Origin of the sequence: Microvirga rosea (assembly GCF_020595095.1) — a bacterium.
GTDB lineage: Bacteria > Pseudomonadota > Alphaproteobacteria > Rhizobiales > Beijerinckiaceae > Microvirga > Microvirga rosea.
On record NZ_JAJDOP010000003.1, the window covers coordinates 629,512 to 687,182 of the forward strand.

Consider the following 57,671-nt stretch of genomic DNA (forward strand, 5'->3'; position numbering starts at 1 on the left):
GCGGGCGATGGACATGCCAATCCCCGCATTGTCTCGGCCGCGTTCGCTCATGCCGCCCGCATGTCCGGTGCACAGGTCCTAGAGAACACGCCGGTCCTTCATGTTGAAAAGGTATCGGATACCTTTCACATGCAAGCGAGCGGCGGAGCGGAAATCAGATCCAGATTTCTGATCAACAGCGCTGGCGCCTGGGCAGGAGCCTTTGCGGAGGCATTCGGAGAGCCTGTTCCTCTCAAACGCATCTACCCCAGCATGATCGTGACAGAGCCTCTTCCTCTCTTCATGAGCGTCAACATCGGCGCGGAAGGCGGAGGAGTTTATGCGCGCCAAGTCGAACGCGGCAATTGTATTGTCGGCGGCGTTCGAGGAGAGCCGCTGGATGATCCCGATTTCTCCCGTCCGACGGGGTCCGGTGCTCTCACTATCATGAATCGGGCAGCGCGGCTCTTTCCAACGTTGCAGAAGGCACACGCCATTCGTTTCTGGAGTGGAACGGAGGGCGAGATGGACGACCGGAACCCTATCATCGGTCCAAGCCGTACGACCTCCGGCTTGTTTCATGCTTTCGGATTCTCGGGAGCCGGTTTCCAGATCGCACCAGGTGTCGGCGAAGTGCTGGCCGAACTGGTTCGGGACGGCGAGAGCAGCACGTCACTCGACAGTTTTTCGATCGATCGGTTTACCCGTGCAGACCAGGCTCGCACGCGGGTATTGTAATTGAGCCGTCAAAGAGGGAAATATCTCATGAACAGGACCACATTTCTCCAAAGCGTCGCAGTTGCCGCATTCATGGCAACAGCCGCCGGCGCCGCCCACGCTCAGACGAAGACGCTCTATGTGGGCATGAATGGAGGCAACTTTGAAAAGACCTTCACGGACCACGTATTTCCTGACTTCGAAAAAGCCAATAACGTCAAGATAGTCGTCGTTCCCGGCACCTCGTCCGATATTCTGGCGAAAGCCACTGCGGCGAAGGGCAATCCACAGATGCACGTCATGTTTCTTGATGACGGCGTGATGGTGCGCGCCATTGGAGCCGGCCTGTGCGAGAAGATCAAAGAGAGTGCCGTTCTGTCTGATCTCGCTCCCGGAGCACGTCTCAAGAACGATATGGCCATCGGAATCGATCTTGGAATGACGGGCCTGGCCTACAACAAAAAGATGTTTGACGAGAAAGGCTGGGCACCTCCGACATCCTGGATGGACCTCGCGGATCCCAAGTACAAGGAAAAGGTTGTTTTCCAGTCCGCCTCCGCCTCATCGTTCGGACTTCACGCATTTCTCATGTTCAATCGCATCCAAGGTGGATCCGAGCAGAACGTCGAGCCGGGATTCTCCAAGTTCAAGACGACAATCGGCCCCAACGTTCTTGAATATATCCCGAGCTCCGCCAAGATCTCGGAAATGGTTCAAACCGGCGATGCGGCGATCTTCCCGCTCACTCCTACGGCCGTCGGAGCCCTCCAGGAAAAGAACATTCCCGTAGAATATGCCCAGCCGAAAGAGGGCTCGGTTGTGCTCATGGTTACCGAATGCGTTATCGCGAACAACAGCGAACCTGAACTGGCGCAAAAGCTCGCCGCCTATCTTCTGTCGCCGGAGGCTCAAAGCAAGGCCCTGCAGCACGGCAATATCGTTCCATCAAATGTGAACGCTAAAGCGGCGACGCCGGAAGCCGAAGCCAAGCTTCACAAGTTCCACGAATATATGAAGACGGCTGTTACCCTCGACTGGGACGCGATCAATGAGAAGCGCCCGGAATGGAACAGCCGCTGGAACCGGATGATCGAACGCTGAAGCCTATGGCAATCGAGGCGGGCTCTCCTATGGCCCGCCTCTTGATAACAGCCTACCGCGGCAAGCCCGACCGCCAGACGAAGAGAACCTCGCAGACTACAGAAGCTCTTCGATGAGCAACTCGAAAGTGACGCAAACCGGGTTATCTGCTCTAGCAATAATACCGTGATAGATTTTGCCATTCACATCAACGACGTCCAAATCGAGCGTCGCCACGAGACTGCCCTCCCGATTGCTCACTTCACCGTTACGGATCAAAACTTCCGTGGCTCGGGATTCTACATAAAGGTCATTCGCAAAACGCACCTCGTTTAAGCTGCCGATGCCATGCACTTTGGCGGCTCGAATGTTCGCCTGAGCACAAATGCTCTCCACAGCAAGGCTGATATCTTGATTGGGGCGCACCTTTGCCAGAATGGCCCGTGGCCCCGCTTCCGGTCTTCCATCAAGAACACGTGTCGGCTCGAACAGAGTGAAGTTGGTCTCTTGATCAGGCGATGCTCTGAAGGTCGCCGACCTGGTGCCAATTCCGGTGATCATGATCGGCTCGCTGACGATGGTATCTGACGCGAGCATATGACCCATCCGGGGGCCATCTCGTGTTTGCCATATTCCGTGGCAGTGAACGAATGGGCTTTCATCGCGCCATCCCGCAATGACGCAGGCCCGGTCAACGACAACCGGGCCGTCCGGTTCAAAGGTGTCGCTGTACCATGCTACGTGAAGCCCGTCCGAGGACAACGCCGGCATCACGTATTTGAACGTATCAAACCTCCCGCCGTGGAACATGAGGACGGCTCCAAGACATTCGGATGCAGCGAGCCCTTTCGCAATAGCCTCATTCACAGAGTGCCCCGGTTCAAGCGCGAAGCGGAGAGGAACGGCTTTGTCCTCGACCATGCTTATGCGCTCGGGCAAGACAGGACCGGGATGCAAAATTTGCCTTAACATCACGCTTCCTTCATGCGTTCACGAATCTACGAAGAATAGCCGGGCGACTAAGAAAATTCAGATACAGAACAACTTTGTCCGCCATCGACAGGCAAGCATACACCAGTGATGAACTGAGCATCATCCGAGGCGAGGAAAACCGCAGCGTTTGCAATGTCCCAAGCCGTTCCCATCCTGCCGAGCGGAACCGCTGCATTGCGCGCTGCCACCATATCCTCGACCGAGGCATACTGGTTCGAAATCTGCTTGTAGATCAATGGCGTGTCCATCAGGCCCGGCATGATGCAATTGGCTCGGATCCCACTACGGGCATATTGCATGGCGAGCGCAACCGTCGCCTGATTGACCGCTGCCTTCATGGCGTAATAGGCGAAATAGGGATATCCCGTCCATCGAACCGCGGCCAGAGACGAAATATTGATGATTGCTCCCTTCTTCTGACGGAGCATGTGAGGGATCACGAGCTTGGCCGTTCGATAAACCGATCCAATATTGAGATTCACGGCGGTATTGAATTGTTCCTCACTGAGCTCAACCGGACCGCCCATATGTGTCACACCGACATTGTTGTGTAAGATGTCGATGCTGCCGAATGCCGCCGCGGCTTCTGAAACGGCTCTGTCGATGGAGTTTAGATCTGTAACGTCAGCAGCAATCGCAAGGGCGTCTCTTCCTTCTTGTGAAATGATGTCGGCAGTCTCCTGAGCCGCGTCTTTCACGCTGTCGACGCAGACAACCCTTGCTCCTTCACGAGCATAAGCAACTGCCGCTGCCTTCCCGTTTCCCCAGCCGGGCCCCGATGAGCCCGCGCCGAACACAATGACAGATCTGCCCTTCAGACGATCACCCATAGAGACCTCAAATCCGTACCTCGCCGACCGTTCGATCACCTGCAAAATGGCCGTATGGAGGCTGAACTCATCCCGGTACCGCTCCGTTTGCTGGAGACGTGCCCATGATTCCTGCAATGGAGAAGCCGCCATCAACGCAAATCGTCTGGCCTGTAATATAGCTTGACTTCTGCGGATCGAGCAGAAACAGCGCCGCCCCTGCAATTTCCGATGGTGATCCGTAGCGCCCTTGAGGCACTGATTTCATCCAGGCCTTCCGCACGTCCGGAGTATGAACTTCGCGAACGAGTGGTGTTTCAACAGGACCAGGCGCAATAGCGTTGACGCGTATTCCATCCGCTGCCAATTCGACAGCCATGACTTTCGTCATGGCAATAACGCCTCCTTTGGACGCTCCATAAGCGACGCGGCCCTTGTTCCCCTTGATACCTGACACGGACGCGATATTGACGATCGAGCCACCACCACGGCTCTTCATCCTTCTCGCTGCTTCCCGGGATACCACGAAACTCCCGACAAGATTCACTTCGAGCATGCCCCTGAAGAGGTCGACACTGGTTTCGAGGGCAGGTACATCCTTTCCTAAGCCCGCCGAATTCACGATTCCTGTTAGAGGACCAAATTCTTCATCGCAAGCGACCACAGCGCGGGTAACGGCCGCCTCGTCCGCCACGTTCAATTGCTCATAGCGAACCCAGTTCTCGGATGGCTCGAGAGAGTCTCTGCATTGTTTGAGGCTTTCCGAGTTCATGTCTGCAACAACAACCCGCCATCCCTCCGCAAGGACCGCCTCCACGATCGCCAAGCCAATACCCGATGCCCCTCCCGTCACAAGCACCGTCTGCTGAACCATGATCACCTCCTTGCGATAGACATTATTGTTGGCCGAGGCGCTCCTCAGATTGGAATGTGTGGCGGCGGCCTAGTGATTTGATCCCGCGAACGCATCGAGGGGAAGATCGCCCCGCGCCGCCAGCTCCGACCGGATGTCCTTCTTCGCAATCTTGCCATACGCTGATTTCGGCAGAGCATCCCAGAAAAGCACGTGCTTCGGCATCTTGTAGCGAGCAACTTTGCCTTCGACCCAAGCAAGAACATCACGTTCACTTACGCGTGCTTGGGGTCGCAGAACACAGACTGCAACGCCCACTTCACCCCAGGTCTTATGGGGTACGCCAAGAACGGCGACTTCTGCTACATCCGGATGCGTCAGGATTTTCTCTTCGATCTCTCGCGGGTATATGTTCGATCCGCCGGAGATGTACATGTCCGAAGATCGACCGGTAATATAAAGGTATCCCTCGCGGTCCATGTGGCCGAGATCCCCTGTTCGAAACCATCCGTCGCGAAATGCTTTGGCATTGGCTTCGGGGTTGTCATAGTAGCCGGCGAACACGGCAGGACCGCAGACACAGATTTCGCCGGTTTCGTGAGTTCCCAGTTCACGCCCTTGTTCATCCTGAATTGAAATCTGCATACCTGTCCGTTCATATCCGCAGGTCCCGACCTTTACGTCCAGACCGTCATTTGGATCATGAAGTTCAGGTGGAAGCACAGTAATGTTCCCTGTTACCTCACCGAGGCCAAAGTACTGAACCAGGACCTTGCCCAGTTTCCTCAAGGCGTGCTTCTGGTCTTCCCGGTACATGGGCGCGCCGGCATAGATGACGTAGCGCAGCGACGAATGATTATACCGGTCAACGGCCGGGTGCTCGGTCAGCAGTTTGACGATGGTCGGAACAGTGAACAGATTCGTCACATTCCATCGCTCGACGAGCCTCCATGCCTCGTCAGCATCAAACTTGTCGTTTGCAAGCAGGACGGTCTTTGCGCCTCGCGCCACCTGCGTTAGCTGATGGACCCCAGCCCCATGGGACAATGGCGCAACCACCAATGAACTGTCTCTGTATGTTGTCCCCGGCATGAGATCACAGAGATGATTTGTTACGACGAATGCCATTTGGCCGTGTGTAAGGACGGCAGCCTTAGGACGGCCCGTCGTGCCGGAGGTGAAAAAGAACCAACATGGGTCGTCGTACTCGACGGCTGCCATCGGTGGAACATCACCGAGATGTCGATCTACGAGAGTGTCATAATCTTCGCCGAAACCGGCGGGACCAATGGAAATAGTTAAGCGAATATCCGGAGCCGTCTGACGAACAGCTGCAACGTGGTCCGGAAAGTCACAGTGGCAGATAATGACGGATGCACCGCTGGATTGGGAAAGATAAGCCACTTCTTCGGGTGTTTGACGAAAATTGGCCGGCACCCATATCGCGCCGATGTAGAAACAGGCGAACATCGACTCGAACATCTGATTGCAATTCTTCGATTGCACCAGAATACGGTCACCCTTCTTGACACCTTGGGTGGCAAGAGCTGCCGCCATGGCCTTTACGCGTTGATGCAAATCCGCCCAACTCCATGTATCCTCCCCCCATACGAGAGCAATCTCGTCTCGATGCCGAGCTGCTGACTGGCCAACGAAGTGAGCCAGATTCATGACTTTCTTGGAGATCGGCAAGATGCTGCTGGACGGCTGAGCCATCATGCTGAGTGATTCCATGTGAGAGCGCACGCCCCTTGGTGATCGGTGGTTTCCCTCACTGGGAAAAATCTGGCCATATGATCATCTCCAACATCGCCCTAGTCATTCTGCTGTTCTTTGTAGAAAGACTTGATCTGCCGCGAGCGGCTTATTTAAGAAAGCCGATCGACAACCACGGCACAGCTGCGACAATGACGGTGCCCACGAGAAGCGCGAGAAGATAGCCAAGTATTGGCTTCATTCCTTCGGCGGGTTCTACCCGCCCAATGGCGCACGCTGCGTAGTAGCCAACTCCAAAAGGCGGCGCGAACAGGCCAATTCCCATCGCAAGGATCACGACCATCGCATAATGAACCTCATGGATGCCGACCGCTCGTGCAATAGGAAACAGAAGAGGCCCAAAGAGAACAATTGCGGGGATTCCTTCCAGAACGGACCCCAGGATCACAAAGGCAACAATCGATACGGTCATGAACGTGACTGCACCGCCGGGCAGTCCTGTCATGGCGGTTGCGAGAGAACGGGAAAAACCCGACTGTGTCAGTCCCCACGCCATTCCCGTTGCTGTTCCGATAATCAACAGAATGGAGCCCGAGAGACATGCGGTGTCCACGAGCATGGACCGGAGGCGTCTCCATTCGAATTGACGGTAAACAATGATGCCGATGATGACGGCATAGAAAATACCGATGGTAGAAACTTCTGTCGCGGTCGCGACACCTTCGACAACAGCCGCCCTAATAACGAACGGGAGAGCTAGGGCTGGGATCGCAATAACGAAAGACCGCCCGATTTCCCTCTTGGTGGCTCGCTTCACATGGCTGAGGTCCTCGCCGCGATAACGCCACCAGACGACGAGACACAGGGTAGCGGCGAGAACGACAGCCGGAAGCAGACCGCCCGTGAAAAGCGCAGCAATGGACACGCCTGTCACAGAGCCGATCGTAATCAGCACAAGGCTCGGCGGAATTGTTTCAGTCTGCGCTCCGGTTGCCGAGAGCAAGGCCACAAGGTCGCCGGGTCGCGCTCCCCGTGCTTTCATCTCGGGGAACAGAACTGGCGCGACGGCAGCCATGTCTGCGGCCTTGGCTCCGGATATTCCTGACACCAGGTACATTGCACCGACAAGCACGTAATGCAGGCCGCCACGGACATGCCCCAGAAGGCTTGCCAAAAACGCGACCATCGCTCGGGCCATTCCGGTCATTTCGATCAGGAGACCGAGGAACACGAAGAGAGGAACCGCCAGCAGAATAAGATGGGACATACCCTCGTCCATCCGGCCCACCAGGACCATCAACGGCGTTTGGGTCGTCAGGCTCAAATAGCCGAAGATTGCAAGGCCGAACGCGAAGGCGATCGGAACCCCGGCCAGGACCGATGCCGCCACAACTCCCACAAAGAATATCACGAGGTTGAGATTGCCAAGCTGCCTGAAAACCGGCTCGGCAAACCAGAATGCCGCGACAATGATCAGAACGGCCGCGATCGCTGATGCAAGAGTGCGCAAAGAAGCCGTTCGCGTCAGACGCAAGAGTGCAAACACCGCCATGAGTGCAATACCGACGGGTAGTGCCGCTGCACGCCATGCGTTGGTGATTTCCAGAGCGGGCGTCGTGATAAAGGTTTCCTCTTGCGCGTACTCGAACGCCGGCCAAACGATAAGAAGAAGGAAAGCAAGTGCGGAGGACGTCGCAAATACATCGAGGAATGCCCTGACTTCAGGAGAAGCCCTGGCGACGATTGCGGTCATCCGCATATGCTCGTTACGTCGGAAGGCGACCACTGCCCCCAGCATCGCCAACCAGAGAAACAAGATGGACGCCAGCTCGTCCGACCAGATCAAAGGCTGGTGGAGAACGAAGCGTGCGATAACGCCCGCGAACAGAATGATGATCTCTATCGCAACAAGAAATGCGACAGGGATCTCCACGGCAGCGCCAAGAATGGCGTCGATCAAGGTTAGCCAAGAGCGTTCTGAAGGCTTCTCAGAATTCTCCGCGAACAAGCTCGCCCCACCGGGATGCGACTGAATGCGGGCCATGGCTCTTAAACCAATTTACCGACTGACTTTTCCAGAATGGCCCAGGCCTCGTCGCCATACTTGCCCTTCCATTCGGCATAGAAACCGGCTTGGCGCAGCTTGTCGCGGAAGGGAGCGGCCTCGGGCCGGTTGAAGATCAGGCCTTTGCCGGCAAGCTCCTGCTGAAGGTTGGCATTGAGCTTTGCGACATCCTCACGCTCCTTCTCGGCCGCTGCATTGATGTGCTTCGCCATGATGGTGCGTACATCCTGGGGCAGGCGTTCCCAGGCACGGCGGTTCGCCAGAAACCAGAATCCATCCCACATATGGTTCGTGAGCGAACAATATTTCTGCACTTCGTAGAGCTTCGCCGTGGAGACGATCGCCAACGGGTTTTCCTGACCCTCCACGACCTTGGTTTGAAGCGAGGAATAAACCTCGTTGAAGTTGATCGACGCGGGTGCCGAGTCAAAGGCTTTGTACATGGACGTCCAAAGCGGCGAGACGGGTACGCGGATCTTGAAACCTTTCAGGTCATCTGGAGTGTTGATCGGCTTCGTCGAGGAGGTGGTTTGCCGGAAACCGTTGTCCCAGATCTTATCCATGGCGACGAGATTCGCTTTTGCGATCTGACCTCTCACATAGGCCCCGAGCTCGCCGTCCATAGCTTTCCAGACAGAGTCATAATCGGGGAAAGCAAAGCCCACCCCGTTAATGGAAGCAGCCGGAACAAGTGTCGAGAGGATCAAACCGGAGAGCGTAAAGAACTCGACTCCGCCTGAGCGGACCTGACTCAGGGTATCTGTGTCGGAACCCAGCTGACTATTCGGAAAGATCTGGAGATCGACACGGCCGTTGGTTTCAGCCTTGATCGCCGCAGCCATTTCGCGGGCGCGGGCATTCATCGGGTGTGTCTCGGGTAGATTGTTGGCGTATTTGTATGTGAACTCGGCCTGCTGGGCGCGAGCGACAAACGGTGCGCCGATCACAGCTCCGGCGAATGCAGTCGAGCCGGCAGTCAACAGCCGACGACGAGACAAAATCATGTAACCCTCCTGGTCAGGTTCGAAGACCTTGCATTTCCTCAATCATGGGTCCATATCGCGGACCTTGTCTTATATGCGCCACTTTGCGGACGCTTCAGCTCGTCTCTTAGGAGGCACCTTAGAGCCCTAGATTGTCAAATAAAATTCGCTCTCCCCGCGAAATGCCCATTCTATATTCCTGGAGGATCCATATGCTGGAACACCCATAAATGATTTCAGCCAAGATTGCTGTAAAGGGGATGGGCGAAGCTGCTTCCAACGGCGCTCAGGCGATTGACCGCGCCGCAACCTTGCTTCTTCTCGTTGGACGGGCAGGACCATCAGGCGCCCGTCTGTCCGAGCTTGTCGCGCAATGCAATTTGCCCAAACCAACCGTTCGCCGCATACTTCTTGCCTTGGTGCGCACCGGTCTTCTTGATCAAGACGGGGAGACGCGGCGTTACTATATTGGCCCTGAAGTTTATGTGCTTGGGACACTCGCGAGCGCACGCTTCGGCATTCATTCGATCTCGTTGCGCTCTCTCGTCCGTCTCAGCCAGACGACCGGTGATACTGCCTTCCTGTCGGTTCCTCGCGATCTCTATTCGATCTGCGTGCATCGCGAGGAAGGTCCCTACCCTATTCGCGTCCACGCCCTGCATGCGGGAGATCGCCATCCTCTTGGAATAGGCGCCGGAAGTCTCGCGATACTCGCAGCCCTGCCAGACAACGAGATAGACGATATCTTGACGACGAACGCGGAAGTACTGATCGAGAAGTACCCGCCGTTCTCACCGTCTTTACTCCGCCAGCTCGTTCGCGACACCCGCGACAGAGGATATGCACTCAATCCCGGAATGCTCCTCTCCGACTCCTGGGCTATCGGTGTAGCAATTCGCGGGCTGGACAGGCGGCCTGTCGGCGCCCTCTCCATTGCGGCAACGGAAAGTCGGTTGAATGAAGCGCGTCAGCGCGAAATCGCACCACTTCTCAAGAAAGAAGCGGCATGGATTGAAGCTCGCCTATTCGACGCCGGCACACCGGAGAACCCACCCGCCTTAAAGGGCAGATGAGCTGGCAATCGGCATCCGATGAAAACAGCTTCGAAACGCGCGCCCCCATTTATGGCGTGCCCGCCGGCAAGACGTTAGGCCTTATGGCGCAAGCGCTCAGCGATCTGAGCAATCGCAAGGCAGCCTCGCACGGCGGCGTCCTCCACGGCTGGGACAACTGCAAGGCCGAAGGCATCGGCGGTACGCTTGTAGACCTCGACCAGATCATCATCCCCGACGACAGCAATACTGGCACCTTCTCCATACCACCCTAGGGCCTTCGCCTCGCGAAATTCCGAGGCAACGACAATGCCCGAAAGGTAATCGGTCATTTCCGCCGGAGAAAGCGCGCCCGAGAGCCACCCCGTTCGTACGGCAAAGAGATGGGTCAGCAGCCCTGCCGGTCGTTGATCATCACGAACAACCGCAACGCCCTTCAGAAAAGCAGCCCAGTCGGGGGCCTCCGGCTTCTTGGCAACCTTGGATAAAAAGGAATGCCGCGCAAGCGTGCCAAAAACCTCTCCTGTTACGAGAGTTTGAAAGGATGCGATTTGCCCCCCTGCGATCCTTGCCCATTTGGAGTGGGTGCCCGGCAGGACAACCGTCAGATCCCTATCAAGTCCGAAGCCGACAAGCTGGGTTTCTTCGCCGCGCATCACATCCGGGTACGGATAGTTAGAGCGATCGGTCAGACCGGGAAGAAACGTGATGGTCCCGCCCTCAGGAAGCGGCATGACCTTTACCTGGGCAGCCAGCGCCTCTGCGTCCGCGGGCACCGGCACATACGGCATCTCGACCCAACCGTTGCGACTGCCGATCATCCCGGCGGCGTAGATCGGGATAGGTCCGTGCGCGGCGCGCCACGGCGCAATCGCGCTCTGCAGCACGCCCAAGAAGTCGCCGGCGATGGATTGAATACCGTTTTCCGTCTCGATGCGATCAAGGACAGCTGCGCTTTCATCCACAAGGAGCGCGCGGAATGATGTCGTACCCCAATCCAGAATAATCCGTAGCGAAGGCGCCTGCACAGCCATGGCGTTTCCATCCGTTTTCTTGAGTGACTGCTTGACCCATAAACCAACTCAACGTAAGGTCCAACATGAAAAACAATTAGTCCACTATATGGACCATGAGGAAACGCGATGCTTAGGGGAATTCTCCCTGTCCTTCCGACTCCGTTCACCGCAGATGGCTCGATCGACCAGCCAGCCATGGAGCGCATTGTTGATTTTGCGCTCGCTTCAGGCGTCGACGGCGTCGTTTTTCCGGGATTTGCCAGTGAAGTTGACGAGCTCACGGCTAAGGAGCGAGCGGATCTCCTGGGTCTCGTCGTAGAGCGCGTAAACGGCCAAGTTCCGATAATAGCGGGCGCCAGTGCGCCGAGCGCCGAAGAAGCGATCGCTCATACGAAGGAAGCTTTAAGCAACGGGATACGGACGGTCATGATCCAAGCTCCGAAGAGCGTTGGCGTGAGCGTCGAAGCGGTCGCCGCCTTCTACCGCACTGTCGCGCAAGCCGTGCCTGAAATCGAAATCGTCTTGCAGAATGCCCCGGCGCCGCGCGGATCAGATCTAAAGCCGGATACAATCCTGGCAATCGTACGGGATAACCCTTCGATTACATATGTGAAGGAAGAGACGCTTCCTGCCGGGCCTGCGATTACAGCGATACTGAAAGACAAGCCTCCGCACCTGAAAGGCGTCATCGGTGGCGGAGGAGCACGCTATATCATCGATGAATATCGCCGCGGCGCCTGCGGCGCCATGCCGGCAGTCGAAATCGCCGATGTTCACGTAGCGATGGATCGTGCCTTCCGGAGCGGCGACATCACAAAAGCGCGCGACCTCTATATGCGGACGCTGCCCCTCCTGGTCATTCAAGCCAATTTCAGGATGGCTTTCACGAAGTATGTCCTTTCCAAGCGCGGCATTCTTACAAATCATGTATCTCGGGCAAAATTGCCGCCGATGGATGATGCGGACATTTCAGAAATCGATGCCTGGCTGAACTCGGTCTCCCACCTCCTGGGCAACGGATCGGCAGCGCTCGCTGGAGCGGCTGAATGAGCGATTCCGTCAAAACGATCAGCGTTTACTCGATCACAATTCCTCGCGATACGATTTACCTGGGCGAACCACGGCCAGGCGAGGTCGTGAACGAGAAGGGCTACATCGTCCGGAAAGGTAACCGCACGGTCTATCCCACAAGCGATAGAACAGTTGTCGTACGGATTGAAACTCGAAGCGGTGTTGTCGGCTGGGGAGAGACCTACGGCATCGTGTCTCCAAGGGCCGCGATGGCCATTATCGATGACCTGCTCGGGCCTTATGTCGTGGGCAGAGACCCGCAGGACGTCGCTATCATTCACGAAGACCTTTACGATCTTATGCGTGTGCGCGGCTATACGGGTGGTTTCTATCTGGATGCCCTTGCTGCCGTGGACATTGCCCTGTGGGACATCTGCGGCAAACTTGCGAACCTGCCGCTGGTGAAACTTCTCGGAGGACAACGCCACGAGAGGCTGCCGGCCTATATTTCAGGGCTTCCAAAGCGGACCCGAGAGGAGCGGGCCGAGTTCGCCGCGGGATGGCAAGCCAAGGGTTTTACCAGTTTCAAGTTTGCCGCTCCCGTGGCTGACGATGGCGTCGTTGCCGAAATGGAAACACTGCGAACGAAGCTCGGCCCGGCCGCGAGAATCGCGTGCGACATGCATTGGGCTCACACCGCGGATCAAGCCATCGCATCCATTCGCGCCATGGAACCGCATGGCCTCTGGTTCGCCGAAGCGCCGGTAAAGCCGGAAGACATCGACGGCCTCGCCCACGTTGCGGCGCGTGTAGCGACCACCGTCGCGGCTGGAGAGGAGTGGCGGACTGTCTTTGATCTCGTGCCTCGTGTCGCCCGGCGTGCGTGCGGTATCATTCAACCGGAAATGGGACACAAGGGCATCACGGAATTCATGCGCATCGGCCAGTACGCACAGGCCCACCACCTGGAGGTCATTCCGCACGCAACCATTGGAATCGGGCTGTTCATGGCTGCGAGCCTTCATGCAAGCGCTGCTTTAACTGCGGTGACATGCCATGAGTACCAACACTCGATCTTCGAGCCTAACCGCAGGCTCGTGACCGGCAACATGGATTGCCGTGAAGGTTTCTACACACTGCCGACCGGTCCGGGTCTCGGTGTTGAACCATCCGAGGAGGCAATAAGCCTCCTCCAAGAATATAAATAAAGATGAACCCGCAACGGAGGAAATGCCATGCTGAGAAGAAAGCTGACCATACTGGCGGCGACGGCCGCACTTGCGCTGAGCACAAATGCGGCGCTTGCCCAGAACAAAGTCCTCAAATTCGTCTCCTGGCAGAAAGATGAGCGCGGCGTCGGAGATTGGTGGGCTTCCGTAATCAAAGCCTTCGAAGAGGCTCACCCTGGTACAAAGGTTGAATGGACCAAGGTCGAGCGCGGCGCTTACGCGGATACCATGACGACCCTGTTCGCCGGAGGCAATCCGCCCGACATCGTTCACCTGGCATCCTTTGAATTCCAGAAGTTTGCCGATAACGGCTGGCTCGAACCTCTTGACCCTTACATAAAAGATGCAAAGCTCGACCTTACGGGCTGGGCCGGCCAGGACACCTGTGTCTGGAACAAGCAGACCGTTTGTACAATGATGCTCTATTTCGGCTACTTCCTTGCCTATAACGAGGACATGCTGAAGAAGGAGGGTCTGTCCGTCCCGAAGAGCTACGCCGAATTCCTGGAAGCGGCGAAGAAGACAACGAAAGACCTGAACGGCGACAGCATTGTCGACCAATTTGGCACCGGCCATGAAACCCGCGGCGGCGGCGGCCAGTACATCAGTGAAATGATGAACTACACCTTGGACGCTGGGGGCCGCTGGACTGACGAAAACGGCAAGGTCACGATCAACACTCCACAGATGATCGAGGGCCTCACCCGCTGGAAAACCATCGTAAAGAACAATCTGACACCGCGTGACATGTCGGCGGGTGAGGTGCGGCAGCTCTTTGCCGACGGCAAGATTGCCCTGAAGATGGATGGCCCCTGGCTCTGGCCGATCATTCAAAAGGGCAAGGCCAAAGACCAGATCAAGACAGCGATGGTCCCCTTCAGCCCACCCGTTGGGGGCTCGTCCAACGTTCTTGCTATTCCGTCCGATATTTCCAGCGATAACAAAAAACTTGTCTGGGACTTCATCAAGATTGCAACTTCTGACAAGTTTCAATCGAGCTATGCCACCCTCGGCGCCTCGCCTCCTCCGAGTCCCCGTGCTGACATAAGCGCGGCGAAGGCGGAGAATCCCAACTTCGATCTTCTCGTGGAAGCTACACGGGCCGCGGCGAAGGCCAAGGTCGATCGAATTCCCAAAGGGCTCGAAATCCAGTTCAACGAGTTCTCCAAGATGGTCATGGAAGAAGCTCAGCGCATGATCATTCAGGATCTCGATCCAAAGGCAGTCGCTGCGACAATGCAGCAGAAGGCAGAAGCAATTCAACAACAATGATACCGACGACTTCGCCGGCCGCAACGCCGCGGCCGGCCCTTTTACAGAGGATTTCATGAAGTCAGGATTTGGTCTTGATCTTGCGCGTCCGAGTCGCCGCCATTGGCTGGGCTATCTCCTCCTTGCGCCGGCGGTCCTTCTCATCGGACTTATAATCATCTACCCACTGATCGTCTCGGTCGACATCTCGTTCCAGAACGTGAACATCGCCCGCCTCGATCAGCCACGGCGACCTTTCACGACGGCGAATTACGAGCGCCTCTTTTCATCTCCAGACTTTTGGAACGCGAGCTGGATTACGCTCAAACTCGTCGTCATCGTGAGCCTGTTCTGCTTTCTCCTGGGCCTCGGCACTGCTCTTCTCGTCAACAACAAGTTCAAAGGCCAAGCATTCGCCCGTCTTCTCGTAGCGCTCCCCTGGGCCGTCCCGGAAGTCATCGCCGTCGTTATCTTTGCGTGGATGTTCGATTCCTCCTTCGGATTGATGAACTGGGTCTTCATTAAACTCGGCTTCATCGACACGACAGTAAACTGGTTCTCGTCGCCTGTAGCCGCGTTTGCAGTCGTATGCGTTACCATGATCTGGAAAGGCTATCCCTTCGTCTCGATCATGATGCTGGCCGGCCTTCAATCCATCCCTGATGATTTCTATAATGCGGCCCGCGTCGACGGGGCCAATGCATGGCAGCGGCTGGTCAACATCACGATACCCTCCTTGATGCCTGTGCTCGGCGTCACTCTCATTCTGGTCATGCTCTGGGTCTTCAGAGATTTCTCCATCATCTACGTGATGACAGGCGGCGGGCCGCTCAAAGCAACGCAGACCCTGTCGATCATGACCTATGAGCAGGCATTCGGCTTCTTCAAGATGGGGTACGCTTCCGCGATCGGGGTCGTAACGCTCATTGTCTGCGTCATTGCCAGCCGTCTTATGATCGGTCGGGCTCCGGATAACATCTGAGGCATGGTCATGAAACGCAGCACACTTCATCAAACCACACTCTACGCAGCGGTATTTCTTGTCTGCGCTTTTCTGATCTTCCCGATATATTGGCTGTTCATCACAGCAATATCGCCCCCGGATCAGTTACGGGTCTTGCCTCCGCGGTTTTGGCCTGAGATACCGCGCTGGGAAGTATTTGGACAAGTCATACGTGAGCGGCCGATCCTTCTCTGGCTTGGCAACTCGGCTCTCGCCGCGATCGGGAGCGTCATTCTCTCGATGACTGTTTCCGTACTTGCCGGGTACAGCCTGTCACGATTTAGAGTACGTGGCGGTCAGTCGCTCGGCCTTTTCATCCTTACGGCAAAGATGCTTCCGGCGACGCTCCTGGTGATTCCGTTGTTTGGAATCTTTCGGACCATGGACCTGATCGGCAGCCTTTGGTCGATCATCCTTGCGCACGCTACCCTGATCATCCCATTCACCACTTGGATGCTGAAAGGGTATTTCGACACGATCCCACGCGAACTGGAGCAAGCAGCCATGGTGGATGGCTGTTCGCCCTTGGGAGCGATGGTCCGCGTGATCCTTCCGGTCTCTGCGCCCGGTCTCGCGGCAACGGCGCTCTACGGCTTCGTATTGTCGTGGTCCGATTACGCCTACGCTCGGACATTTCTCACAAATGCGCAGACGAATTGGACGGCCAATCTCGGCATTACGACAATGAAGGGCGAATACATCTCGAACTGGGGTGATATTTCTGCCGCCTCAATTCTCATCGCCCTCCCCGTTCTGATTATCTATCTCTTTCTCGAGCGTTATCTCGTCGGTGGGCTGACTGCTGGTGCGGAAAAATAGTGGAGTAGCGGCATGGCCGGCATTCACATAGAAAATGTGACCAAATCCTATGGACAACTCTCTGTTCTGAAAAACTTCTCGCTCGAGGTTTCGGATGGAGAATTCGTCGTCTTCGTTGGCCCTTCGGGCTGCGGCAAGTCGACCATGCTGAAAATCCTCGCGGGACTTGAGGAAGCCTCTTCGGGCACCATCCGGATCGGCGGGCGGGATGTCACGGACTTGGCCCCTGGAGACCGGGACATTGCCATGGTCTTTCAAAACTACGCTCTTTATCCGCATCTCACGGTTCGCAAAAATATGGGCTTTGGCCTAAAAATGCGCGGAACCGATCCCACGGAGATCGATAAGCGCGTTACGGAGGCCGCCAAGATTCTCGGTGTCGATCACCTTCTGGATCGACGTCCGAAAGCTCTCTCCGGCGGGCAACGGCAGCGCGTCGCTCTCGGTCGGGCCATCGTTCGTGAGCCCCAGGCCTTCCTTATGGACGAGCCTCTATCAAATCTCGATGCCAAATTGCGGGTCCATACACGGGCGGAAATCAGCGCTCTTCATAAGCGGCTTGGCGTTACTACCATTTATGTCACCCACGACCAGATCGAAGCGATGACGATGGCGGACCGCATCGTCATCATGAAGGACGGCGCTATTCAGCAAATCGCCGACCCCGATACGATGTTCAAGAAACCTGCCAATTTGTTCGTGGCAGGCTTTATTGGCTCACCCGGAATGAACTTTTTGCGAGCCACCGTGAACACCAATGGTCCCTCACCGGCCGCTCGGATCTTTGGCTATGATGTTCCCTTGAGGATCCCTCAGTCCTTCGCTGGGCGCGAGGTCATCCTGGGCCTGCGTCCTGAGCACATTGCAGCTGGGCCAGGCGCGGTGACCTTCGATGTCATGCCAAGGCTCGTCGAAAGTCTCGGAAGTGAAAAATACGTTTACGTTGACGTACCCGTCGAGAACCGGGTCGAGGCTGCGCGGACGGGGGGCGACGAGCGGCGCGCCGACACCATCATCGCGCGGCTCATTAATCCCGACGAGCGGGTTACGGAAGGACCCATAAAGTTGTCTTTCGATCCGGCTCGTCTTCACCTTTTTGACGCAACCACGCAAGCATCTATCGAGTGAGCATCAACATGGCTATCCTTGTCACCGGCAGCGCAGGACGTGTCGGGTCAAAAGTCGTTCAGCGGCTCCTTGACGAAGGAAATCTTGTTACGGGATTTGATCTGAAGCCTTCTGTTATCAACCATCGCAATTATCGCGAGGTGGTCGGCTCTTTTGACGACAGAACGGCGGCTGCCAACGCTGTCGAGGGAACAACCGCGATCCTACATCTTGGCGCCTTCATGTCCTGGCTGCCCGCCGATGCCGAGAAACTGCACCGAGCGAATGTGGATGGAACGCGTGTTCTTCTTGAGCAGGCCGCCCGGGTAAAACCTGAGAGGATACTGTTCGCGAGTTCTGGCGAAGTGTATCCGGAGAATGTACCAGACTACCTTCCCGTCGACGAGGAACACCCGCTCAAACCTCGCTCATCTTATGGGCTTACAAAACTGCTCGGTGAGGAGATCGTCCGTTTCTTCGAACGCACGTCAGGCATTCCGGCCACGATCCTCAGATTCTCCCACACCCAGGACGCGGCGGAGCTTTTGGATCCCTCCAGCTTCTTCTCTGGACCTCGCTTTTTCCTACACGCAAAAATTCGCCAGCAGGAGAACCTGGGGAATACGGCCGCGGTCCAGCGTTTAATGGCGGTGGATGATGGTCGGGAGGCTCTCGTGGTTTCACGCAACGAGAACGGGCGCCCATTCAAGATGCACATTACCGACACGCGCGACATGATAGATGGGATTCTCCTCGCGCTGAAGAGTCCCAAAGCGGCTGGACGCACATACAATCTTGGCGCAACCACCCCCGTCGATTTCGCGGAAGCACTGCCTCTCATGGCCAAAATGACGGATCTACCCTTAAAGACCGTCGATTTGCCGGGTAGTGGTGTTTATTACGAGACATCGAACGCTCGCATCCGGGAAGAACTTGGATTTGATCCGAAGTGGACGATAGAACGTATGATCTCGGAAGCGGCCGCTGCCAGAGCCGCCAGAGCGAAGGTCGCATAATCGTGGACAATCCGCGCGTAGCTCCTCCGGAAGAAAGAGAGGTCCCGACCGGCGCCGCAGCGTTGGCCAAAGGGCTCTACCTTCTGGACGTAATTGGAGAACATCCAACGCCCCTGAGATTCAAGGATCTTCAGGCGGCAACCAAGTTGTCCAAAGGCACCCTCGCGCGGATGCTCAATACGCTCGTTCTGTTTCGTCTCGTTCGCCATGAAGAGAGCGACAATACATACCGCCTCGGGCATCGGTTGTTCGAGCTGGCTCACCGCGTGTGGGAGTCCTTCGACCTTCGCGGAGCGGCCGCCCCTATCGTCGAACGCCTTGCAGATGAGACACGGGAAACCGTTGCCCTATGCTCGATCGACGGTCATGAAGTCCTCTACATTGACCAGAAAAGCCGTGGCGGCGCATTCGGATTTCGCATTGAGATCGGACGGCGGGCCCCTCTGCACTGTACGGCGGGCGGCAAGGCGCTTCTTGCCTTTGCGTCGCCACACGAGCGCCGTGCCATGCTCGAAGTGGGATCGCTCGAGCGCTTCACGAACAGAACCATCGTCGACGAAGACGCGCTCATGGCCGATCTCGCCTTGGCCCGGGCCCGTGGTTATGCCATTTCCCTTGAAGAGCATGTTTCCGGCGTCGTCTCGGTAGCCGCTCCGATCTTCGACCATACAGGTCGTGGAATCGCGGCAATCGGTGTCTTTGGGCCGAGCTCGCGCCTATCGAACGACCGACTTCATACGACGGGTCGCGACCTCATGGCAGCGGCACGTCAGATATCCGGCAACGTCGGCGCAATGCCGATGAATATCAACCCGCAGAGCCGGACATTGGCTTACTCGCAGAGTGATGCCGAATGTGTTCTTCCCTGGGGTGCACACCTGGCCGAAGGTCCTGTTTGGCACCCTCACGAAAAGCGTCTCTATTGGGTCGATATCCTGGCTCCGTCCGCTCATCGCTTTGACCCGATCACGAGAGTGAACGAAGAAGTCGTTCTCCCCCGCCTCGTGAGCGCCATTGTTCCACGCCGGGGGGGCGGCCTTGCGGCTCTTACCCAGAGCGGCCTCGAAGCCTTGGATTTTAGCAGCGGGAAGCTGGAATCCATCGTCGATCCGGAGGCTGATGTTCCTGACAATCGCTTCAACGATGGCAAATGTGATCGGCTCGGCCGCCTCTGGGGCGGCACGATGCGCCTGGATGCAAGCCGGGCGACGGGCGCGCTTTATGCAATTGACGGGCAAAAATCCTGGCGCCGAATGGCATCCGGTTTCACCGTAGCCAACGGCCTGGATTGGAGTCCTGACGGGCGAACATTCTATTTTGCCGATTCCGCGCCGGGGCGCGTTTATGCCTATGATTTCGATCTAGCAACAGGGACGATCGACAACCGTCGGGTTTTTGCAACGGTCGATGCTCAGGATGGTCGTCCGGACGGCCTGGCAGTCGATAGCGAAGGCTTTCTATGGTGCGCGATCTGGGATGGCTGGTGTGTACGGCGCTATGCGCCGGATGGGCAGCTTGAACGTGAGGTTCGTCTTCCAGTCCCAAGGCCGACAAGCGTCGCGTTTGGAGGTGAGGACCTCAAGACTCTTTTCATCACGACAGCCCGAATTCGACTTCCCTCCCGAGTCCTTTCAGAGGCGCCCTTCTCCGGGGGCCTCTTCGCCATGCCGGCTCCGGCTGCGGGACTGCCTGTCTCGGAGTTCGCAGGTTGACCCTTGCTCGTTATTTTGATCTCGCCTCCCGCGTGGCGCTGGTAACCGGTGGAGCTGATGGTATTGGCCGAGCCGTCGTCGAAGCTCTGTCGCAACAAGGCGCAAAGGTCGCTTTCATAGATCTTGATCAGGCAAAAGGAGAGGCCTTGGCGGCTCGTTTGCGCGATGCAGGCGCAGACGTTGTCTTTGAGGCTGTCGATCTGCGCGACGTTGCGGCCACGCGGGGCGCAATTGAAAAGCTCAAGGACGAGTTCGGCCCCTTCTCCATCTGTGTCAACAATGCTGGGCACGACGAGCGTCATCGCTTCGATGACGTAAATGAGGAGTATTGGGACGATCGGTTCGCAGTTAATCTCCGGCCCATGATGTTCGTGAGCCAGGCCGTTGTGCCAGGCATGAGAGCCATTGGTGGAGGCTCGATCGTCAATCTCGGATCGACCTCGTGGATGCAAGGCGCCCCGGGTCTTATTGCGTACACAACCGCGAAGTCTGCCGTCCTTGGCTTTACGCGCTCCCTGGCTCGCGAACTTGGCCCTGACAATATCCGTGTGAACTGCGTCACCCCAGGCTGGGTGATGACCGAGCGCCAGCGGAAGCTCTGGTGGACCCCCGAAAAATGGGCAGCCGCAGAGGCGAGGCAGTCAATCAAGGGCGAGATAGCTCCCGAGGATGTTGCAGCCATGGTGATTTTCCTTTGCTCGGACGTTGCCAGACGATGCACGGGGCAGAACTACATCGTCGATGCCGGGGTGGTTTGACCTGCCATGTTCGGATTGACTGAGATTCTCGATGCATCCTGCATCGTCACTGATCCCGGCGATATGGCTCCCTATCTCTCCGACTGGCGGGGAGTGGCAAGAGGGTCTGCGCAGGCTGTCGTGCGGCCACGGACCACGGAGGATGTCGCCCGTATCATGAAGTGGGCCTCGCGGACCAGAACTCCAATTGTTCCACAAGGGGGAAACACCGGTCTGTCGGGAGGTGCGACCCCCGATCGAACCGGCAACGCCGTCATCCTGTCGTTGGAACGGCTCAACCGCATTCTATCTGTCGATCCTCTCGGGAACACCCTTGTAGCCCAAGCAGGCTGCGTCCTCGCCAATGTGCAGAAGGCAGCAGCGGATTCAGGCCGTCTGTTTCCGGTCAGTCTCGGAAGTGAAGGTACATGCCAAATCGGAGGCGTTATCGCGACGAATGCAGGCGGCATTAATGTCCTGCGATATGGGATGACACGGGACCTCGTCCTCGGCCTTGAATATGTCACTGCGCAGGGTGAGATCGTTCGTGGCCCCAAAAAGCTCCGCAAGAACAATGCGGGCTACGACCTGCGCCATCTTCTAATCGGATCCGAGGGAACTCTCGCCGTAATCACCACGGCGGCTCTGAGAATTGTTCGGCCGGCATCGACCCGGTTGAGTTCACTCGCGGCGTGCGAGACGCCAGAGGACGCGTTAGCCCTTCTCGGGATCCTTCGCGCCGTAGCGGGTGAGGATATCGTGGCTTTCGAGTTCATGTGCGGCACCGAAATGAACCTCGTCCGGTCCCGCTTTCCGAATTTGCGCTATCCCTTTGCAGCAGAGTATCCCTGGTTTGTCTTCGTCGAGCTAGGAAGCGAGCACACGGAAATTGCAGACGGACGTCTTGAAGAAGCGCTCGCTCAAGCAATGGAGAAAGGTATCGTCACGGATGCCATACTGAGCAGGAGTGAAACCCAATCTAAAGACATCTGGCACTTGCGCTTCGCTGTTTCGGAGGCGAACCGACTCGCAGGCCCGACGGTTTCTCACGATGTGAGTGTTGCGACCGAAGACGTAGCAAAGCTAATCAATGACGTCTCTTTGCACATCAAGGAGAAATTTCCGAATGCTGTTCCTCTCTTTGTCGGGCACTTGGGAGATGGGAACATCCACGTGAACATCCTCTTCCCTCCAGACGTTTCGCTGGACATGGATGCTTATAGAGACACAGCCCGCAGGGTGAGCGATGACATCTACAAATTCGTCAGCGCGCTCCATGGGAGCATTTCGGCAGAACACGGAATTGGCCGTTTCAAGCTCGCCGCACTCGAGCGCACGGCGGATCCGGTCGAACTCGGGATGATGCATTTGATCAAGAAGGCATTTGATCCCGAGGGCATTTTGAACCCGGGTGCAGTGCTGAACAGCTCATTCAAAGCTTCACAACCTAACTGACGACCTTGCAGGAACCGGCTTTCAATGATCACAATCACCAACCAAGCCCTCACTGTTGAGGTTTCTCCCCTCGGTGCCGAACTGCAATCCGTTGTCGACGGAACCGGAGCGTCATGGCTCTGGCACGGCGATCCGACCTTTTGGGCCGGGCGAGCGCCGCTTCTATTTCCTGTCATTGGGAGGAGTTTCGAAGGAAACGTCCTGATCGATGGCACGTCCTTCCCGATGGATGGCCACGGCTTTGCTCGCACGAGTCGCTTCGCCCTGCGAGAGCAATCAAGTACCCATTGCATTCTGCGTCTGGAGGATAGCGAGGAAACGCAAAGGCGTTTTCCCTTCCGCTTTGCCCTCGATATGACATTTTCCCTCGATGGGTCATCTTTGTATATCGAGGCATGTGTCGTTAATCGCGATAGCAGGGTACTGCCGTTCTGCTTTGGATTTCACCCGGCTTTTCCCTGGCCTCTCGCCGGATCGGCAACAGCAAACCACGAGGTTCATCTTGAGCCCAATGTGACGCCCACATTGCTGCGGATCGATGAACAAGGCCTCCTGAAAGATGACCGCTATCCGTCACCCTTTTCCGATGGAGTCCTGAGACTGGACTCGAGCCTCTTTACACAGGACGCGATGATCTTCGATGAACCAGGTATCAAGAGCGTCTGGTATGGGGTACCTGGGAAGCCCGGCATACGCGTCGAGTATGACAATCTCCCACAACTCGGAATTTGGACAAAGCCGGGCGCACCGTTCCTATGTATTGAGCCTTGGCATGGATTGCCGGCTCCTTCAGGCCGGCAGGAAGCCCTCGAAAGCCGACGAGGCGTTGCTTGCCTCGATCCTGGAGAAACAATGCGTTTCCCAATGAAGCTGGCCTTCGCTGCCGACCAAACTCGTGGATTATAAGGTCAAGCTTAGAGATCTGGTCGAACTTGTGACATCAGGCCTTGATGCCTGATCTGCATCTGATCTTCACTTCATGGTGGTGCTGAATTCGCAGCAGTGTCATAATCCTGAATTATGGCGCCAAAGCAACGGAATGATGCGCTTGGGATCCGTGAGGCAAACCAGAGGGCCCTTTACCTTCGCGATGCTGAGGAAGGCCCTCACTGTTACGATCTACACGGTGGTGGCAGCAGGCTTGCTTTTGGCGGCCGGGCTCTCATTTCGTGCTTGGGATGCGTTTCGCGCAGAACCGCTTGAGCCTTGGCATACTTTCGTTCCCAGAGAGTTAAGTGCGGAGGAAATAGACCAAGGAACCTGGTCACAATACGTCGAAACCGAGGATCGCATTTTCACCGAAGTGCAGCAGGAGGTCAGCCAGAAGCTGGATGACGATGAGCGTGTCCCGTTCAATCGTTATTTTGTCGGCAGTCCAGTTTACCCAGGGCATTTCACGACGAACTGGAATCGTTCATATGTCATGGAGCCACGCGGACCTCCGGTAGGAGCTGCCGTGTTCCTCCATGGCCTTACCGATTCTCCCTACAGCCTGCGGCATCTTGCTAACCTATACCGGGATAAGGGGTTTGTTGCGGTCGGTATTCGGATGCCCGGCCACGGGACGGTTCCTGCGGGTCTCACTAAAGTGGAGTGGCAAGATTGGATGGCTGCGACACGCCTTGCCGTACGTGAGGCACTGCGACGATCAGGGGGCCAGCGACTGCATATTATCGGTTTTTCCAATGGTGGTGCACTCGCGGTCAAATATGCGCTTGACACCTTGGACAATGACCATCTGGCAAGACCTGAGCGGGTCATCCTCCTGTCTCCAATGATTGGCATAACACAATTCGCACGCTATGCAGGGATCGCCGGCTGGCCGGCTTACTTTCCAGCCTTTGCCAGGGCCGCTTGGCTCGACGTTCTGCCGGAATTCAACCCATTCAAGTACAACTCCTTTCCGGTCAATGGCGCTCGCCAATCCTATCTGGTCACACAGGCGCTTCAGGGTCAGATCATTCGAGCGTCCGAAAGAGGCACTCTCGGGCAACTCCCGCCAATACACACTTTTCAGTCCGTCGTTGATTTTACCGTCAGTACCCGCGCGGTCATTACCGGTCTCTATGCAAGGCTTCCGGCTAACGGCAGTGAATTGACACTCTTCGATATCAACCGCTCGGCCAAGCTCGGGCCGCTTGTACGTCAGTCCGCCGATACAATGGTCGAGCGTCTCCTCCCGAATGTACCGCGCTCTTTCAGAACGACCATCATCACCAATGCCAACCCATCGAGCCTGAAGGCTATCGAAAGACTGACGATCAGCGGCAGCACGGAGGAAACGGCGACGGAACTCGACCTGTCGTTTTCACCGGCGGCATTTTCCTTATCCCATGTCGCCCTGCCCTTTCCGGTGACGGACCCCCTTTATGGATCAGAACCGGACCCGAAAGAGGGCTATGGGGTCAACCTCGGGTCTTTAAGCCCGCGGGGCGAGCGCGGCGTTTTGGTTGTTCCGCTCGATGCTATCGTCAGGATCTCGTCGAACCCATTCTATCCATACGTAGCCCGCCGTATCTCCGAATCCATCGACAGCGGGGCGACCAAACAATAACTCTTAACAAGATTGGCCTCAGCCTCCTGTCGCCCCCTTGGTTCAGAGGCCAGGGATTGCAACGAATGATCTGAGAGACTGCGATCAGGGCTAGCAGCATGACCAACCATGTTGCGCGCAAAGGAGAATTCTGAGGAGCCCGCAGAAAAACCAAGGCGACGATAGAACTGTTGAGTAAGCGAGATGTTTAGCTCGGACGCCATCGGAGAGGCCATTCCGACATGCAGCCGCTTGAGATACCTGTCGTTAATGTTTGCCGATGAGCATGGAGCTATCTGAAAGTTGCTTTCATGCCCAAATTTCCTTAGCAACTTCGGCTGTAACCTGCCGGCACAGCTACTTTGGAGGAGCCTATATGCCTCACGAAGCGTACTGCATTATTTTTCGACGCAATCGTTGGACGGTTTGCTGTTCCGGCCGCGATCTCGGCTCATTTCATTTTCGTGCCAAAGCTCTCAGATTTGCGGTCGAGTCAGCTCATTACTCTTCGACCCTGAACTGCCCAACGGTCTATATCCTTGATCGGACCGGCGACCTTTACACAGCATGGCGTGGAGACAGAGATTCTCTCAGCGATTGTGTCTGAGTTTTGTGCGAGTTGCGTTGTGCTACCAGCTCACAAAGATAAGACACCGTCGCTTGAAACGAGGCATTCCGCTTAACCGACTGCGACGGAATGCATGGGCGCCTCTTCCATCTCTGTCACTTGCTCCATCGGCTCCATAAGAGACTGAATTTTCTCTGCAAGATCGCTCGCCCGATATGGCTTATAAAGAAGGTTGAGATCGTTGAGCGTGTCCTCGCCGTCAAAATACCCGGTGGTCAGCAAGACCTGGATATGAGGCAGCTCCCGCTGAATTAGGCGTGCCAGGTCGACGCCCGTAAGCTCCCCAGGCATCCGTACATCCGAAACAACGAGGCTTATGGCAGCACCAGATCTTAGAACTTGCGCGGCTTGATCGCCAGACTCTGCCTCAATAACGTTGAATCCCAACGATCGCAGGGTGGAGGTCGCCACCTGTCGCACAGCGGTGTTGTCTTCTACGACAAGCACCGTTCTTCCCTCACCGAAGGGCTGTGTTTCATTGGCCTGCTTATCTCTCGAGGCTTCAATGGCCTCGTCACAACGCGGCAGAAAGATACGGATTATTGTACCTTTGTTCGGTACACTCTCGATCTCCACATGACCATGGGATTGCTGAACAAAGCCATAGACCATGCTGAGGCCGAGCCCGGTACCTTTTCCGTTCTCCTTCGTAGTGAAGAAGGGCTCGAAAACCCTCCTTAGAACCTCAGGCGGCATACCGATGCCCGTATCTCTAACCTCAATCACGACAAACTCACCGCTCGGCAGGGATCTCCCTTCACTCGCGGTTTGGTTTTCGAGGGAGATCGTGAGGTCTCCACCATTCGGCATGGCATCGCGCGCATTAACGGCAAGGTTAAGAAGCGCTGCCTCGAATTGCGCACGATCAACACGGATGGGCCAGATATCATTCTCGGATTTCAAGGAAGCGTTGATGCGCTCTCCGAGTGTCCTCTTCATGAGCTCGAGCAGGCTCGGCATCAGTGTATTTACGTCAACAGTTGAGACCTGAAGCGCCTGGCGTCGAGCGAAGGTCAAGAGCCTATAGGTGAGGTCCGCACAATGCTGTGCGCTCTCCATTGCCATTTTTATACGTCGCTCTGCCTTCTGATTCCCCTCGACGGACTTTCGGAGAAGATCAAGATTGCCGATGACGACACTGAGCATGTTGTTGAAGTCGTGAGCGATTCCCCCAGTCAGTCGACCCACTGCTTCAAGCTTACTTGCGTGAAGCAAATTCTGCTCCATTTGCTTGCGCTCTGTGATGTCGAACCAGATCCCGAAGAGCTCTCGGGGTCGTCCCTCACTATCGCGCATGAGAACCGTCTGATCCAGGAAGTACCGCTCCACGTCGTCAGCACAACGCCACCGGTATTCGAGGCTGACAGCGCCCTCTTCTACTAACCGATCAAGCTGCTCCAGGACCGCTTCTCGGTCGTCAGGATGAATTCGGGACGACCAAAAATCAGGACTCTTCAAGAAGGCGTCTGGCTGGAAACCCGTAATCCGTTCAATGCTCTCGTTCGTAAAGTGGAGCTGCCGATGATCCTCTTGGAGAGACGCGGTATAAAGTGCAATGGGTAGTGACTGCAAAACGATGGATTGGTGTTCCTCACGGCGACGGAGGGTCTGCTCGGCCCGCAGCTTTTCGCTCCGAACCCGCAGATTTTCCACAAGTAGCAACCGCTCCTGCTCACCCTGCCAGCGTATCTCCTCCGTCTTGCGGTAGAGATCTACGAATACCTCAACCTTGGATTTGAGGATCAGGGGTTCGATGGGCTTAAAAACGTAGTCGACGGCGCCCGCCGTATAGCCTTTAAAAACGTGGAGGTCGTCCTTGTTATAAGCTGTCAGGAACAGAATTGGGACTCTCGAAGAGCGGGGGCGATTGCGGATCAAGCCGGCAACCTCAAATCCGTCGAGCCCGGGCATCTGCACGTCGAGAAGAATGGCTGCGAAGTCCTGCTGCAGAACATGCCTGAGAGCCGCCTCACCGGAGCTGGCAGTCACGATCTCAAGCCCTGGCGCTCGCAGAACCTCCTCGACGGCGACGAGGTTCCGGTGGTCATCATCGACCACCAGAATCTTGGCAATGATAGAGCTGGGCAAAGGATAGGTTGAAGCCGTACGAGCTATATCGTGCTCAGGATCAACCGACCTTACATCCTGCATCATGAGCTGAGTCCGGTTCCTGCCGCATCATTTAACGCATTGCCGTCAGGAATGTAGGTGCTCCGACTAAGTTGAACACGTAGGACAGCGAGAAGTTGATCGATATCCACAGGCTTTGAAACATAATCCGTCGCTCCAGCCTCAAGACATTTCTCCCGATCGCCCTTCATGGCCTTTGCAGTCACCGCAACAAGCGGAAGATTTCCATAGCGAGGGTTTTTCCGGATTTCCCGCATGGTTTCATAACCATCCATCTCGGGCATCATAATATCGACCAGGGCGATATCCACGTCAGGGTTATCCAGCAGCTTTTCGATGCCTTCGCGTCCGTTCTCGGCAAACACCACGGACATTCCATACTGCTCAAGCGCGCTCGTCAGTGAGAAGATGTTCCGCATGTCATCATCGATCACCAGGACCTTTCGGCCCTCCAAGGAACCTTCGGTCCGGCGTTCGATAATGATCGGCTGCTCATTCGGGATCGCATTGATCGTCCGATGGAGGAACAGAGCCGTATCATTGAGGAGCCGTTCGGCCGAGCCTTCTTCCTTGACGATCACAGTTGCGGCAATGCTCTCGAGGCGCCTCTCTTCTTCCCGGGTCAGGTCTTGGCCCGTATAGATTACAACTGGTAGATCTTCGCCGTTCTTCGTCTTGCGGATGCGCTCGATCAGTTCCGCTCCAGGCAAATCCGGCAAGCCGAGATCGACGATGGCGCAATCGAACTGCCGAGCTTGGAGAGTTTCCAGAGCACTCTCCGCGGTTCCGACAGCGGTTACTTCCACCTGTTCATTTTTCATGAGCTCCGAAAGGCTCATACGCTGGTTCTCGTCATCTTCAACGAGCAGCAATTTCTTAACCGGCCTGTCGACGAACTCCTTGGTGCGATTGAGCGCGTTCATGAGCGCTTCGCGGTCCACTGGCTTCTCGAGGAATCCGAAGGCACCGGCTTTGAGGCCACGCTTCTTCTGGTCATCCACGGAAATCACATGGATTGGAACATGCCGCGTTCTCGGGTCATGTTTGAGAAGGTCGAGCAAAGCCCATCCGTCCATATCGGGGAGACCGATATCCAGTGTGATCGCGTGCGGCTTGTATCGATGGGCAAGGGCAAGAGCTGACGCACCGTCCATCGCGATAAGACCCTTGAAACCTTCCTCGCGTGCGAGCTCCAGCAGAACCGATGCGAACATCGCATCGTCCTCAATAATAAGAACAACTCGGTCGCCGGCCGTAATGGCGTGCCGGTCGTCCAGCGATGCTGAAAGAGCCATTGCGGCAGACGGTTGACGGAGAACGGCCGTGCCGCTGTTGTCCAATCCCTGATGGTGTCCAATGCCATCGCCGCTTCCCTGGCCCGCAGAGGCGAAGCTGTGGCTCGCTGGCGGCTCGACAGGCAGGAAGAGCGTGAAGGTAGATCCGCGACCGGGAGTGCTTGAGACAACAATCTCGCCCCCAAGAAGACGAGCGATCTCTCGGCTAATGGCAAGGCCGAGGCCCGTACCACCATACTTCCTGCTGGTTGTGCCATCCGCCTGCTGGAATGCTTCAAAGATAATCCGCTGTTTGTCTTCCGGTATGCCAATGCCCGTGTCGGTCACGGACATCGAAATCCACTGACTGCCAGCCCTGAGGGGCGAACCCTCGGCCGTTCCGATCCGGAGCGTGACTCCTCCCTGCTCCGTAAACTTGAAGGCATTCGAGAGAAGGTTTCGCAGCACCTGCTGCAGACGTTTGGAATCCGTACGAATGCCCGATGGAAGCTTCGGCTCAACTTCGATTTTGAAGTCGAGGCTCCTCTCCTCGGCCACCTGGCGGAAAGTGCGCTCCATATTGTGGGCAAGATCCTTGAAGCCGACGCTGGAGACCTCAAGGCTGACTGTTCCAGACTCGATCTTCGACAGATCGAGAATATCATTAATCAGGGACAGGAGATCCGAACCCGCCGCATGGATCGTCTTGGCAAATTCCCGCTGCTTGTCGGTTAAGTTGCCATCCGAGTTCTCAGTCAGAAGCTTCGACAGGATGAGAAGTGAATTGAGGGGCGTGCGCAACTCATGGCTCATATTTGCCAGGAATTGTGACTTGTAACGCGAGGTTAGTGAGAGTTGCTCGGCCTTCTCCTCCAGAGCGGTCTTAGCAATAGAGACCTCCTGGTTCTTGGCTTCGACCTCCTGCTTCTGGAGCTCCAGGAGGCGTGCCTTGTCCTCGAGATCCTCGTTGGTTTTCTGCAGGGTCTCCTGCTGCTGACGCAAGAGTTCTTCCGACTGGCGCAAGGTGGCAGCCTGCTGCTCGAGCCGGTCGTTGGTGTTTCTCAGCTCCTCTTGCTGACTCTGAAGCTCGGTCGTCAGCAGCTGCGACTGCTTGAGAAGACCTTCCGTCCGCATATTGGCCGCGATCGTGTTGAGAACGATACCGATGGATTCTGTCAGCTGCTCAAGGAACGACTGATGGGTCTCCGAGAAGCGACTGAAGGAAGCCAGCTCAATGACGGCCTTAACCTCCTGTTCGAACAGAACCGGCAGCACGATAATATTGAGCGGTGGCGCCTCTCCAAGCGCGGATCCAATGGTGATGTAGTCGCCCGGCACACTCGTCAGAAGAATGCGCTTCTTCTCGTACGCGACCTGCCCAACCAGACCCTCTCGGAGCCGGAAACGGTTATTGAGATGCTTTCTCTCCGTGAAAGCGTATGACGCCACGAGTTCAAGAACGGAATCTGTTCCATCCTTCTCAACCGTGTAGAAAACGCCTTGCTGCGCGCTCACCAACGGTGCGATCTCGGACAGGATCATGTTGGAGACAGTCGTAAGGTCCCGCTCACCCTGCAGCATTCTTGTGAACTTCGCGAGATTAGTCTTCAGCCAATCCTGCTCCGCGTTCTTAAGGGTCGTATCGCGAAGGTTGCGGATCATTTCGTTGACGTTGTCTTTCAACGAAGCCAGCTCACCAGAAGCTTCCACGGAGATCGACCGCGTCAAATCACCTTTCGTCACCGCGGTGGCGACATCGGCAATGGCACGCACCTGGGTGGTCAGATTTGCCGCCAGCTGGTTCACGTTGTCGGTCAAATCACGCCACAGGCCCGCCGCTCCAGGCACCCTCGCCTGCCCACCGAGTTTGCCTTCGACACCCACTTCGCGGGCCACGTTCGTCACCTGATCGGCGAACGTCGCGAGGGTATCGATCATCTCGTTGATGGTTTCGGCAAGGGCAGCGATCTCACCCTTGGCGTCAACCGTAAGCTTGCGCTTGAGATCGCCTTCTGCAACGGCAGTAACCACGCTGGCGATACCTCTCACCTGACCGGTCAGGTTGTTCGCCATCATATTCACGTTGTCAGTCAGGTCCTTCCAGGTCCCAGCAACGCCGCGCACCTGCGCTTGCCCGCCGAGCTTACCTTCGATACCAACCTCGCGGGCCACGCGGGTCACTTCGGACGCGAAGGAGTTCAGCTGATCCACCATCGTGTTGATCGTGGATTTCAGCTCCAGAATCTCGCCCTTCACATCGACGGTGATCTTCTTGGACAGGTCACCGTTCGCCACCGCCGTGGTCACTTCGGCAATGTTACGAACCTGGCCGGTCAGGTTGGCGGCCATCATGTTCACGTTGTCGGTCAGGTCCTTCCAGACACCTCCGACCCCACGCACTTGCGCTTGCCCGCCGAGTTTGCCTTCCGTGCCCACTTCGCGGGCTACGCGGGTTACCTCACCCGCAAAGGAGTTCAGCTGATCCACCATCGTGTTGATCGTGGATTTCAACTCGAGGATTTCGCCCTCGACCGCCACCGTAATCTTCTTGGACAGGTCACCGTTCGCCACCGCCGTGGTCACTTCGGCAATGTTACGAACCTGGCCGGTCAGGTTGGCGGCCATCATGTTCACGTTGTCGGTCAGGTCCTTCCAGACACCTCCGACCCCACGCACTTGCGCTTGCCCGCCGAGTTTGCCTTCCGTGCCCACTTCGCGGGCTACGCGGGTCACCTCACCCGCAAAGGAGTTCAACTGGTCCACCATCGTGTTGATCGTGGATTTCAGCTCCAGAATCTCGCCCTTCACATCGACGGTGATCTTCTTGGACAGATCGCCGTTCGCCACGGCTGTGGTCACCTCGGCGATGTTACGAACCTGGCCGGTCAAGTTCGCGGCCATAAGGTTCACATTGTCAGTCAGGTCCTTCCAAGTACCGGCCACTCCCTCAACGCGGGCTTGGCCGCCGAGCTTACCTTCGGAGCCGACCTCCTTGGCCACACGGGTCACTTCCGATGCAAAGGAGTTCAGCTGATCCACCATCGTGTTGATGGTGTTCTTCAGCTCCAATATCTCCCCACGAACCTCCACGGTGATCTTCTTGGACAAATCGCCGTTCGCCACGGCCGTTGTGACCTCGGCAATGTTGCGGACCTGGCCGGTCAGGTTCGCCGCCATGAGGTTCACGTTATCGGTCAAATCCTTCCAGGTTCCGGCAACGCCGCGCACCTGCGCTTGCCCGCCGAGCTTGCCTTCGGAGCCGACCTCCTTGGCCACACGGGTCACTTCCGATGCAAAGGAGTTCAGCTGATCCACCATCGTGTTGATGGTGTTCTTCAGCTCACGGATTTCCCCGCGAACCTCGACGGTGATCTTCTTTGACAGGTCGCCGTTCGCAACCGCTGTCGTGACTTCGGCAATATTGCGGACCTGTGCAGTCAGGTTCGAGCCCATCATATTGACGTTCTCGGTCAGATCTCGCCAGACGCCGCCCACGCCTTCCACCTGCGCCTGACCGCCGAGTTTGCCTTCGGAGCCGACCTCCTTGGCCACACGGGTCACTTCCGACGCAAAGGAGTTCAGCTGATCCACCATCGTATTGATGGTGGATTTCAGCGCGAGGATTTCCCCCTTCACATCGACGGTGATCTTCTTGGACAGATCGCCGCGGGCAACGGCCGTGGTGACTTCCGCGATGTTACGAACCTGGCCGGTCAGGTTGGCGGCCATCATGTTCACGTTGTCGGTCAGGTCCTTCCAGACACCGCCAACCCCACGTACCTGCGCCTGTCCGCCGAGCTTGCCTTCGGAGCCGACTTCCTTCGCCACACGGGTCACTTCCGATGCGAAGGAGTTCAGCTGGTCCACCATCGTGTTGATGGTGTCCTTCAACTCAAGGATTTCGCCTTTCACATCGACGGTGATCTTCTTGGACAGGTCACCGTTCGCCACGGCGGTGGTGACTTCCGCGATGTTACGAACCTGGCCGGTCAGATTGGCGGCCATAAGGTTCACATTTTCCGTCAAATCCTTCCAGGTCCCGGCAACCCCTTTGACCTTTGCCTGCCCGCCGAGCTTGCCTTCGGAACCGACTTCGCGAGCGACGCGCGTCACTTCGGACGCGAAGCTTCCAAGCTGGCCCACCATGGTATTCACGATCTTGCCGATACGCAGGAACTCTCCTCGCAGAGGGCGACCGTCGTTCTCAAGCTCAATGGACTGGCTGAGATCGCCCTTGGCGACGGCACCGATAACACGGGCGACTTCGACTGTCGGCTGAACAATATCACCGATCATGGCATTGACGGATTCAATGCAGTCACTCCAGCAACCGGTCGCGCCCGCCAGCCGCCCCCGTTCCTGGATCTTGCCTTCCTTGCCGACGACCTTGGCCACCCTGTCCAATTCCCGAGCTATGCCTTGGTTGAGCTCAGCAATATCGTTGAAGGCTTCCGCGATCTCGCCATCAAGGCCTATCAGGTCTGATGGGAGCCGAGCCGAAAAATCCCCGCGGCGAAAGGCACGCAGGGTTTTCAAGAGCAACTTCAGATCGAGCTGCACGGAAGAAACTTCAACTTGTGACATATGGCCCCCGATATATTATTACCAGGCCGATGTGTGCCTGGACCCCAAAAGACAGCGCTCGACCTGCCATAACGTTCGGCCGACAAGGGAGCGCGACCACCCAAAACGCATATTTAGGATGAAGGTTCCGCGAAAAAAGGAGTTATTCACACGACTTTAGGCGTTTAGCCAAGTCAGAGTAAACAAGTCCGCCACTCTAGTTCGGCGGCCCCCTTGATGCCATTCAACTAAATTCAGTTCGAAACCGAGAGCGTGCCGCGCGATACGGGATGGCGCGCCACATGGAAACGACTTCCTGCAACGATCACGAGCACCAGAAGATGCATGCCTACGGCGACGGCGAGTGTGGTCTTCATTCCCACGCTGACAGAATCGGAGCGGCCCGCAGCAACATCGTTCGAATTTCAGCCCAATGTGAATATGCGCCTATAGCGGACCGGCACGATCAAAGATCGCTCCACCTCTGTATCAGTTTGGCTCACGAAGAACGTTCTCAGACGTCCTGTCGATGACCTTTGGCTCGACAGAGGGCTGTCGTGATTTGGCACGGCCGTCCCACTCAGGTCTCTTGGAACAGGCTCAAGCTCTCAACCTGAGGGCACGGCTGCCTCGTTGATCCCCCCGTCGCCGTCAGGCATCAGATCAGATCGAAGGGATCTTGATGGAAGTGCAAGCGCGGCATCCGCTCTTGCGGTGTCATCTAAGCCGCGTTTCGCGCATAGACTGCCTTTCGTCGAAACGTGCGTACCATTCCCCTGCAGCCGGATAATGATCCCGCCAGCCGAGGTCTTCAAAGCGCAAGTCGAGATAGCCGAGGGCGCATCCAAAGGAGATGGTCCCGATATCAACCCTATCGCCGAGGTTTGGAGCGGCCTTCTCAATGGCTGAAAGCGTGGTTTGGATCTTGTCGATCTGCCCGTCCAACCACCCCTGCCATAGTTTCTCCGGCGGCCGAACGGCGCGTTCATATCGGCCGAGGAGAGCGGCATCCAGCAGTCCATCTGCCAGGGATTGCTCGACTAAGACCTCCCAGCGCTGCTCGCCCGAGGGAAAAATCGAACCACCTTCCAGATCATTCAGGTACTCGCAGATGACACGGCTGTCTGCCAGCACGCGGCCGTCCTCCAGCATCAGCGTCGGCACCTGGCCGAGGGGATTGTGGGTGATGATTGACTTGTCCCGGTTGACAGGATGAGCCGCGCAAGCAACACGCTCGATCTGCTCGGCGAGGCCCAATTCATGGGCAACGACAAGAACTTTGCGAACGAATGGCGAGGTTGGAGAGTAAAACAGCTTCATGTCAGTGGATGCTCGCTATCGGATGTGATGGATCAGGCGGCGGTACGGGCGAGTTCTTGGCCGGCGATATAACCGAAAGTCAAAGCGGGCCCCAGCGTGATGCCGGCCCCCGGATAGGCTCCGGCCATGATCGAGTTCATATCATTGCCGCAAGCAAACAATCCCAGAATAGGCTCGCCGTTTCTGTCGAGAACGCGCGCCTTGGCGTCGACCTTAAGGCCCGCAGCCGTTCCAATATCGCCCGGCCAGACGTGAACCGCATAGAATGGCGCCGTTGCAATCGGCCCAAGACATGGATTGGGTTTGTGCGCAGGATCACCCAGATAACGGTTATACGCACTTGAACCCTTGCCGAACTCGGGATCCTGTCCGGAAGCCGCATAGTCGTTCATTCGCCGCACAGTCTCCGATAAGGTCTCGGCATTGATGCCCAGCTTTTCGGCCAGTTCATTGATAGTGCCGGCCTCAATAAGATAGCCAGCCTCGACGAAAGGACGCAGGCGGCGCAGACCGGGGCGAACCAGACCCAGCCCATACCGGCGAATAAAAGGACGATCACAGATCAGAATGGCGGGAACTGTCGGAGCGCTCTCATGGGAACGATGCATTGCTTCGACGAATTCGTGGTACGAGGTCGCCTCGTTGACGAAACGCCGACCTGCCGCATTCACGGCCAAGAGTCCTGGTTTCTGTCGGTCGAGGATCAGGTGAGGAAATCGGATCTCCGTCCCATCCTTCCGCCGAAGTGTTGAAACGGGGGCCCAAAAGGCATTCCCGACATTGTCCCCGTCGACCGCCCCACCCACCTCGATGGCCAGCCTGATACCATCTCCCGTATTGGCGGCTGGAGCCATGGATTTGTGTTTGTCGGCGAACGGAATGAACTGTGAGCGCATTGCATCATTGGCCGGGAAGCCTCCAGCGGCCAGGACGACGCCGCGGCGTGCACCGATTGCGACCATCTGCCCGTCTTTCTCGACGAGAGCTCCGGCCACTCGGTCATTGGCGACGATCAGCTTTCTGGCGGATGTCCGCGTGTACAGGACGATGTTCGCATCAATTGCGGACTTCAGAAGCCTTCCTGCCAGAGCATTCCCCATAAGCAGGCGTGTCCCCCGGGGATAGGACACTCGATCGGCAAAGTACCGAAAGAGGATTTTCATTCCGTGCTGGAAATTCGCCAGGGATTTTGGCATGCCCAGCAGGGCGTCGATATCCTTCCTGTTCACCATCATTCCGCCGAAGGCCAAAAACTCCTTCAACGGAGGACGAAGGAGTTCAAAGCTTCTGCCCAGAACTCTTCCGTCAAACGGCGCAGGGTCGATGGTCCGGCCGCCGAGAGAGGCGCCTGGAATCTCGGGACGATAATCTGGTGAGTAGGCACGAGCCTGGAAGATGACGTCGGTTTCCTGCTCCATGAACGCTACCATACGCGGGCCATTCTCAAGGAATGCCTCAATGAGGTCCTGTCGAAGACGATTGCCGAGGATCGCGCGGAGATAGGAGATGACTTGCCCATCGTCATCCTCCAGTCCGACATCGGCAAGATGCGGATTCTTGGGAATCCACACGGCGCCACCTGATATGGCCGTGCTACCTCCGATCCATGCTGTCTTTTCGATGACGACCACATCGAGGCCGGCTTTGCGAGCCGTCAAGGCGGCCGCCATTCCGCCAGCTCCGGAGCCTATGACAACGACATCGTACGTCTCATCGAACCTTTCCGTTCCGTCGCTCATCATACAATCTCTTTTCAAAGGCCCATGCCCCCGCCTAATGACTTGCCGCCATCCACCAAAAGAACCTGACCAGTGATGAAGTCGGTTCCAGGGGATGCGAGGAAAGCAACGGCATTTGCAATGTCCTCTGGACGCCCGGCCTTCCCTGTTGGCTGAATTGCCAGTTGTGCAGCCATCCGCTCTGGAGTTAAGGCAGCCAGCAACGGCGTATCGATCAATCCGGGAGCTACCGCATTCACAAGGATCCCATGCCCGGCAAGCTCCATCGCCATCGCCCGGGTGAAGCCGACGACGGCAGCCTTTGAGGCGACATAGTGGGCGTGGTTCCTAGCGCCCAGGAATGCGCGGGACGCGATATTGACGATTTTGCTCCCGGGGAGCATCCGCTCCGCGGCGGCTTGGGAAAGCGCGAACATTGCGACGAGATTGATTTCATACGCGCGCCGAAAGTCCTCGGATGTGAGATCGAAGAAGCTCCGCTCGTCGAAGATCCCTGCATTATTCACCACAGCCGATAGAGATGGAAGCCGCGTCACAAGCAAGCGAACGGAGTTGTGATCGGTAAGATCGATACATTCGGCCTGCGCAGATAGACCTTTCCCATTGAGCTCTTTCGCGGCGGTCTCGGTGGCCGTTTCGTCACGATCCAGGATCACGACGTGGAAACCATCACCGGCAAGACGTTCACTGATGGCGCGTCCGATACCACGGGCGCCGCCCGTCACAAGCGCAACTGGTCTGTCGTCGGATTGTGTACCGTTCAAGCGTTCTCTCCTGAATTTGCAGACCCTGACTTCATGGCGAAGTCAGCCCCATGCCTGTGTGTGAGAAAGCCTGCCGTAAGCCCCCCATCGACCTCGAGCACTGCCCCGTTCACATAGGCCGCATCGTCCGAAAGCAGGAAGGCGGCCGCAGCGGCGATTTCATGAGCCTGCGCCAACCGTCCAAGCGGCGTGCGGTCGAGCATCACATGGTTAAGGAAATCCTCAGGGATGCCATCCCGGATCATTGGGGTATCCACCCCATTTGGGGCAACTGCATTAACGCGCAAACCACGTCTGCCCCACTCGGTAGCAAGTGTCTTTGTCAGGCCGACGAGACCCCATTTCGAGGCCGCATAGTTGGCTCGTCCAGGCTGACCGCCGAGGCTGGTAATCGACGCAATGTTAACGATCGCGCCTCTGCCATGAGTGAGCATAACCCTACCGACAGCGCGGCATACGTAGAAGACACCCGTCAAATTGACGTCAATCACCGCCGTCCAATCGTCGTCGCGCATGAATTCCGCAGGTTGGGCTCGCGCAATTCCCGCACAGGGAACAGCTCCCCATAAAGGGCCTAACGTGTGCTCGATTTCCGCGACAAAGCCCTCGATGTGCTCTGATTTCCGGGTATCGAGCACTCGTGCCAGCACCGGTGTTTTCCGATCACCGAGCTCCTGCTGCAGATCTTTCAGCCCCTTGCAATCCAGATCTGCCAAGGCGATTGCCGCACCCTCTGCCGCAAGCCGCCTTGCGGTCGCTGCACCAATGCCGCGGGCAGCGCCTGTTATCAGATAGGTCCGCCCCTCAAAACGTTCCATGCCTCAGTGCCCGAGATAGGTCCGCCGTACGCTGTCGTCGCGCCTTAACTGCTCCGATGGACCCTGAAGAGCCATCTCGCCGTTCTCCAGGATATAGGCATATCTCGAGCATGTGAGAGCGACGGCGGCGTTCTGCTCGACGAGTAGAATGGTAAGGCCATCCTTGTTCAGGCGATCGATGATCCCGAAGATCTGCTGCACGAGAACCGGCGACAGGCCAAGAGATGGCTCGTCCAGAAGGAGGAGTCGCGGACGCGCCATAAGGGCACGTCCGATGAGGAGCATTTGCTGTTCACCGCCCGATAGGGTGCCGGCCCTTTGATGCAACCGCTCCCTAATCTTGGGGAAATAGTCGAGAACCCGCTCAAAATCGTTCCGGACAGCAGCGGTATCCTTGCGTCTATATGCTCCCATTTCGAGATTCTCTCGAACACTCATGTCCCGGAAGACCTCACGCCCCTCAGGAACCTGCACAATTCCGCCTTCCACCACCTGGTGAGATGCACGGTTCTCGATAGCTTTTCCGTCAAACCAGATATTACCTGACGTCACGGGCACCAAACGCGAGATTGTGTTTAAGGTCGTCGTCTTTCCAGCACCGTTACTTCCGAGCAGAGCGACGATGCTGCCTTCCGGGACCTGGAGCGATACGTTCGACAGGGCCTGAATGCGGCCATAAGAAGCGGAGATCCCAGCCAACTCGAGAAGATCAGGCATTGATCATCTCCTGCCCTAGATAAGCTTCGATGACGGAAGAATCGTTACGAACCTCCTCCGGCGTTCCTTCGGCGATTTTCGTGCCAAAGTTCAAAACAGTAACTTTGTGGGAGATCGCCATCACGAGCTGCATGACATGCTCCACAAGCAGAATTGTTATTCCTTCGCGGTTGCACAGATCCGTGAGCAGCGCGTCCAGAGCTGCAATCTCTCGGTTCCGCAGACCTGCTGCAGGCTCGTCAAGCAAGAGAAGACGTGGGCGGATGGCCAAAGCGCGCGCAAGCTCCAGAAGCTTCTGGTGACCGAAATCGAGATTGCGCGCGCAGGCGTTGCGATAGGCAGACAAACCGGTGCGTTCGAGAAGCCGTTCCACATGATCGACGACGCTGGCCGGGCAAGCGGATAATGCATCGCCCCATGTCTTGCCTGCGTGGACATGGGCGCCAATCATTACATTCTCAAAAACCGTAAGCTCACCGAACAACTCCAGATTCTGGAAAGTTCTCGCGACGCCAAGCCCAGCCATGCGGCTCGCAGGCATGTTCGTCACATCGACGCCGTCCAGGAGAATCCTGCCAGTAGTCGGTTGGTAGAACCGTGAAATGCAGTTGAATGTCGTCGACTTACCAGCGCCGTTCGGTCCGATCAGAGCGTGAATGGTGCCACGCTGTACGGCGATATTGAATCGATTGACTGCCGTAAGGCCGCCGAATTTGACCGTTAGATCTTCGACTTGGAGCAGATAATCAGCCACGGAACACTCTCCCCGCCTTGTCGTGGATGAAAGCGAAGAGACCTCGAGGCGCATACATCATGAAAACGATCAGGATGAGGCCATAGATAATCTCCTGATAGGACGGTGTCTGGCGTAGGAACTCGGATATGAGGCCGAACACAACGGCTCCGCCCACTGCGCCTGCTATAGAACCAAGCCCACCGACCACGACCATCGTCAGCACCAGGATCGTCGTCTGAAAACCGAGGCTGTCCGGATGGATATAGGTGGAGAATGTCGCAAACATGCTACCCGCGACACCTGCGTAGAAGGCGGATAGCCCGAAAGCCGTGACCTTAGCCCGGCGGACGGGAATCCCCATTGCCATGGCGGCAACTTCGGATTCCCGAACAGCTCTGAATGAGCGACCCAGGCGAGACCGTGAAATCAGGATCGTCAGCAGAAGCATCAACAGGGTTGTGATCGCGACGACAGGATAGGCCTGCTTGTCGCTCAGGATTTCCAAGGTACCGAGGCGGGCCGGGCTGATACGCAGGCCGTTCGGCCCTCCGGTCACCTTGTCCCAGTTCAGAAAGACCCACTGCAAGGCTTCGCCGAATGCGAAAGTGGCGAGGGCCAGATAGATGTCGCGCATACAAAGCGCGACTGCGCCAATGACCACACCGACGGCTCCCGCAATCAGTCCGGCCAGGAGCATTGACATCGGAAAGGGCCATCCGAAGGCATTTCCTGCCAATCCGCTCGTGTAGATCCCGATGCCGTAGAAGGCCGCATGGGCCAGGGCAAACTGCCCCGTTTCTCCGATCACCAGGTGAAGTCCAAGACACAGCACCACAAAGACAAGAAGAAGATTGGCGATATAGAGAACGTACCCGGTCACCACGAAGGGCAAGAAAATCAATACCGCGGTCGTTAGCGCCAACAGGCCGATGCGCGCTGGCGACACATTGCTGCGTGCGGTCCAACGTGCCGGCGGACTGGCCTCAGACCTTGAAAGCATGGCGGCTGCCTTATCGGACATGAGCTCAGACCTTCTTGATTTCGACGCGGCCGCCGAACAGCCCCTGCGGCCTGATTACAAGCACGAGCATGATGGCGAGGAACGGCGCGAGTACGATGGCCCGGGAGGCCACGAAAAGGCCTACGAGGTTCTCGATGATGCCGATCAAGAAACCTCCGACGACCGCTCCGGGCAGGCTGGTGAAACCGCCGACGATGGCGGCGGCGAATCCCAGAGTGACAATGGATCCCATATCTGCGGTCATCAGGACTTTGGGTGAGATCAACAGTGCCGCAACGGCCGAGATCGCGCCGGACAGACCCCACACGATCATGTGGATTCGCGTGAGATCGACGCCGACAAGCTGTGCCGCCTTAGGGTTCATGCCAACAGCTCGCATGGCTCGTCCAATCTTCGTATACTTGAACATCCAGAAGAAGGCGGCCATGACGATGATTGCGGTTGCAAGGATCACCAGATCGAGCGTCGTTACGGATGCCTGCCCAATCAAAATCGACTCCGGCTCGATCACCGGCGGAAAGGAACGCGGCGTATCTCCGAATCCGGTTTGCCTGACAAAGCCCCGTAGCACATAGGAGAGCCCCAACGTCGCAATAACTAGATTGACAGGGCTTCCGTTCGCCCGCGCCACTTGATTCAGGATCAGTCGTCGGAACAGGGCTGCCCCGGCGAAAGCTAACAGGATCGTTGCGGGCATGACGATCCAGAGAGGCAGGCTTCGGAAGACAAGTAAGTAAAGCGCAATGTAGGCAGCCGCCATCACCATTTCGCCCTGTGAGAAGTTCGGCACTTCAGATGTCTTGAAAATCACCACAATGGCGAGGGCAAGCAGCGCATATACGCTGCCGATGATCAGACCAGACGCTACACCCTGCTGCAGAAAAAGAAATGCCACCTCGAGCGTCATGCTGCCCTCACTGCGTCACTGGAAGGAGGAGCCACGGGGCTTATCTCGCCCCGCGGCGATGGTACTGAGCTTAACCCTTGTATTTCCAAAGACTCTTGAATGAGCCGGGAATAAGAGTCTGCTGGCTACCATCGAACTTCAGGTAGATGGTCGATTCCTGTGCAGCGCGATCATTTGGGCCGAATTCAATTGGTCCAGCCATGACACCGGAGTCGAACTTCTGATTTCGCAGAACTTCGGCGACCTTCTCCCGGGTCGGGTTGGGACCGGCATCCGTGAGCGCTTTCACGACGGACATAGCAGGGGCGATGCCATATGGCATGTAAGCCTGAGGATGATCCGGCTTTGCCGCAAGGTCGGGATAGCTCTCCTTGTACATGTCGTAGACCCACTTGATCTTGGGGCCGCCGGGCACGTCCGCGAGAACGTCCTGAACATAGAAATTCTTCAGCGCGTCCTTACTGCCGACATTTTCCACAAGCTGAGACAGGTTCGCCGTTCCTGTCACCGTGAGCACAATCGGCTTCGTGATGCCAAGCTCGTAAGCCTTCTTGATGATAAGAGCCGCGGGCTTGGCATAAGTTGTAATGGCAATCGTATCAGGATTAGCAGCGCGCAGCTTGATCAAGGGCGCTGTAACATCCGTAATATTGGCGTTGATCGACTCGACGGCGAGTTCCACTCCGAGCTGCTTGGCGGTTTCCTGGGCCGCTTCTAGGTTCCAGGCCCCATAGGCGTCATCATGATTGATGTAGCCAATTTTCTTGGCTTTCAAATGTTGTTTGCCGAAGTCCACGACTGAGCCACCGACCGCATATTGCGAGATCGAGAAGGCGCCGAAGATGTAATCAGTGGGAGGATACAAGGCGCCGTCGGCGGAGGCGTTGAGCATGACCCAAGGAATCTTGCTGCGAACGACGTAATCCTTCGCCGCCACAGCCGCAGCGGAGCATGACCCACCATTGAGCATAAATACCTGATCCTGCTCGACCAGCTTCTTAACTGCCGAAACAAGATCATTTGCGTTGCAGCGGTCGTCCTCGATCACAAGCTCAATCTGGCGGCCGTGAACACCTCCATCTTTGTTGATCTTGTTGTAGTACATCTTAGCTGCGTTCACGACATCCAGTCCGTAGGCCATATTGGCGCCGGACAGAGGCGAGAACATGCCGATCTTAATGGTTTTTTCTGTTAGACCGGGCTCCTGTGCACCGGCGGACGAAGCATGAGCGAGCCCAGCTGCAAGCAGCGCCGCCCCCCAAAAGATCCGAGTTGCTGTACACTTCATTCCTTCCTCCCATTTTCGGCCTTAAGGCCTATTGCATTCGGTAGCCGCCATTAACGTCGATGGTGACGCCCGTAATGTACGAAGCGGCCGGCGAAACCAGGAAACGCACGGCGCTTGCTACGTCGCTTGGCGTCCCAAGACGCCCGAGAGGAATGGCGGACGCTGCCTTGCCGTCGTCGGCGGGATCAAGCGACAAGCGCAACATGGGCGCATCGATAAGACCTGGCGCGACCGAGTTAACGGTCACCCGCTTAGGCGCAAGCTCACGAGCCAGAGCTTTGGTCAAACCGAGAATGGCTGATTTGCTTGCGATGTAAGACGAGCTGGAGCGGTATCCGCCGAGCTGCGCGGCAACCGACGACAGCGTCACGACCCGCCCATCGGTAGGCGCCGGACCGAGTCGTTGCGCATATTCGCGGCAGCAAAGGAAGGTTCCTCGCGCGTTAACAGCTTGAGTGACCTCCCACTCATCCAAGGACGTTTCGACCAGTTCATTGCGCGAACCATCTGGACGGAGCAAAAGAACTCCAGCGCAGGTCACAAGGACGGAAACCTGACCGAGGGATTTTCCGATCTCGTCATAAAGGCGCCTGACCGCGCTCTCATCGGAAACGTCGACGGCGAAGCCCTTGTGTCCATGGCGAGGCAACTGCTTGGCGAGGTTCTCAGCTAAAGCAAGATCCTTATCAGTCACCGCGATGGCAAGGCCGTCCTCAGCCAGCGCCCGGCAAACCTCGGCACCAATGCCTCCGGCTCCGCCGGTCACCAGCGCAACTCTACGAGTCTGCTGGGCCACGATTTCCTCCCTGGCTGGTCTAAAGCCACCCTTTGGATACAATCCAGCAAGATAGTAGCGAGTTTGTCAATTCCATTCCGCTGCTTTATGAATAATTTTATCCAATCCTGCTCAGAAGAACCTCCTTGGAGGTAGAAGCCGTGGCAACCAGCTCTACAGAAATCAGCAGCCTCCTACGGGAGCGCATCTTGTCAGGGGAGATCCCACCCGGCGAGCGACTGCAGCAAATTCCTCTTTCAGAAATGCTGGGCATATCACGGACCCCTCTCCGTGAAGCACTCGCGACCCTCACAAACGAAGGTCTCCTGCTTTACGAACCCAATCGCGGCTACACGGTCCGCTCCTTCTCACTCGACGACGTGCTTGCCGCATTCGATGTTCGCGCTCGCCTGGAGGCCCTCGCCTGCGGCATTGCTGCAAAGCGCGGCATGTCGCCGGCGGCCCTTCGGACACTTGCCGAATGTGTCGAGCGTGGCGATCGCATCCTGTCGAAGGGGATTCTTGATCCCAGCGATCTCGGTCCTTACCGCCAAATGAACGTCGAGTTTCATGACACCATCATCCAGGCCGCCGACAATCGCTATGTAATGGACTTCGTGCGACAGTGTCATAATGTGCCGCTCGCCTCCGATCGCATCTTTGTCTGGGAAGATTACGAGATCATTAGGCGCTCCCATGACGATCACCGCCGCATTGCGGAAGCGCTATCGGAGCGAGATGGGGAGCGAGCCGAGTACCTGATGCGCGAACATGTCTATTTCGCAGGGATCGTGCTGCAGCGCTCTCTTGATACAGGGCTTCAGCAAAAGCGAACCAAGTTCAATCTGACAGGGATGAGCAGATCAATCTGACTGAGCTGCTATCGAAATTTGGAGCACATCCGAATTCACGTCGTGGTAAAATTGTCTGTCTCCGAGCAAGACCGCGCAGGGAATAGTCCATAGCCACGCCGAAGAAGTTCGATTGCCTCTCTCAAGACAAGCCGAGATCGCCAGACAAGGTTCGTCATTCATCTCCCCTTTTCCGAGGACGGCCCGCGCAAGCTCCGACAGAGCGAAGACACAAAAATCTTTGCAGTTCGGATTTTCGTCACCGGCTCCTCCCCTTCGCCACCCTGCCTACTGCCACCGTTGAGGAAACATCGGATGTCTCATCTGCGGACGCTTAAACATCTCACCAACCATCAAGCGTCGCGCGGGTCTTGGTAGCGGGACATCATCGCACACTCAACGCGCTCGGTTTGCCCTTCTGCGCCCTGGGAGAACCGGGAAACCACCCCAAGGACAATATTCATATAGAGGTACGTACAGTCTCAACAATCGTGGCAGATTAGCATGTTGTGCACCTAAAATTCAAATTTTGTTGCATTTTGCATATTCAACATGCAATATTTGCGCACTGCGTTGAATCCGGGTGCAAAAGGTAATGGCTGAGACTTGGCTCGTAGGCCCCCACCGCGTCGTTGATCTTCGGGCAGAGACGGGTGAAAACCTCCTGCGGCTTCCATATATCCTTCGAATTATCCTGGAGAATGTCCTGCGGACCGCAGGCGACGATGCCCCACGGGCTAAGGACGCCATCCTTAACTGGCTCGACCGCGGACAAAGCGAGGAGGAGATTCCCTTCCTCCCCTGTCGCGTCCTGATGCACGACACTACCTGCGGCCCGGCTCTGGTGGACATTGCCGGGATGCGCACGGCCCTGGCAGAGGCAGGCTATGACCCGTGCCTGCTGAATCCCGTCTTGCCTGTCGATGTGTCGACGGATCATTCCCTCGGCGTCGATGTCTTCGGCTCCTCCGATGCTCTGAAGCGCAACATGGAGTGTGAGTACGAGCGTAATACCGAGCGCTATCGGTTCATGAAATGGGCGACGCGTGCTCTCAACGGATTCCGGGTGCATCCGCCGGGCACCGGCATCATGCACACGCTCAATCTCGAACGTTTAGCCACGGTCGTTTCGATCTCGACGCGGGACGGCATAAGCTGGGTCGTACCTGATACGCTTATCGGCACCGACAGCCATACACCGATGATCAACGGTATCGGCGTGCTTGGCTGGGGTGTCGGCGGACTTGAGGCGGAGAGCGTTCTCTTTGGTATGCCGCTCATGATCCGCGTGCCAGATGTAGTGGGTGTTCGCCTGACCGGAAGCCTACGCCAAGGTGTGCTCGCGACAGATCTCGCGCTGACCGTGACCGAGCACCTGCGGCGGATCGATCTGGCGGACCGTTTCGTCGAGTTTTATGGCGATGGCGTCTCAACGCTTTCCGCAGGTGACCGGGCTGTCATTGCCAACATGGCACCGGAATTCGGAGCAAATTCCGGTTTTTTCCCTATTGACGAACAAACCCTACGCTACCTGCGCGAAACCGGCCGTTCCGAAGAACACGTTCGCCTTGTCGAGGAATACGCCAAGCATCAAGGCTTGTGGTTCGATCCGAACGCAGCTCCGCGATATACCAGCACGCTGGAGATTAGTCTCGACGAGGTTGAAGTCAGCCTCGCAGGCCCGCGCAGACCTCAGGACCGCGTTTCCGCAAGCAAGTCCGCGGAAGCACTTGCGCCGCTGCTGAGAAAGCGGCCCGTGCCCATCTCCGCCGACGGGCCGGGAGACGGCGCCGTGGCAATCGCCGCGATCACGAGTTGTACCAACACATCCGATCCGAGACTCCTGGTCGCGGCAGGCCTTCTCGCCCGCAAGGCGCGAAGTTTCGGCCTAAAGCCGCCCGCGTGGGTAAAGACGTCGCTCGCGCCTGGATCGCCAACCGCCGAGCGCTACCTACGCCGTGCCGGACTGATGGACGACCTGGAAGCGGTGGGTTTCAGTATTGTCGGCTACGGCTGCACCACCTGCATCGGCAACTCGGGCCCGCTACCACCCACCATTGAGCAGGCAATGACAGAGCGTGGTATCTTTCCTGTCGCCGTTCTGTCTGGCAACCGCAATTTCCCTGGACGCGTCCATCCGCAGCTCGAGGCGGGGTTTCTCGCTTCGCCACCTCTGGTTGTCGCCTTTGCGCTTGCCGGTGACGTCAATCGCGACATCCTTTCTGAGCCTATCGGCCGCTCTTTTTCCGGCGAAGAGATCTTCCTTGCGGATCTCTGGCCCACGGGAGACGAGATCGACGCGGCATTGGCCAAGGCCGTCGATACAACCGATTATGAGACTTCGTATGACGAAGCCGAAGCGAGCAGAAGATGGAGAGAGCTCGATGCTCCGGCGACTGCTTTGTTCCCCTGGGAACAGAGCTCGACCTATATTCAGCGCCCCCCCTTTGCGGACTTCGGCAAGGGTACGCTTCTCGGGTCCTATGCGGCCTACCCCTTGCTTGTCTTGGGCGACGACGTCACGACCGACCACATTTCCCCGGCCGGGCAGATTCCGCGAAGAGGCCAAGCCTTCGAGTACCTGACGGAGCGCGGTGGTGATCCAGGAAATCTGAACGTCTTCGCCGCGCGACGGGGCAACTGGGAAGTCATGGTGCGTGGCCTGTTCACGAACAAGTCCGTGCGCAATCTCCTCGATCCGCGAATTGCACCAGGCTTCACGATTCACGTGGGTTCGGGCGAGCATTTGCCGCTTATCATGGCCGCGCAACGCTACGCCAAGAACGGTATTTCGGTCGTTGTGGTGGCGGGCGAGCGATACGGCATGGGCTCGTCGCGGGATTGGGCAGCTAAAGGCGTAGCGCTGCTAGGGGTGCGGGCGGTACTGGCCGCGAGCTTCGAGAGAATTCATCGTTCCAATCTGATCGGAATGGGCATCCTCCCCTTAAGATTTCCCACCAAGCAGCGGCCCGACAATCTTGATCTGCGCCCCGGGGATCAGATTTTAATCGATGCAGAACCTACCCGGATAAGACCGCGTTGCCCTGTCCCAGTTACAATCCACCGAGCTTCGGGCACAACCGAGTCTTTCATCGCCACCGCCGCCATCGAAACGAACCTTGAGGTCGAGATTCTGCGCAGCGGCGGCATCATTCCCATCATCCTGCACCGCGTCATCAATGCGGAGGCGACAAGCCGCGAGACACGGAATTCGCAATTCACCGACCTCGGTGAAGGTGCACGGCAAGCAATAGTGCCGGCCACTGGACGTTAATCGGCATGTCGGTTGGCACCCACTATCTCATGCAACCTAAGGGAGGAACTCGTGAGCCATTTGACCAAAACGATCCGCGGCGCCGCAGTCGCTGCGCTGACTCTCTTCGCCTCATCGGCGTTCGGGCAGCAGGAGCTCAAGATCATGGCTCCTGCCGGGCCCGGCGGCGGCTGGGACGCCGCCGCACGCTCGCTCCAGCAGGTCCTCATGCAAACCGGACTTGCCAAGAATGTGCAGGTGACCAACGTTACGGGCGCAGGCGGCACCATCGGTCTCGCCCAGTTCGTCAATACGGCCAAGAGTGACCCGAACCAGCTTCTGGTAAACGGCATCACCATGCTCGGCGCGATCTTAACCAATAAGTCCCCGGTGAGCCTCGACCAGGTCACACCGATCGCTCGCTTGACGGGCGATCCTCTCGTGATCGTCGTGCCGGCGACGTCTCCGATCAAATCCGTCAAGGAGTTGGCCGACGCGGTGAAGGCGGATCCCGCAAAGGTGACCTGGGCGGGCGGTTCTGCGGGTGGCGCAGACCACATCTTGGCGGCTCTTTTTACGAAGGCCTCCGGCTCCGACCCTGCGAAGGTGAATTACATCGCCTTCTCGGGCGGCGGTGAGGCCCTTGCGGCCATGCTCGGCGGCAAGGTCACGGCAGGTGTGTCCGGCTACGGCGAGTTTGAGAGCCAAATCAAGGCAGGCAAACTCCGGGCGCTTGCCATTTCCTTCGGTCAGCGGATGAGCGGAGTTGATGTTCCTACCTTCAAGGAAGAGGGCATGGACGTCGAGGTCGTGAACTGGCGAGCCGTGATGGCGGGTCCTGACATCACGGCCGAACAGCGCAAGGCGCTGACCGATGTGATTGAGAAGGTCGTCAAATCGAAAGAATGGGCCGAGATCCTCAAGGCCCGTGGCTGGGAAGACTACTACCTCGCCGGAGAACCCTTTAAGGCCTTCGTCAAGGAAGAACAGAGCCGGGTTGGTGAGATTCTCAAGTCGGTTGGCCTTGTGAAATCGTAAATCAAGCAGAGAGCCTGGGATCTGGGCTCCCCGCACCTTGGTTTCCGTGGAATATGGAACATACCGATACTGATAGAGTGGATGGCGCCTGGGTGGGTGCATCTTCGGCGCCTTCCACTCGCTCTCCTCGACCATGAGGTTCGACGAAGAGTGTGTCCGGGGCCTCGTATTGCATGATCGAGGATATCAGGAGTGCAGCAAATCATGTAAAGGACAAGCAAGTCGCTATAAGGGTCGTATGCGAGGGTTATTTCATGCATTCAGCCGGAGGACGTGCAGTCAACGGAAAGCGAGAGTTGACTGAGAGGCTCGCCGCGCAGATCCTGGAATACATCCGCGGAAGCGGATTGCCTGTAGGGTTTCACCTGACGGCGCAGGAGCTGTCCGAGCGTTTCAGCGTTTCCCGCTTTCCTGTCGGCCTAGCTCTGCAGTTGCTCGCCTCCAAGGGAGCCCTGACCCATCAGCGCAACCGCGGCTACTTCGTGTCCGACGTCAAAGACACATCGCCAGAGAGCCTCGGTCTGGCAGTCAGGGACGAAAGCTCCAGCATCTACTTCCGGATCGCCGAGGACCATCTTCATGGTCGTCTGCCCGATCCCGCATCCGAAGCGTACCTGAAGGAAACCTACGGGATCACCAAGGCGCAACTGAGCGCCGTACTTGGTCGTATTGCTCAAGAAGGTTGGGCCGAGCGCCGCCCAGGGTATGGCTGGTCCTTCTCGCCGATGCTCACGACACCAGAGAGCCTTGAGCAAACTTATCGCGTGCGCCTAGCCCTCGAACCTGCGGCCTTGTTGGAGCCGATGTACCATCTCAACCCTGAGGTCACCGCCCGCTGCCGTGAAGCGGAACTCCGGCTGCTCGCCGGCGCCATCGAGACGGACAGTGCCGATGCTCTCCACGAACGCGGCGTGCGGTTCCATGAGGCAATCATCGGGGCTTCCGGCAACCCCTTCTTCCTGGAAGCTGTGCGGCGGATCAACCGCGTCCGGCGCCTGCTGTCATATCGTTCGATGATCGACCGGAAGCGCTACCGCCAGCAATGCGAAGAGCACCTCATGATCCTTGATCTTCTGGAGCAGGAGCGGAACGAGGATGCCTCGCAGGCGCTACGCCGCCATCTGGAACATACAATCGGAAACCTTCAGGCGATCAGGCCCATCTTGGAGCACTAGACCATCCCGCTGTCCGGACCAGCTCACGGGGATCTGCAACGGACCGGACTATAGGGTCAGCGATTCTGTGTCCTCGGCTATATACGCGATATATGGAAGGAGCTGGCACAGGGATCGATGGCCTCTCCTCATGAACCGGCGCATATCTCCCTGATACAATGGTTTATTCTGAGCGCCAGTCATTGCACACCCGCGATTGAGACGCGGTCGTTAGATCTTGTCGGAGGGCATACCTCTGAGAGTATGCTCATGCCCACAGTCAGGGCCGAACCGCCTCATACATCTTTTGTGCTTCTTGTCGCTGCTTCTGCAACTCGGGAACGATCTGATCGGCGAAGGCCTTCATCTCCTGGTGCTGACTTTGGCTCGCAGCTCGGTAGATAGTCAACTCCTGATCGAGAGCCTGAAGCTGCACCTCTGCGTATCGCCGGCTCAGAGCCAGATAGTCGAGGGGCTCCAGGTTCTCGATAATGACCCGATGCTCGAATTCTTTCATCGCCGGGAGGGGTATACCGCGCGCCTGAGCGAAGGCTTCGAGCCGTTGCAACTGCCCCTGGCGGAAGTCGACCGATGCCGACGCGTAGGTCTTGACCTCCGGTCTCGTCTCGCGAGCAGCGGCCAATTTAGCGGCCTGCAACTGAAGACGCGTCGAACTATATGCCAACCTGAGAAACTCTTGGGGCTCGATAGGTCTGACCGGAGCAGGCGCGGTGGGTGCTCCCTGACCCTGCGCAGAGACAGCCGTGATCATCCCGGCGGGCACGCCTGCAAGCGAAAGCACGACGATGAATAGCCTCGAAGCACTCATGGGATTACTGCCATCCTGGAACGCCGGACATATCCGGCAAGCGATGCGCGATGCCCTTGTGACAATCGATGCAGGTTTTCTCCCCCGAGAAAAGGAAGCGCTCGTGGGCGGATGCCGCGCGCGGATTCTGCTTGGTCAGGTCCATTGAGTCCGAGCTATGACAGTTGCGGCATTCGAGCGAGTCGTTCGCTTTCATCCGATCCCACTCGCGCTCAGCCAGATGTTTACGCAGGGCAAGAAATTTATCGCGCGTATCGATGGAGCCGAAGATATGCCCCCAGACCTCCTTCGAGGCTTGCATCTTGCGGGCGATCTTGTTTGTCCATTGATGAGGAACATGGCAATCCGGACATGTGGCGCGCACGCCCGAACGGTTCGTGAAGTGGATCGTTCCTTTCAGCTCCTCGAACACATTGGCCTGCATTTCGTGACAGCCGGTACAGAACTTTTCGGTATTCGTCGCTTCAAGCGCCGTATTGAAGGCACCCCAGAATGCGACGCCCGCCAGGAACCCGCCTAATGTCAGAAAGGCGAGGCTGAGATAGACAGGAGGACTCAGCGCTGTCTTGACCCAGCGATTCCCCCGAAACCAGCCCCAAGCCCGCGTTACCCCCGCCGCCATCAGCGTCTCCCTCTTTCAGGCTGCCGCTCAGGCTCGGTGATCGCATCCATGTCAGTAAAGATATTATCCACCAGAGGTTTGGCAGTTGTCTGCGGTACATGGCAGGAAACACAGACGTAACGTCTCGGCGCAAGCCCCCCGAGGGTGTTTCCGGCGCGATCCTGATAATGCGTCACGCTGATCATCGGAGCTTGGCTCTGCTCTGTAAACTTGCGTGCATGACACGACATGCACTTATTGGCATTCAAATCGACGGCATAACCCTCGATGGCATGCGGGATAACAGGAGGCTGGTCCGGATAATTTCGACGTACGCGCACATCGTCCGTGACCTGCCGCTGCATTGGAGGGGCCGGAACAGCCTTCGTGAACGGGTCGGGCCCACGCAAACGCGGCGCGTCCTGCGCCATGATCGCCCCTGCCGTCAAGAACGGTGCAATGCCGACTAAGCACAAGAGGACTTTGCGTCTCATTGCTGATCTCCCGCATCGGCAGAAGCAGCAACGATCTTGACAGCGCACTTCTTGAAGTCAGTCTGTTTTGAGATTGGGTCGGTTGCGTCCAGCGTCACCTTGTTGATGAGCTGACTGGCATCGAAGAACGGAACGAAAATCAGCCCTGGCGGCACGCGATTGCGGCCCCGCGTTTCAATCCGGCTGCGAATCTCGCCGCGCCGAGAAACGATCCTCACCTCTTGCCCTCGCCTCAGGTTTCGCTTGGCGGCATCATCCGGATGCATGAACACCACAGCTCCTGGAAATGCTTTGTAGAGTTCCGGCACGCGCATCGTCATCGAGCCTGAATGCCAATGCTCGAGAACACGCCCTGTTACGAGCCACAGGTCGTACTCAGCGTCAGGCGACTCGGCTGGGGGTTCGTAAGGAGCCCCCATGATGTTGGCCTTCTTGTCCGGATTTCCGTAGAATTGAACCCCGCTCCCTTTCTCGACATAAGGGTCGTAGCCCTCCCGGTAGCGCCAACGCGTTTCCTGACCGTTCACGACTGGCCAGCGCATACCGCGGACCTGATGGTACATGTCGAAGGGCGCATAATCATGTCCGTGACCTCGACCGAAGCTGGCAAACTCCTCGAATAGCCCTTTCTGAACGTAAAAGCCGAACGCTTTCGATTCACGATTCTCGTAGGCAGGGTCGATTTCGGACAGGGGGAATTTATCGACATTGCCATTCTTAAAGAGAACGTCGAACAAGTTCTTTCCCTTGTACTCCGGATTGGCATCCAAGATCTGCGCCGGCCACACCTCGTCGGTCGTGAAGCGCTTAGAAAACTCCATCAGCTGCCACAGGTCGGAACGAGCGTCATCTGGTGCATTGACGAGCTGGTGCCAGAAGTGAGTCCGGCGCTCCGCATTGCCATACGCGCCCTCTTTTTCCACCCACATGGCGGCTGGAAGGATCAAGTCCGCCGCCATGGCGGTCACAGTTGGATATGCATCCGAGACGACCACGAAGTTCGCAGGGTTCCGATAGCCGGGATAAGTCTCGTTATTGGTGTTTGGCGCGGTCTGAAGATTATTGTTGACCATGATCCAGTAAGCATTGAGCTTACCGTCCTTCAGCATCCGATCCTGCTGCACGGCATGATATCCAACCTTGTCCGGAAGTAGACCCTGCGGGAGCTTCCAGATCTCCTCGGCATGCTTGCGGTGCTCGGGATTCGTAACCTGCATGTCGGCGGGCAAGCGGTGACTGAAGGTCCCCACTTCACGCGCCGTACCACATGCCGACGGCTGTCCGGTCAGGGAGAAGGGAGAATTGCCCGGCTCTGAGATCTTCCCCGTGAGGAGGTGCAGGTTGTACACCATATGGTTTGCCCAGACACCGCGGACGTGCTGGTTGAAACCCATGGTCCATAGGGACATCACTTTGGTCTTTGGATCCGCGTAGATGCGAGCCAGAGCTTCCAGTCGTTCCTTCGGGATACCTGAGAGCTCCGAGGCCTTCTCGACGGTGTATTGGCTCACGAGCTTGGCATAATCCTCAAAACTCGCCGGATGGGAAACCTGAGCATCGTTGGCATGCTGCGCCCGCTGCTCCAGCACGTTGTCAGGTCGCAACCCGTATCCAATATCGGTGTTGGCAAGGCGGAAGTTGCAGTGTTTTTCGACGAACTCTCTGTTTACTGCCCCATTCTGAATAATATAGTTGGCGATGTAGTTCATGATCGCCAGATCCGAATTAGGCTTGAAGATCAAGGCCATGTCGGACAGATCTGTTGTTCGATGCTCGTAGGTGGAGAGTGTCGCGATCCTCACATGAGGATGGCTAAGACGTCGATCGGTCACCCGGGTCCATAGAATTGGGTGCATCTCGGCCATGTTCGAGCCCCAGAGCACGAACGCATCGGCATTTTCGAAGTCGTCGTAGCAGCCCATCGGCTCGTCCATGCCGAAGGTACGGATGAACGTGACCGCCGCAGAAGCCATGCAATGACGGGCATTCGGATCGAGGTTATTGGAGCGGAACCCTGCACGCATTAACTTGGAGGCTGCATAGCCTTCCCACATCGTCCACTGCCCCGAGCCGAACATGCCAACGGCTTCGGGGCCCTTTTCCTTCAACACCCGCTTCCAATGTTTCGCCATTTCGTCAAAAGCCCGTTCCCAGGAGACCGGCTGGAACTCGCCGTCCTTTGCGAACTGCCCGTTTTTCATGCGCATCAGCGGCTGAGTGAGCCGGTCGCTGCCGTACATGATCTTGGAAAGAAAGTAGCCTTTCACACAGTTGAGGCCGCGATTGACCTCCGCCTGCATGTCTCCATGCGTGGCAACGACGCGGCCGTCTTTCACTCCGACCATCACCCCGCAGCCGGTACCGCAAAAGCGGCAAGGAGCCTTGGACCATTGGAGCTGAATATCCTCACCCGTCGCGATATTCTGTGCCTCGGCGGGGAGAACGACATTGGCGGCGGCGGCAGCCGCTGCTGCGGCCTGTGTCTTCAAAAGGGTGCGGCGCGTAAGGTCCATGGTTGTTCTAATCCCGCTCTTGAAGTGGCTCGAAATGGTGAAACACAAGGGTGGCCGCGAGCACGCCGTCAAGAACCTGAATGGCGTTGATGCGCTCGACGACCTGGCTCTCGGATTCCGTCTCTAGGGTGACGATCAGTTTGCCGGTGTCCATTCCCCCGTGAATTTCAGCCCCTTCTATAAGAGAAAGGCTGTCGACGATTGACGAGACCCGATCGGGGCGGCTGTGGATCACGAGACTGGAAATATGGCATTCGCCGCTCATGAGGTCTCCTCCAGAACGGATAGCTGAATGGCGTTCGCGGGACATGCTTGGAGGCAATCGCTGCACCCTGTACAGGCGTCCACTTGGATCCTGGGGCGAGCGCCGCCCAAAGCTAGCTCGAACCGCACGGCGCCCGTTGGGCACGCGTCCCGGCAGCTCATGCAGGCAATTCCATGCAGCGCAAAGCAGGATTGGGTAATGACGGCCACTGCAGGTCCAACTGGCTGACGGGTGGCGCTTAACCTGCCTAGTAAGAAATTACGACGCTTGAGGTCAGGTGAGTCATCCATCGGAAGCCTCCCGTTACACCGGACCAGGCGGCCCTGTGAACAGGTAGTACATCCAGACGACAAAACCCCAGCCTGCAACTACGCCAACGGCGATGAAGGGCCAGATGAGGACAGCTAAAATAAGAAATGTGAGAGTTTCACGTTTCTTTCGGCCTGGATCCAAGGGTTCTGATTGCATCATGCACAGTGCGGACAAATTTTGAGTATTTCTAAACTCCCGCAAAAGCTTTAAGTTCCGATTACCCTTATGACAATCCGTCCCTGGGCAGCCATCAACAGCTCGCCGTTTGTCGCAAATGAAACGCGGCTCTTGGCACAGCACATCCTTGCGAGCGACTGCTCGTGTCCGATAGTCCTTCTTGGCTACATAAAAAGAAAATTCTGATCGTCTCGGCGCTTTTCATTCGTGAAGCGCTATATCAATACGCAATCTTAAATCCATCACACGCCTCTGCTCGGTTCCGGGCACCGCCTGCCCTTCCATATGCAGGTACCGTATGACCCTCACGCGATCACACAATCAGAGCCCTGATGACATCGTGTCAGAGACGAGACGCGCCTGGGATGCAAGGCGGATGGGTGCATTCATGGCACCATAGCCCTTGTAGTTGCGCCGCTGCACGATCTCGAAGAAGAAACCGCCACCCAGAGTTTTGGTATAAACCTGGAAATACTCCGCTTCTCCCTCGCGGTCATAGAGGATGTTAGCCTTGCGCAGGCGCTCCACGTCTACGGCAGAAAGATCGGTCCTTACCTCGAGGTCATCATAATAATTCTCGGGAATCGGCAGGAGATCGACCCCATTGACCTTAAGGCGCTCGACCGTCGCAAAGATGTCATTGGTCGTGAGCGCAATATGCTGGACGCCGGACCCAAAGAGCTCGTTCAGGAACCGCGACGACAAAGTGCGCTGGCTTTGCGAGGCATTGAGAATCAAACGAAACGAGCCGTCTGGCGTCTCGATGGCCTGACTTTGTACGACGCCTCCCGGATCGATCACCGATTGGACCGGACTCTTCCGGACATCGAGCAGCGATATGTAAAACAGGAGCCAGGTCAGCATTTCCTCGTATTGCATTGATTGCGAGACATGGTCGACGGAGCTCAAACCAGCCCCTCTAAAGTCGTCTGTCTCGATCGGCTCGAAATCCACGTTCCAGTGCCGGTCCCACCCTGTTTTGCGATCCACGAAGTAGAGAAGGCTTCCGCCAAGTCCGCGAACGGCCGGAATGTTCATCTCCCCGGGTCCAACCGGCTGCTGGAATGGCTGATCCAGAACAGTTACGGCGCGGTCCATGGTTTTCGAAGCGTCCTCGACCCGCAGGGCCAGAGCACAGACGGCGGTACCATGGGTAATATTGAAGGAATGCGCGAAACCTTCCTTGTCGGTATTCAGAACGATATTGATATCCCCCTGCCGCCAGCGGGTCACGGCCTTCGAGCGATGCTGGCCGGCTTTCCGGAAGCCGAGCCCCTCCAAGGTTTGCTCAAAACCGATGGCGCTCCGCTCGTCGACGGCAAACTCGACGAAGTCGATGCCGGAGCACATGGCCTTGGGAGGAAGAGCCGGGACATTGGAATGAACCGATCCTGCCCTTCGATGAAGCTCATCGAGCATGACGATGAGCGATCGTTGCCCATCAACCGCGACACTGCGGGCCGAGCCTGCGCGAAAGCGGTCGTTGAAGATCTCGAGGGAAAGAAGCCCGTCGAAGCCTGTTGCGTGCAGGGCATCCATGAAGTCATCGATCGGTAGGTCCCCCTGCCCCGGAAAGCAGCGATAGTGGCGGCTCCAGGATAAGTAATCCATGTCGAGTTTCGGCGCGTCGGCCATCTGGACGAGAAAAATCCTGTCCGATGGAATGGAGCGGATCGCCGACAGGTCGGTTGCACGCGCCAGCACATGAAAGGAATCGAGTACCAACCCGACTGCCGGATGGTTCGCCCGTCGCACAACCTCCCACGCATCGCGGTAATCATGGATATGCCGCCCCCAGGAGAGGGCCTCGAAGGCTACCCGTACGCCCCGCTTGGCAGCGCGCTCGCCGAGCTCATGAAAGTCTGCCGCCGCACGCTCGATTCCGCCGAGCGAATCCGGCGAAACGTTGCTGCATACCATCAGGAGATCGCAGCCAAGCTCCTCCATCACGTCGAACTTGCGTTCTGCCCGTGCGAAGACCTTCGACCGTTGCGGCTCGGGCATCCCTTCGAAATCGCGAAACGGCTGGAACGTAACGGTCTTCAGCCCAAGGCTTTCGATCATTCGCCGTGCCTCGGCAGGCGTACTGTTGAAAGAGAGAAGATCATTCTCGAAGATCTCCACTCCTTTGAACTGCGCGGCCGCAATGGCTTCGATCTTCTCGGTGAGGGTCCCGCTCAGGCAGACAGTTGCAATGGCTGTGCGCATGCTCGTCTTTTCCGTGTCTTCCCTAGAATATGGGCGCGTGTTGCCAAGCCGGCCCGTCCGGTTCTCTCAACTGATGGTTCCAGTGGCGAGGGCATGCTCGACGCCGCCCGCAACATGGCGCGTCAGCACCTCGCTGGCGCGCGCTGCGTCCCTCTCAAGA

At 57.1% G+C, this 57,671-nt stretch carries 48 protein-coding genes (2 of these 48 only partly in view); 19 read left to right on the plus strand and 29 right to left on the minus strand.

The features are described 5' to 3' along the window. Both LJD17_RS10965 and LJD17_RS10970 read left to right on the plus strand, forming a co-directional pair. On the plus strand, nt 1-717 hold the 3' portion of the coding sequence (locus LJD17_RS10965; protein ID WP_227384191.1) for an NAD(P)/FAD-dependent oxidoreductase. The gene continues 426 nt to the left of window position 1, outside the view; the window shows 717 of its 1,143 coding nt (coding positions 427-1,143); the start codon falls outside the window, past its left edge; its stop codon occupies nt 715-717. A 72-nt stretch (nt 718-789) separates the two neighbouring features. Then, nucleotides 790-1,797, plus strand: a complete 1,008-nt coding sequence (locus LJD17_RS10970; protein WP_227384316.1) for an ABC transporter substrate-binding protein — start codon at nt 790-792, stop codon at nt 1,795-1,797. 96 nt (nt 1,798-1,893) lie between these two features. Here the strand turns inward: LJD17_RS10970 and LJD17_RS10975 are convergent, their stop codons facing one another. From LJD17_RS10975 to LJD17_RS11000, 6 genes are all read right to left on the minus strand, one after another. Further along, nucleotides 1,894-2,697: a PCC domain-containing protein gene (locus LJD17_RS10975; protein WP_227384192.1), complete on the minus strand. Its 804-nt coding sequence runs from the start codon at nt 2,695-2,697 to the stop codon at nt 1,894-1,896. 98 nt (nt 2,698-2,795) lie between these two features. Continuing rightward, complete coding sequence (locus LJD17_RS10980; protein ID WP_227384193.1) at nt 2,796-3,599, minus strand: SDR family NAD(P)-dependent oxidoreductase; 804 nt, start codon at nt 3,597-3,599, stop codon at nt 2,796-2,798. Nucleotides 3,600-3,666: 67 nt separating this feature from the next. Continuing rightward, nucleotides 3,667-4,452 carry an SDR family NAD(P)-dependent oxidoreductase gene (locus tag LJD17_RS10985; protein WP_227384194.1) on the minus strand — a complete coding sequence of 262 codons (786 nt, stop codon included), beginning with the start codon at nt 4,450-4,452 and terminating at the stop codon, nt 3,667-3,669. Between the two features lie 69 nt (nt 4,453-4,521). Next, nucleotides 4,522-6,165, minus strand: coding sequence for an acyl-CoA synthetase (locus LJD17_RS10990; RefSeq protein ID WP_227384195.1), 1,644 nt, complete (start codon nt 6,163-6,165; stop codon nt 4,522-4,524). Between the two features lie 130 nt (nt 6,166-6,295). Then, entirely contained in the window at nt 6,296-8,191 is a 1,896-nt protein-coding gene (locus LJD17_RS10995; RefSeq protein WP_227384196.1) for a TRAP transporter large permease, read from the minus strand. A gap of 5 nt (nt 8,192-8,196) precedes the next feature. Continuing rightward, entirely contained in the window at nt 8,197-9,216 is a 1,020-nt protein-coding gene (locus tag LJD17_RS11000) for a TRAP transporter substrate-binding protein (protein WP_227384197.1), read from the minus strand. A 209-nt stretch (nt 9,217-9,425) separates the two neighbouring features. Here LJD17_RS11000 and LJD17_RS11005 point away from each other — a divergent pair, with 209 nt between their 5' ends. After that, nucleotides 9,426-10,268, plus strand: a complete 843-nt coding sequence (locus LJD17_RS11005; RefSeq protein WP_227384198.1) for an IclR family transcriptional regulator — start codon at nt 9,426-9,428, stop codon at nt 10,266-10,268. Between the two features lie 74 nt (nt 10,269-10,342). Here LJD17_RS11005 and LJD17_RS11010 read toward each other — a convergent pair whose 3' ends face one another. After that, nucleotides 10,343-11,281, minus strand: a complete 939-nt coding sequence (locus LJD17_RS11010; protein ID WP_227384199.1) for a 2-dehydro-3-deoxygalactonokinase — start codon at nt 11,279-11,281, stop codon at nt 10,343-10,345. A 108-nt stretch (nt 11,282-11,389) separates the two neighbouring features. Here LJD17_RS11010 and LJD17_RS11015 point away from each other — a divergent pair, with 108 nt between their 5' ends. The 12 genes from LJD17_RS11015 to LJD17_RS11070 all read left to right on the plus strand — a co-directional run bounded on the left by LJD17_RS11015 (nt 11,390) and on the right by LJD17_RS11070 (nt 25,157). Next, entirely contained in the window at nt 11,390-12,313 is a 924-nt protein-coding gene (locus LJD17_RS11015; protein WP_227384200.1) for a dihydrodipicolinate synthase family protein, read from the plus strand. Next, the gene (locus LJD17_RS11020) at nt 12,310-13,482 is read left to right on the plus strand and encodes a mandelate racemase/muconate lactonizing enzyme family protein (RefSeq protein WP_227384201.1); all 1,173 of its coding nucleotides are present in this window, start codon (nt 12,310-12,312) and stop codon (nt 13,480-13,482) included. Before LJD17_RS11015 ends, LJD17_RS11020 begins: the two co-directional genes overlap by 4 nt. A 27-nt stretch (nt 13,483-13,509) precedes the next feature. Further along, a complete protein-coding gene (locus tag LJD17_RS11025) occupies nt 13,510-14,775 on the plus strand; it encodes an ABC transporter substrate-binding protein (RefSeq protein ID WP_227384202.1) in 1,266 nt (421 codons plus the stop codon). A 55-nt stretch (nt 14,776-14,830) separates the two neighbouring features. Next, nucleotides 14,831-15,736: a carbohydrate ABC transporter permease gene (locus LJD17_RS11030; RefSeq protein WP_227384203.1), complete on the plus strand. Its 906-nt coding sequence runs from the start codon at nt 14,831-14,833 to the stop codon at nt 15,734-15,736. A gap of 9 nt (nt 15,737-15,745) precedes the next feature. After that, nucleotides 15,746-16,576, plus strand: a complete 831-nt coding sequence (locus LJD17_RS11035; protein WP_227384204.1) for a carbohydrate ABC transporter permease — start codon at nt 15,746-15,748, stop codon at nt 16,574-16,576. A gap of 12 nt (nt 16,577-16,588) precedes the next feature. Continuing rightward, nucleotides 16,589-17,704: an ABC transporter ATP-binding protein gene (locus LJD17_RS11040; RefSeq protein WP_227384205.1), complete on the plus strand. Its 1,116-nt coding sequence runs from the start codon at nt 16,589-16,591 to the stop codon at nt 17,702-17,704. An 8-nt stretch (nt 17,705-17,712) separates the two neighbouring features. Then, nucleotides 17,713-18,699 carry an NAD-dependent epimerase/dehydratase family protein gene (locus LJD17_RS11045; RefSeq protein ID WP_227384206.1) on the plus strand — a complete coding sequence of 329 codons (987 nt, stop codon included), beginning with the start codon at nt 17,713-17,715 and terminating at the stop codon, nt 18,697-18,699. Nucleotides 18,700-18,701: 2 nt separating this feature from the next. Next, a complete protein-coding gene (locus LJD17_RS11050; protein WP_227384207.1) occupies nt 18,702-20,411 on the plus strand; it encodes an SMP-30/gluconolactonase/LRE family protein in 1,710 nt (569 codons plus the stop codon). Then, nucleotides 20,408-21,169 (plus strand): SDR family NAD(P)-dependent oxidoreductase, encoded by a 762-nt coding sequence (locus tag LJD17_RS11055; protein ID WP_227384208.1) that lies wholly within the window; start codon nt 20,408-20,410, stop codon nt 21,167-21,169. The genes LJD17_RS11050 and LJD17_RS11055 overlap by 4 nt, the downstream gene beginning before the upstream one ends. A gap of 63 nt (nt 21,170-21,232) precedes the next feature. Further along, nucleotides 21,233-22,603 (plus strand): FAD-binding oxidoreductase, encoded by a 1,371-nt coding sequence (locus tag LJD17_RS11060; RefSeq protein WP_227384317.1) that lies wholly within the window; start codon nt 21,233-21,235, stop codon nt 22,601-22,603. Between the two features lie 24 nt (nt 22,604-22,627). After that, nucleotides 22,628-23,509 (plus strand): aldose 1-epimerase family protein, encoded by an 882-nt coding sequence (locus LJD17_RS11065; protein WP_227384209.1) that lies wholly within the window; start codon nt 22,628-22,630, stop codon nt 23,507-23,509. Nucleotides 23,510-23,693: 184 nt separating this feature from the next. After that, a complete protein-coding gene (locus tag LJD17_RS11070) occupies nt 23,694-25,157 on the plus strand; it encodes an alpha/beta hydrolase (protein WP_406600792.1) in 1,464 nt (487 codons plus the stop codon). Between the two features lie 658 nt (nt 25,158-25,815). On the opposite strand, the gene LJD17_RS11075 is transcribed toward LJD17_RS11070, so the two are convergent. The 13 genes from LJD17_RS11075 to LJD17_RS11130 all read right to left on the minus strand — a co-directional run bounded on the left by LJD17_RS11075 (nt 25,816) and on the right by LJD17_RS11130 (nt 43,837). Beyond that, nucleotides 25,816-27,918, minus strand: a complete 2,103-nt coding sequence (locus LJD17_RS11075) for a response regulator (RefSeq protein ID WP_227384211.1) — start codon at nt 27,916-27,918, stop codon at nt 25,816-25,818. Further along, nucleotides 27,915-33,752: a HAMP domain-containing protein gene (locus LJD17_RS11080; RefSeq protein WP_227384212.1), complete on the minus strand. Its 5,838-nt coding sequence runs from the start codon at nt 33,750-33,752 to the stop codon at nt 27,915-27,917. Before LJD17_RS11080 ends, LJD17_RS11075 begins: the two co-directional genes overlap by 4 nt. A 233-nt stretch (nt 33,753-33,985) precedes the next feature. Beyond that, nucleotides 33,986-34,108 carry a hypothetical protein gene (locus LJD17_RS24045; protein WP_264478342.1) on the minus strand — a complete coding sequence of 41 codons (123 nt, stop codon included), beginning with the start codon at nt 34,106-34,108 and terminating at the stop codon, nt 33,986-33,988. A 340-nt stretch (nt 34,109-34,448) separates the two neighbouring features. Further along, entirely contained in the window at nt 34,449-35,051 is a 603-nt protein-coding gene (locus LJD17_RS11085; RefSeq protein ID WP_227384213.1) for a glutathione S-transferase, read from the minus strand. 32 nt (nt 35,052-35,083) lie between these two features. Beyond that, on the minus strand, nt 35,084-36,793 hold the full coding sequence (locus tag LJD17_RS11090) for an FAD-dependent oxidoreductase (RefSeq protein ID WP_319799694.1): 1,710 nt from the start codon (nt 36,791-36,793) through the stop codon (nt 35,084-35,086). Between the two features lie 11 nt (nt 36,794-36,804). Next, nucleotides 36,805-37,515 (minus strand): SDR family NAD(P)-dependent oxidoreductase, encoded by a 711-nt coding sequence (locus LJD17_RS11095; protein ID WP_227384214.1) that lies wholly within the window; start codon nt 37,513-37,515, stop codon nt 36,805-36,807. Between the two features lie 35 nt (nt 37,516-37,550). Beyond that, nucleotides 37,551-38,372, minus strand: coding sequence for an SDR family NAD(P)-dependent oxidoreductase (locus tag LJD17_RS11100; RefSeq protein ID WP_227384215.1), 822 nt, complete (start codon nt 38,370-38,372; stop codon nt 37,551-37,553). A 3-nt stretch (nt 38,373-38,375) separates the two neighbouring features. Continuing rightward, on the minus strand, nt 38,376-39,089 hold the full coding sequence (locus tag LJD17_RS11105) for an ABC transporter ATP-binding protein (RefSeq protein WP_227384216.1): 714 nt from the start codon (nt 39,087-39,089) through the stop codon (nt 38,376-38,378). After that, nucleotides 39,082-39,843, minus strand: coding sequence for an ABC transporter ATP-binding protein (locus tag LJD17_RS11110; protein ID WP_227384217.1), 762 nt, complete (start codon nt 39,841-39,843; stop codon nt 39,082-39,084). Before LJD17_RS11110 ends, LJD17_RS11105 begins: the two co-directional genes overlap by 8 nt. Next, nucleotides 39,836-40,846: a branched-chain amino acid ABC transporter permease gene (locus LJD17_RS11115; protein WP_227384218.1), complete on the minus strand. Its 1,011-nt coding sequence runs from the start codon at nt 40,844-40,846 to the stop codon at nt 39,836-39,838. The genes LJD17_RS11110 and LJD17_RS11115 overlap by 8 nt, the downstream gene beginning before the upstream one ends. 4 nt (nt 40,847-40,850) lie before the next feature. Continuing rightward, nucleotides 40,851-41,753 (minus strand): branched-chain amino acid ABC transporter permease, encoded by a 903-nt coding sequence (locus tag LJD17_RS11120; RefSeq protein ID WP_227384219.1) that lies wholly within the window; start codon nt 41,751-41,753, stop codon nt 40,851-40,853. A 70-nt stretch (nt 41,754-41,823) separates the two neighbouring features. Further along, nucleotides 41,824-43,041 (minus strand): ABC transporter substrate-binding protein, encoded by a 1,218-nt coding sequence (locus LJD17_RS11125; RefSeq protein WP_227384220.1) that lies wholly within the window; start codon nt 43,039-43,041, stop codon nt 41,824-41,826. 28 nt (nt 43,042-43,069) lie between these two features. Further along, a complete protein-coding gene (locus tag LJD17_RS11130) occupies nt 43,070-43,837 on the minus strand; it encodes an SDR family NAD(P)-dependent oxidoreductase (RefSeq protein ID WP_227384221.1) in 768 nt (255 codons plus the stop codon). Between the two features lie 140 nt (nt 43,838-43,977). Between LJD17_RS11130 and LJD17_RS11135 the strand changes: the two genes are divergently transcribed. From LJD17_RS11135 to LJD17_RS11150, 4 genes are all read left to right on the plus strand, one after another. Next, nucleotides 43,978-44,688 carry a GntR family transcriptional regulator gene (locus LJD17_RS11135; protein ID WP_227384222.1) on the plus strand — a complete coding sequence of 237 codons (711 nt, stop codon included), beginning with the start codon at nt 43,978-43,980 and terminating at the stop codon, nt 44,686-44,688. Between the two features lie 574 nt (nt 44,689-45,262). Next, entirely contained in the window at nt 45,263-47,941 is a 2,679-nt protein-coding gene (gene acnA, locus LJD17_RS11140) for an aconitate hydratase AcnA (RefSeq protein ID WP_227384223.1), read from the plus strand. Between the two features lie 51 nt (nt 47,942-47,992). Beyond that, nucleotides 47,993-48,958 carry a Bug family tripartite tricarboxylate transporter substrate binding protein gene (locus LJD17_RS11145; RefSeq protein WP_227384224.1) on the plus strand — a complete coding sequence of 322 codons (966 nt, stop codon included), beginning with the start codon at nt 47,993-47,995 and terminating at the stop codon, nt 48,956-48,958. Between the two features lie 296 nt (nt 48,959-49,254). Then, nucleotides 49,255-50,133, plus strand: a complete 879-nt coding sequence (locus LJD17_RS11150; protein WP_227384225.1) for a GntR family transcriptional regulator — start codon at nt 49,255-49,257, stop codon at nt 50,131-50,133. A 259-nt stretch (nt 50,134-50,392) separates the two neighbouring features. On the opposite strand, the gene LJD17_RS11155 is transcribed toward LJD17_RS11150, so the two are convergent. The 9 genes from LJD17_RS11155 to LJD17_RS11195 all read right to left on the minus strand — a co-directional run. Next, a complete protein-coding gene (locus LJD17_RS11155; protein WP_227384226.1) occupies nt 50,393-50,941 on the minus strand; it encodes a DUF4142 domain-containing protein in 549 nt (182 codons plus the stop codon). Nucleotides 50,942-50,945: 4 nt separating this feature from the next. Continuing rightward, nucleotides 50,946-51,563, minus strand: a complete 618-nt coding sequence (locus LJD17_RS11160) for a NapC/NirT family cytochrome c (RefSeq protein ID WP_227384227.1) — start codon at nt 51,561-51,563, stop codon at nt 50,946-50,948. Continuing rightward, the gene (locus LJD17_RS11165; protein ID WP_227384228.1) at nt 51,563-52,036 is read right to left on the minus strand and encodes a nitrate reductase cytochrome c-type subunit; all 474 of its coding nucleotides are present in this window, start codon (nt 52,034-52,036) and stop codon (nt 51,563-51,565) included. Before LJD17_RS11165 ends, LJD17_RS11160 begins: the two co-directional genes overlap by 1 nt. Next, nucleotides 52,033-54,549, minus strand: coding sequence for a periplasmic nitrate reductase subunit alpha (gene napA, locus LJD17_RS11170; protein ID WP_227384229.1), 2,517 nt, complete (start codon nt 54,547-54,549; stop codon nt 52,033-52,035). Before napA ends, LJD17_RS11165 begins: the two co-directional genes overlap by 4 nt. A gap of 7 nt (nt 54,550-54,556) precedes the next feature. Then, on the minus strand, nt 54,557-54,814 hold the full coding sequence (locus tag LJD17_RS11175) for a chaperone NapD (RefSeq protein ID WP_227384230.1): 258 nt from the start codon (nt 54,812-54,814) through the stop codon (nt 54,557-54,559). Beyond that, a complete protein-coding gene (locus LJD17_RS24240; RefSeq protein WP_227384231.1) occupies nt 54,811-55,104 on the minus strand; it encodes a 4Fe-4S binding protein in 294 nt (97 codons plus the stop codon). Before LJD17_RS24240 ends, LJD17_RS11175 begins: the two co-directional genes overlap by 4 nt. 13 nt (nt 55,105-55,117) lie before the next feature. After that, nucleotides 55,118-55,285, minus strand: coding sequence for a periplasmic nitrate reductase, NapE protein (locus tag LJD17_RS11185; RefSeq protein WP_227384232.1), 168 nt, complete (start codon nt 55,283-55,285; stop codon nt 55,118-55,120). A gap of 339 nt (nt 55,286-55,624) precedes the next feature. Then, nucleotides 55,625-57,511: a bifunctional sugar phosphate isomerase/epimerase/4-hydroxyphenylpyruvate dioxygenase family protein gene (locus tag LJD17_RS11190; RefSeq protein WP_227384233.1), complete on the minus strand. Its 1,887-nt coding sequence runs from the start codon at nt 57,509-57,511 to the stop codon at nt 55,625-55,627. Between the two features lie 66 nt (nt 57,512-57,577). Next, nucleotides 57,578-57,671, minus strand: partial view of a GntR family transcriptional regulator gene (locus LJD17_RS11195; RefSeq protein ID WP_227384234.1) — the end only. 587 nt of this gene lie beyond the right edge of the window; only the last 94 of its 681 coding nucleotides appear in the window; its start codon lies off the right edge, out of view — the gene reads right to left on this strand; its stop codon occupies nt 57,578-57,580.

Bases quoted from the DNA above. Each gene is read 5' to 3' on its own strand.
- LJD17_RS11120 (WP_227384219.1), bottom strand. From the start codon at position 41,753: ATGACGCTCGAGGTGGCATTTCTTTTTCTGCAGCAGGGTGTAGCGTCT.
- LJD17_RS11025 (WP_227384202.1), top strand. From the start codon at position 13,510: ATGCTGAGAAGAAAGCTGACCATACTGGCGGCGACGGCCGCACTTGCG.
- LJD17_RS11165 (WP_227384228.1), bottom strand. From the start codon at position 52,036: ATGAGACGCAAAGTCCTCTTGTGCTTAGTCGGCATTGCACCGTTCTTG.
- LJD17_RS11075 (WP_227384211.1), bottom strand. From the start codon at position 27,918: ATGATGCAGGATGTAAGGTCGGTTGATCCTGAGCACGATATAGCTCGT.
- LJD17_RS11035 (WP_227384204.1), top strand. From the start codon at position 15,746: ATGAAACGCAGCACACTTCATCAAACCACACTCTACGCAGCGGTATTT.
- LJD17_RS11105 (WP_227384216.1), bottom strand. From the start codon at position 39,089: ATGCCTGATCTTCTCGAGTTGGCTGGGATCTCCGCTTCTTATGGCCGC.
- LJD17_RS11070 (WP_406600792.1), top strand. From the start codon at position 23,694: ATGCTGAGGAAGGCCCTCACTGTTACGATCTACACGGTGGTGGCAGCA.
- acnA (WP_227384223.1), top strand. From the start codon at position 45,263: ATGGCTGAGACTTGGCTCGTAGGCCCCCACCGCGTCGTTGATCTTCGG.
- LJD17_RS11155 (WP_227384226.1), bottom strand. From the start codon at position 50,941: ATGAGTGCTTCGAGGCTATTCATCGTCGTGCTTTCGCTTGCAGGCGTG.
- LJD17_RS11175 (WP_227384230.1), bottom strand. From the start codon at position 54,814: ATGAGCGGCGAATGCCATATTTCCAGTCTCGTGATCCACAGCCGCCCC.
- LJD17_RS10970 (WP_227384316.1), top strand. From the start codon at position 790: ATGGCAACAGCCGCCGGCGCCGCCCACGCTCAGACGAAGACGCTCTAT.
- LJD17_RS10980 (WP_227384193.1), bottom strand. From the start codon at position 3,599: ATGGGTGATCGTCTGAAGGGCAGATCTGTCATTGTGTTCGGCGCGGGC.
- LJD17_RS11005 (WP_227384198.1), top strand. From the start codon at position 9,426: ATGATTTCAGCCAAGATTGCTGTAAAGGGGATGGGCGAAGCTGCTTCC.
- LJD17_RS11190 (WP_227384233.1), bottom strand. From the start codon at position 57,511: ATGCGCACAGCCATTGCAACTGTCTGCCTGAGCGGGACCCTCACCGAG.
- LJD17_RS11040 (WP_227384205.1), top strand. From the start codon at position 16,589: ATGGCCGGCATTCACATAGAAAATGTGACCAAATCCTATGGACAACTC.
- LJD17_RS11125 (WP_227384220.1), bottom strand. From the start codon at position 43,041: ATGAAGTGTACAGCAACTCGGATCTTTTGGGGGGCGGCGCTGCTTGCA.
- LJD17_RS10995 (WP_227384196.1), bottom strand. From the start codon at position 8,191: ATGGCCCGCATTCAGTCGCATCCCGGTGGGGCGAGCTTGTTCGCGGAG.
- LJD17_RS24045 (WP_264478342.1), bottom strand. From the start codon at position 34,108: ATGAAGACCACACTCGCCGTCGCCGTAGGCATGCATCTTCTGGTGCTC.
- LJD17_RS10985 (WP_227384194.1), bottom strand. From the start codon at position 4,452: ATGGTTCAGCAGACGGTGCTTGTGACGGGAGGGGCATCGGGTATTGGC.
- LJD17_RS11065 (WP_227384209.1), top strand. From the start codon at position 22,628: ATGATCACAATCACCAACCAAGCCCTCACTGTTGAGGTTTCTCCCCTC.
- LJD17_RS11010 (WP_227384199.1), bottom strand. From the start codon at position 11,281: ATGGCTGTGCAGGCGCCTTCGCTACGGATTATTCTGGATTGGGGTACG.
- LJD17_RS11080 (WP_227384212.1), bottom strand. From the start codon at position 33,752: ATGTCACAAGTTGAAGTTTCTTCCGTGCAGCTCGATCTGAAGTTGCTC.
- LJD17_RS11060 (WP_227384317.1), top strand. From the start codon at position 21,233: ATGGCTCCCTATCTCTCCGACTGGCGGGGAGTGGCAAGAGGGTCTGCG.
- LJD17_RS10990 (WP_227384195.1), bottom strand. From the start codon at position 6,165: ATGGAATCACTCAGCATGATGGCTCAGCCGTCCAGCAGCATCTTGCCG.
- LJD17_RS10975 (WP_227384192.1), bottom strand. From the start codon at position 2,697: ATGGTCGAGGACAAAGCCGTTCCTCTCCGCTTCGCGCTTGAACCGGGG.
- LJD17_RS11090 (WP_319799694.1), bottom strand. From the start codon at position 36,793: ATGATGAGCGACGGAACGGAAAGGTTCGATGAGACGTACGATGTCGTT.
- napA (WP_227384229.1), bottom strand. From the start codon at position 54,549: ATGGACCTTACGCGCCGCACCCTTTTGAAGACACAGGCCGCAGCAGCG.
- LJD17_RS11015 (WP_227384200.1), top strand. From the start codon at position 11,390: ATGCTTAGGGGAATTCTCCCTGTCCTTCCGACTCCGTTCACCGCAGAT.
- LJD17_RS11085 (WP_227384213.1), bottom strand. From the start codon at position 35,051: ATGAAGCTGTTTTACTCTCCAACCTCGCCATTCGTTCGCAAAGTTCTT.
- LJD17_RS24240 (WP_227384231.1), bottom strand. From the start codon at position 55,104: ATGGATGACTCACCTGACCTCAAGCGTCGTAATTTCTTACTAGGCAGG.
- LJD17_RS11000 (WP_227384197.1), bottom strand. From the start codon at position 9,216: ATGATTTTGTCTCGTCGTCGGCTGTTGACTGCCGGCTCGACTGCATTC.
- LJD17_RS11185 (WP_227384232.1), bottom strand. From the start codon at position 55,285: ATGATGCAATCAGAACCCTTGGATCCAGGCCGAAAGAAACGTGAAACT.
- LJD17_RS11160 (WP_227384227.1), bottom strand. From the start codon at position 51,563: ATGGCGGCGGGGGTAACGCGGGCTTGGGGCTGGTTTCGGGGGAATCGC.
- LJD17_RS11100 (WP_227384215.1), bottom strand. From the start codon at position 38,372: ATGGAACGTTTTGAGGGGCGGACCTATCTGATAACAGGCGCTGCCCGC.
- LJD17_RS11030 (WP_227384203.1), top strand. From the start codon at position 14,831: ATGAAGTCAGGATTTGGTCTTGATCTTGCGCGTCCGAGTCGCCGCCAT.
- LJD17_RS11020 (WP_227384201.1), top strand. From the start codon at position 12,310: ATGAGCGATTCCGTCAAAACGATCAGCGTTTACTCGATCACAATTCCT.
- LJD17_RS11045 (WP_227384206.1), top strand. From the start codon at position 17,713: ATGGCTATCCTTGTCACCGGCAGCGCAGGACGTGTCGGGTCAAAAGTC.
- LJD17_RS11115 (WP_227384218.1), bottom strand. From the start codon at position 40,846: ATGTCCGATAAGGCAGCCGCCATGCTTTCAAGGTCTGAGGCCAGTCCG.